This window comes from Kribbella sancticallisti (genome assembly GCF_039530625.1).
GTDB lineage: Bacteria > Actinomycetota > Actinomycetes > Propionibacteriales > Kribbellaceae > Kribbella > Kribbella sancticallisti.
On record NZ_BAAAOS010000049.1, the window covers coordinates 1 to 57,671 of the forward strand.

The following is a 57,671-nucleotide window of genomic DNA, read 5'->3' on the forward strand; positions in this document are numbered from 1 at the left end:
CGTGCCCAGACCGGCCATCCACAGACCCATGATCCACAGGTCACCGCCGACACCCGGCGAACGCTCCGCGTCGGACAGTGGCGTATAGGCCGTCCAGCCGAAATCGGCCGCGCCACCTGGGGTCAGGAACCCGCCTGACGCGATCAGGCCGCCGAACAGGAACAGCCAATAGCTGAACATGTTGAGCCGCGGGAACGCCACGTCGGGCGCGCCGATCTGCACCGGCATGATCACGTTCGCGAAGCCGACGAACAGCGGCGTCGCGAACAGCAGCAGCATGATCGTGCCGTGCATGGTGAACAGCTGGTTGTAGACCTCTTCGTTCACGATCTGCAGCCCCGGCTGGGCCAACTCCGCCCGGATCAGCAGCGCCATCACGCCGCCGAACAGGAAGAACGCGAACGAGGTGATCAGGTACAGATGTCCGATCACCTTGTGGTCGGTGGTGGTGAGCAGCCGGACCGCGACCCGCCCCAGGCTGCGGCGCTGGACCACCGCCCCGCCGACAGTTGCCTCCCGGCGATGCTGAATGACGTCTACCATCACCCCTCCTCGACCGCACCCGCACTACCCTCAGGAATACCAGGAATCAGGGCAGCGGTCTGCCCCCAGTGACCCCGATCCGCTCGCCGGTGATGTAACTCGACTCCTGCGAGGCGAGGAAGACGTACGCCGGCGCCAGTTCCGCGGGCTGGCCGGCCCGGCCGAGCGGGGTGTCCGCACCGAACTGGTCGCCCTTCTCGGCCGGCATGGTCGCGGGAATCAGCGGAGTCCAGATCGGGCCGGGCGCCACCGCGTTGACGCGGATCCCCCGCGGTGCCAGTTCCTGGGCCAGGCCCTTGGTGAAGTTGATGATGGCCGCCTTCGTACTGGCGTAGTCGAGCAGGTTCGGCGACGGCTCGTAGGCCTGGATCGAGGATGTGTTGATGATGGCGGATCCCGGCCCCAGGTGCGGCAGCGCGGCCTTGCAGAGCCAGAACATCGCGTAGACGTTGGTCTTGTAGACCCGGTCGAACTGCTCCGTGGTGATCTCGGCGATGCCTTCCTGGGACATCTGGTACGCGGCGTTGTTCACCAGGATGTCCAGCCCGCCGAGCTCTTCCACCGCCCGGGCGACGACGGCCTGACAGGCTGCCTCCTCGCGCAGATCGACCTCTTCGATCACGCAGCGACGGCCGGCGGACTCGACGAGTTGCTGGGTCTCCTGCGCGTCGGCCTTCTCCGGGCCGAGGTAGGTGATGAGCACATCAGCCCCCTCGCGCGCATAGGCCAGCGCCACCGCCCGCCCGATCCCGGAGTCGCCGCCGGTGATGAGGGCCTTCTTGCCGGTGAGCTTGTCCGACCCGCGGTAGCTCTCCTCGCCGTGGTCCGGCTGGTGCCGCATGGCGTCGGTGGTTCCCGGGTGCTCGATCTGCTCCTTGCCCTGCTTCTCCGGTCCTGCGAACTGCCGCGTCGGATCGGTCTGCGCATGCTGGTCGGCCATCGTCGCCTCCTGTCGGTTCGCTGTGAGCCCCGGGTACCCCGGTGGAGCGGCGATCAACATCCCCTGACGAAACTGAAGCTGTTTCCGACTTCGCGACTCTCAGCGATCGAGTTATGACGGAGGGGTTGAGACTCGCGACTTACCCGGTTAGGTTGTCCGGAGTCTTATTTCAGGTCTTGAACTAAGCGGGAGGGACGCGAGGGCCTAGGCACGCCACGGCGCTGGGGAGTCGGAGGTGCGATGGGTACGACGGTGGGAACGGCTCCGGCCGGGACGGATTTCCCGTGGTACTGGCCCCTCGGAGCGATCACCGGTGGCCTGGCGGGCGGCGTACTGGGTGAGCGGTTCGGGACGTGCACGGGGCTCGTCCTCGTGCTCGCGACGGGAGGGGTGATCGCCGGAGCCAGCGTGCTGTCAGTCGGGAGATCAACGCCAGCCTGAGGGAGGTCGGATGCGTCCAGTCACGACGCGAACGCTGAACACCAAGGAATTCGCCGACATCAAACACACCGTGTCGATTCGGTCCAAGGCGCGCAAGAACCTGCTGCTCGACCCGAGCTACGCCGCGCCGCTGCCGCAGGAGGTCAGTCTCCAGCTGACCTACCGCTGCAACCTGCGCTGCACCCACTGCTACCAGTGGAACGAGCAGGGCTTCTTCCGCGACTTCAGCGCCCAGAAGCAGAAGACCGAACTGGACCTCGAGGTCGTCGAGGACGTACTGCGTACGACGGCGCCGGTCCGCTCGAAGCTGTTCCTCTGGGGCGGCGAACCGTTGATGCACACCAGGTTCGACCGAGTCGCGGAGTTGCTGGAGAAGTACCCGCGCACCGTCAACATGTGCACGAACGGCCTGCTCTTCAAGCGCAAGCTCGACGACCTGCTGCGAATCGGCGAGAACCTCAACCTGCTGGTCAGCCTGGACGGGCTCGGCGAGGACCACGAGGCGCTGCGCGGCCGCGGCACCTTCCAGCGCACGATGGAGAACATCCAGCTGATGCTGGACCTGAAGCGCAAGGGCGAGTGGGACGGCGAGCTCTCGCTGTCCTGCATGGTCAGCCACGTCACCGTACACAAGATGTACGAGTTCATGGAGTGGGCCGAGGAACTCGGCGTGAACACGGTCTACTTCCAGTTCCCGTGGTACATCAGCCCCGAGGTCGCTGCCGCGATGGACCGGCTGTACGAGCAGTCCTTCGCCTGGCTGCAGCCGCACACCGGCACCAGGCGGCCGACCTGGCACTCCTACACCTACCGGCTGCCCGAGGAACTGCTGCCGGATCTGCGTGACTCGATGGCCCGGCTGGCGTCGCGCGCCTGGAACGTGCGGCTGCGCTACCAGCCGCAACTGGAGGACGACGAGGTGACCGACTTCATCCTCGGTACGTCGCGGCCGGCCCAGCACCGGAGCAAGTGCCTCGCGGTGTCGAACCGGATGGAGGTGCACGCCGACGGCGCGGTCAGCTCGTGCAAGTTCTTCCCGGAGTTCGTCGTCGGCAATCTCTACAACCAACCGGTTGGTGAGTTGTGGCAGAGCCAGTCGTTCCGCGAGGTCCGCCGGATCATGTCCGAGAACGGGATGATGCCGGTCTGCTCGAAGTGCATTCTCCTTTACCTGAACGGAGTGTGAGCCTTTCATGGAGATCGAGGACAGGGTCAAGCGCGTGCTCGCGAAGGTGCTGGACAACGGCATCAGCGCGGAGGAAATCGGGTCGGAGGCGGATCTGGTCGAGCAGTACGGGCTGGACTCACTGCAGACGATCACGTTCCTGCTGGCGATCGAGGACGAGTTCGATCTGGAGCTGGACTATCCGCAGCTGCAGTTGGATGATCTCCGCTCGGTCCGTCAGTTCAGTACGTTCGTAGCCCGCCTGGCCGCACCCGTGCAATGAGGACTGTTCGGTTGGGGACGTTCGATGCGGAGGCTTGGTGGCGGCCGCGTGAGTTGGCGGCGCTGCCGGCGATCGGCGGCGGGAGCGATCCCGCCGTCGACGCGATGGACGAGCTACTGGCCGGCTTCTGCGAGCCTGGTGATCTGCTGATCACGAGGCGCCCGATGGCCGCCGCCGTCCGCGAGGGGCTCGGCTTCACCTTCGACCATCTGGCTGTCGGTGATCCTGGGCCCGGGCCGGTGGAGCGGCATGTGTTGGGGAGCCGCAGGATCATGGCGGAGATCCGCGGCGCGAGCATCAAACCGTACGCAGTGCTGCCGGAGACCTGGACGTTGGCAGAGCAGTTGCTGCCGGCACCGGAGGTTGTTGCCGAGGTCAACTCCAAGTCCTGGTCCAACGACCTGGTCCGCAGACTCGGGCTTCCCGGCGCCGGGCGGGTCGTCCGGAGTACGGATGAGCTTGTCGAGGCCGTCACCGCGCTCGGCTTCCGCGCCGTGGTGAAGGACCCGTACGGCGTATCGGGGCGCGCACTCCTCGACGTCCCCTCCCCCGGCGTCCTCAAAGCAATCGAGCGAGTACTACGCCGGCAGGTCGACCAAGGCCTGCGAGTCGAGCTCCTCGTGCAGCAGAAGTTCCGCAAGCAGCACGACTTCTCCGGCCACCTCGAGATCGCCTTGGACGGCACCTGGGAGTTCCTCGGCATCCAGCAGATGACGAACCGCGGCTTCCGGCACTTCGGCTCCAGCCCGGCACCACCTTCCCTCATCGACCCGAACCAGTACGCCGAGACGCTCGCTCAGGTGGTCCCCGCCCTCACCAAAGCCGGGTACTCCGGACCAGTCGGCGTCGACTCCATGATCCTCGAGGACGGCACGTTGATCCCCATCCTCGAGATCAACGCCAGGCAGTCCCTAGGCCTGCTCGCGGTCCACCTTCACCGCCGAGCCACGCAGTACGGGCTGACCGGGCACCTCTGGCAGCTCGAGCTGAACGTCGCGCCGGGCAAGACCATCGACGACGTGTTCACCGCGTTCGGCGGGATCTTGCACCAGGGCGGCTCCACCCCGGGCATCGTCGTGCTGAACGGCAGCACGATCGCCGCACCCGGCGGACGCGTCTACGTCGCCATCTTCTGCCCAGCCGGCGAGATCCGTCGCTGGCGGCAACGCCTGCTGGCCGAGATCACCACGGCCGGCCTGACACCACGAGGGATGACCGATGCCGCTTGAGATCGGCTTGATCGGCGCGACCGGGATCGCCGCCCGAACAATGCTCCGCCCCGGCGTCCACGTTCGCGCGGTCGCGGCGAGCGATCCCGTCCGGGCCAAGGAATACGCCACCCAGCACGGGATCCCGGTGGTGCACGAGAACTACGCCGCTCTGCTGGCGGATCCTTCGATAAAAGCGGTCTACATCTCACTCCACAACTCGGCACATCACCGCTGGGCCGTCCGTGCCGCCGTCGCGGGCAAGCACGTGATCGTGGAGAAGCCGCTCTGCCTCACCGTTGAGGAGGTCGCCGAGCTCGAGTTCGCGGCGACAGACGTCCAGGTCTTCGAGGCGGTGGCGACGGCGCACGAGTGGCAGGACACCGTACGCGGGTACGTCGAGGAGCAGCCGTACGGGCGGTTGGAGTCGGTCGAGACGCGGATGACGTTCGCAGTACCGGCGTCTGGTGGGTATCGGGATCGGCCCGAGCTCGGCGGCGGGATCTTCTTCGATACCGCGAGTTACTGGCTGCAGGCAGTCCAGGCGACGGTCGGCCTGGACGTGGTGTCGGCCGAGGGAAGGTCGGACTTCGACGGTCCCGACCGCGTGGACCGCTCCTTCACCGCTTCGTTGCGCTGGGCAACAGCTGCCACGGCGACGCTGACCGCGGCGGTCGGCGAGCAGCACGTGTCCGATCACGTCTTCACCTTCCAGCAGGCCACGGTCAAGGTGCGCAGTTTCCTCCGGCCGGCGGCCGGCGCGGTACCGGTCAACCTGATCGTCACGCCTGCCGACGGTGAGCGGCAGGTGATCGGCTTCCCCCCGGTCGCGTACTACGACCGCCAGCTGGAGCGCATCATGAACAGCAGCACCGACGATCTCGCCGCCGCGGCGCCGCGGATCGCGCTCATGGCCGACATCTACCAGGACGCACGACGTCGCAAGGAGCAGGGATGAGCAACAAACGGCAGCTCGATCGTGCGGAGCTCGACGATCTCCTGAAGGAGTGCGGCGTCGATCCGGTCGACTCCGTCGAGGAGCTGACCGAGGGCACGTACAACACCGTCTACCGGCTCGGGAACGACCTCATCCTCAAGCTCTCCCCCGATCCCGACGCTCCGGTGCTGAGCCATGAGCACGACCTGATCCATACCGAGGCGGAGTTCTATCGCGCGGCGCTCGGCAAGGCCCCCGTTCCCGAGGTCGTGCACAGCGGCGACGACTACCTGCTGATGACGGCCCTGCCCGGTACGACGATGCAGAGCGCGGGGATCGCCGGCGCGGAGCGAGCTCGGCTGAGGCGCGAGCTCGGCGGGATCGTCGCGAGCCTGCACGAGATCACCGGCACCGGGTTCGGCTATCCCCAGAAGGGCTTGGTCGCGACCTGGAGCGACGCGTTCCTGTCGATGGTGGATGACGTGCTCGCCGATGCCGAGCGGTTCAGGGTGGAGCTGCCCCGGCCGGCCGCGCAGATCTGGAAACTCGTGCTCGACCGGGTGGACCTGCTGGACGCAGTACAGAGTCCGCGGTTGATCCACTTCGACCTGTGGGACGGCAACATCCTGGTGGAAGATGGGCGGATCACCGGGCTGGTCGACGGCGAACGTGCGTTCTGGGGCGACCCGGCGGCCGAGTTCGTCTCGCTGTCGCTCTTCAGCACTCTCGACGACGATCTGATGGCGGGCTACGGATCTGTAGTGGATGGCGAGAGGCTCACGCTCTATCGCATCTACCTATACCTGATCATGCTGGTCGAGGGGACGCCGCGCGGCTACGAGGGTCCGGAGCGCGAAGCGATGGTGAAGCTGATCCTGCGTCACCTCGTGAAGGAACTGGACTCGCTGTGATCGAGATCCTCACCTCTGGAGTCGCCCTGGGCGTCCACGTACCCGGCCTGCTCCTGGCCGACCGCCTCAGGGAACAAGGCGGTACTGCGAACGTCTCGGTGCTGGAGCGCCTCATGCCGGCCGAGACCCTGGCGACGACAGCCCGCTCCAAGCAGGCGTTCCACCGCGACTTTCGGGTCGCACTGGCCGGGCAGAAACTTGCTCGCAACGCTGCCGTCTCGACAGACGAACCAGCCGTCTGCCGACTTTTCCAGAGCTGGCAGGAGCGGGGTGTCAGCCGATTCGTGGTCTTCTCGGGCTTCTGGCTCTCGCTGGTCGAGCGCTACGTCACGCAGTACGGCGCTGTCCCGGTCGACGTGTGTCACGTGGACTCGGTGCAGTCGCCATCCTTCGACAAGGCGGGCACCACGTCGCTGCCGGTGCGGCACGTCTGGCTGGCGGACGCTGACAGGTTGCGGATTCCCTGCAGCATTCCGGTGTCGCGTGAGCCCGCAGTGCCGTGGAGTCGGCGGGACCAGCGGTTGCTCGTCCACGGCGGCGGCTGGGGCATGGGCACCTATCGTGAGCGCGCTGCCGAGCTGTCAGAGAGCGGGTTCTCGCTGGACGTGGTCGCGTATGAGGACCAGGATCTGGCGGGCGAGGGCGTCCGCTACTTCATGATCGATCCGTCGTGGCATCCGTGGCTCGACAACGGCTATCCGCCGTTCGGTGAGGTCTTGCCCGGCCGGACACCGGTCTATCACCAGCGCCGCGGCCACCACGGTTCGTTCGACCTGTGCCGGCAAGCGCTGGCGACGGTGAGCAAGCCGGGTGGTGGAACCCTGCTCGACTCCCTCTGGTCTGCAACGCCTGCTGTCCTGCTGGAGCCGTTCGGGGCGCATGAGCAGCGCAACGCGGACTTGTGGATCGAGTTGGGGTTCGGGATCTCCTTCGAGCAGTGGCAGCAGAAGGACTTCGCTGTAGAGGTGCTGGAGGAGCTTCATCAAGCTCTGCTCGCCGCTGAGGTCGCCGACTACTCCCAGGCGCTGCTGTGAGGCACCCGACCTCGCTGTGGCAGACCTTCGCTCTGGAGCTGGACGAAGGCAGGCCAGGCTTTACGAAGGGCCCGTGGTTCACCATGAACGCGGTGCTGTCGCTGGACGGTGAGCTGGATGCCGACGTGCTGGCTCGGACGTTCCACTCGCTGCAGCGGCGGCATGAGGCGCTGCGTACCGAGATCCTCGACGACCGGCTCCAGCTCGTCCACCCAGAGCCGCGCGCGGCACTTGAGGTGATCGACGAGGTGGCTACTCATGCACCTGTTGCTCTTGAGACGCCCGTCCGGTTGCGGCTGGCGGGGACCGAACTCGCGCTCCACTTGCATCACCTGGTGTCTGACCCGGTGACCTTGTGGGAGACGGTGAGCGAGCTGGCTGCCGGGTACACCGCTGCTCTGGCTGGGGAGTCGCTGCCGCCGGTTGAGGCGCAGTACTGGCAGTACTCGATGGCTGAAGCCGAGCAGGCCCGCCGGATTCGAGACAATGCCCACGACTGGTGGAAGAGCCGGGTGGGCGATGCGAAGGTCTGCCAACAGCCGGCGGGTTCACCTGGCTCTGCACTGGCCTTCCGCGAGGACCTGTTGACTGCGAGCGAGGTGGAGACCGTCGAGCGGCTGACCAGGCAGCATCGCGGAACTCCGCTCATCACCTTCCTCGCGGCTCTCACGCACGGCATGAACCCGCACGTCGGTGCCGGAGAAACCTTTCTCTTCACCACGCTGTTCGGCAAGCGCGATCGGCCCGCCTGGCAGCGAGTGCTCGGTCCCTGCATCGTGCCGTCGTTCCTGGCCGTACCGCGTCCTGGCGGATCACTGGCGGCGGACGTTCCCGCAGTACGGGAGGCGGTGGTGGGTTGCGGTCGGTATGCGCGGTTCCCTAGCTCCGAGGTCAACGCCTGGATCGAGAACAGGCCTCGGACGCCGTTCTTCGAGTACGTGCCACAGCAGTGGCCCGGGCTGTTCCGGTTCGGCCCGGTGAGCGCCAAGGTCGTCTCTGCGGCAGGGCCCAAGGACACCGGGCTCGCCGATGCCATGGCGATCCGGGTCCGCAAGACGACGGACGGCGTACTGACTGGCCATTTCAGTGCCGACGGCATCGACTGGACCGAGCCCCTGGTCCACCAGGTGCGGTCGGGGTTCCGGACTTATCTCCTGGCCGAATAGGGGAGGTAGGCCTACCCCGACCGGCTGCCCAACTCCCTGGGGACGCCGCCCGCGCGTCCGTAGCGTCGTGCTCGTCAGTCGGGAGCACAAGAGGGGTAGCCATGAGGCGCAAGCACGCCGATATCAGCAACAGCAGGACGGGCGACTCGGTCGTCCTGCAGGACGTACGCCGGGTGTACGGGCGGGGCGGCAACGCCGTGACCGCGCTCGACGGCATCAGCATCAGCTTCGCGCGCGGCACCTTCACCGCGGTGATGGGACCGTCGGGTTCCGGCAAGAGCACCTTCCTGCACTGCGCCGCGGGACTGGACCGGCCGACCTCCGGCGCGGTCGCCATCGACGGCCGGCCGCTGGCCGGGCTGAACGAGCGGCAGTTGACCGAGCTCCGCCGGGAGCGGATCGGGTTCGTCTTCCAGTCGTTCAACCTGCTGCCGGCGCTGACCGTCTGGCAGAACGTCACCCTGCCGCAGGAACTGGACGGACGCCGCACCAACCGCGCCGCCGTCCGCGAGGTCCTCGACCGCGTCGGCCTCGGCGACAAGTACAAGAGCCGGCCGGGCGAGCTGTCCGGCGGCCAGCAGCAGCGGGTGGCGATCGCCAGGGCGCTGGTCGCGAGGCCGGCGGTGATCTTCGCCGACGAGCCGACCGGCGCACTGGACACCCAGACCGCCGCGGACGTCCTCGAACTCCTCCGCGAGCCGGTCCGCAGCCAGGGCCAGACCGTGGTGATGGTGACGCACGACCCGGTCGCGGCCTCGTACGCCGACCAGGTGGTGTTCCTCGCCGACGGCGTCCTGGCCGGCAACCTGGTCGCGCCGACGGCCGAGCAGGTCGCCGACCGGATGACCCACCTGGGCGCCCGCTCCGCCCGCGACGCGCAGGCCCGCGAGGCCTACGCTCGCGACGTCCACGCCCAGGCCGCGCTCGCTGCTCAGGCGGCCGGACGATGATGCGGCTGGCCGTTCGCACGCTGCGCTACCGCAAAAGTGGTTTCATCGCGACCTTCGTCGCCGTCGTCTTCGGGACGGCGATCGTGCTCGCCTGCGGCGGTCTGATGGAGACCGGGATCCGCTCGAACGTGCCGCCGGAGCGGCTCGCCGCGGCCCCGCTCGTCGTCACCGGCAAGATGAGCCACCTGCGCCCCGGCGCCGAGGACGCCACCCCGCTGACGGAGCAGGTCGGCGTCTCCGCCGCGCTGGTGGACAAGATCCGCGCGTTCGACGGCGTCACGGACGTCATCGGCGACCTGACCTTCCCCGCCCCCGTCCTCAAGCAAACCGGCGCGGGGGCCGGGAGCGCTTCCCCCGTGCCCGGAGGGCAGGGGCATGCGTGGGACTCGGCGCGACTCGCGCCCTACCACCTGCAGTCGGGCATCGCACCGCGCTCCGGCGAGGTCGTCCTCGACTCCGCCACCGCTCGCTCGCTCGGCGCTCAGGTCGGCAAGCCGGTGAGCCTGCTCGCCCAGGGTGAGCAGAAGACCTTCACCGTCAGCGGAATCGCCGACGGCCCGGCCGGCCACACCTTCTTCGCCACCGACGACGCCACGCGCCTCGCCAACCGGCCGGGGCAGTACGCGGCGCTCGGAGTACTGGTTGCTCCCGGCACCGACCTGAAGGGACTGCGGAAGCAGATCGAGAAGGCCGACGGGGGCGTATCGGCGCTGACCGGCATCGATCGCGGCCTGGTCGAGCACCTCGAAGCGGTGCAGAAGAAGACCACGCTGATCGCGGTCGCGGGGTCCTTCGGCGGGATCGCGGCGATGACGATGATGTTCGTCGTCGCGTCCACGCTGGCCCTGTCGGCACAGCAGCGGGCCCGCGAGTTCGCTCTGTTGCGGAGTATCGGGACGACGCCGGGCCAGGTCCGGCGGATGATCCTGGGCGAGGCGATGATGGTGTCCCTGCCGGCCGTGGTCGTCGGCGTACTGCCGGGGTTGCTGCTCGGTCGCTGGCTGTTCGACCAGCTCGGCGCTAACGGGGTGGCGTCGTCCGACGTGACCTTCTACCAGGGCTTGATCCCGTTCGCGGCCGGCGCGGGCGCCGCAGTACTGGCTGCTGTCGGTGCCGCGTTGATCGCGGGACGCCGCTCCGCGAAGATCCGGCCGGTCGAGGCACTGGCCGAGGCCTCGCTGGAACGCAAGTGGTTCAGCTGGGTGCGGCTGGTCTTCGGGGTGCTCTTCCTCGGCGGCGGGCTGGCGCTGGCGATCGTGACCGCGACCGTCATGACCGGCCCGCTGGCCGGCGCGACCGCTGGTCCTGCCGTGCTCTGCTGGGCGATCGGCGTCGCGCTCCTCGGTCCGGCGGCCACGAAGGCCGTGCTCTTCCTGCTCCGCTGGCCCCTGTACGCCGTGAGCCGGGTCAACGGGCGACTCGCGATCCTCAACGTGACGGCACGATCGGTGGCGATGTCAGCCGCGGTGATGCCGGTGATGCTGGCAGTGGGGATCGCCACCGCCAACATCTACATGCAGACCACGCAGGTCGACGCGGCGGCCAAGGCGTTCACCAAGGATCTCCGCGCCGACGCCGTGCTCGTCTCGACGGCATCCGGTCTCGCGTCGTCGCTGCTCCCTCAGGTGCAGGCGCTGCCCGGCGTGGCGAGTGCTTCCGCCTATGTCACGAGCCTCGGCGTGATCGACGAACCACGCAACGCGCCCTTCGACGAGGAGGGTGCCCCGCTGCAAGGCCTCACCGCCCAAGGACCAGACGGTACCGCGCCTGTCCGCCTGACCTCGGGTTCTCTCGAGGACCTGACCGGCTCGACCGTGGCACTGCCCGACCGGGTGGCGTCGAAGATCGATCGTGGCGTCGGTTCCTCGATCAAGATGACGCTGGGCGACGGCGCCTCCGTCGACCTGCGGGTGGTCGCGACCTTCGCGGCGGAACGCGGCTACGAAAGCCTCGTCCTCCCGGCCGACCTGCTCGCCGCCCACACCACGGACCGGATGGCGCAGCAGATCCTGGTCCGGTTCGCCCCCGGCGCCTCCCTCGGACCCGAGCTGGCGAAGCTGGCCGCGGGCACCCCCGGAGTACAGGTGGCTGATCGGGATGCGCTGATCGCCGGGAACGGCGAAGACCTGCAGACCCAGGCCTGGGTGAACTACCTCCTGGTCGGCATGCTCATCGCCTACACCGCGGTATCGGTGATCAACACCTTGGCATCGGCGACAGTCCGTCGGCGCCGCGAGTTCGGCCTCCAACGCCTCACGGGCTCCACCCGCGGCCAGGTCCTCCGGATGCTGACCACTGAGGGCGTGCTGGTGGCGCTGGCCGGGATCACCCTGGGCACGCTCGTAGCGCTGACTTCCCTGATGCCGTTCTCGGCGGCGGTCTCCAACTCGGTCCTGCCGAGCGGCCCGATCTGGATCTACCTGATCATCATCGGAATCGCCTTCGCCCTGAGCCTCCTGTCCACCCTCGTCCCCGCCACCACGGTCCTCAAGAGCCGGCCCGCCGAAGCCGCAGCTCGCGCGGACTAGCGGCCCAACCGCCAGAAAGCTCCAGAGGCCAGTCCTCTGGAGCTTTCTGGTGTTACTGGGGAGCTCGTCTCGAGCCTAACCAAAGTTGAGCGCGCTACTCGACTTTCTCAGCTGCCGAACGCCGGGCCTTGACCTTGACGATCACGAACCACGCCACCGCGGCCACCGCCGCGGCGAGCACGACCCACTGGAAGATGCCGACGGACGACTCCACCACGTGCCACTGCTCGCCCAGCCCGTAGCCGGCGAGGATCAGCGCCGAGTTCCACACCAGGCTCCCGCACGCGGTCAGCGCCAGGAAGAGCGGCACCCTCATCCGCTCCACCCCAGCCGGGACGGAGATCAGGCTGCGCACCACGGGTACCAGCCGGCCGATCAGCACCGCCTTCGCCCCGTGCCTGGCGAACCACTCCTCGGCCTTGTCGATGTCCTCCACCTTGACCAGTGGCAGCCGCCCGGCCAGCGCGCGCGTACGGTTCCGGCCCAGCGCCGCGCCCACGCCGTACAGGGCGAGGGCGCCGATCACGGAGCCGAGGGTGGTGAAGACGATGGCGCTGACCAGCCCCAGGTCGCCCCGGTTCGCCGCGAACCCGGCCAGCGGCAGGATCACCTCGCTCGGCAGCGGCGGGAACAGGTTTTCCAGCGCCACCGCGAGCCCGGCACCGGGGGCACCGAGCTTCTCCATCATCTCGATGGCCCAACCGGCCACTCCCTCGGTCGGTTGCTGCGTCGCCAGCGCCAGCGCGGTCATCATCACCTGGTTCGTCGGGGTCATGGCATCGACGCTAGGGCTGCGAAACCCGCTCGCACCCTGCGGTCGACCGTCGTCGTTCCTCGGCTTTTCCACAGTACAGAACTGTGGAAAACCACAGTCCGCTCTCGTCCTGTGCCCACTAACCTGGCCCGTATGCGGCTTCGAGGGGTGCGGCGAGCGGGGCTGGCGCTGGCCGGAATCTTCCTCGGCTCCCTGCTCGCCGTCGTCGAGGCCGGCTTCCTGCTGGTGTCCGGCCTCGGCCTGCTCCCGATGCTGGCCGTGCCTAGTTCACGCGCGGCCGTCGCCGGTTTCGGCCATCGTTGCGCGCGGCAACTGGCCGTGCTGGAGCAGCGCCGGCTGAGCCGCTTCCACCAGGTCCGCGACCTCGGCCCGTACTCCGACCGCAACGCCTTCCGGTACGTCGCCCGCCGCTGGCCGGTCGGCGCACTCGGCGGGCTGGTGCTCCTGGTGCTGCTGTTCGGCCTGGTGGTGACCGGGTCGATGCTGTCGGCCTGGCTCATCGGCGGTCCGTGGGCGCTGATCGAGGACGGCGAGGACCGGATCAGCGCCGGGATGATCGCGCTCGCCTTCATCCCCGGTGTCCTGCTGCTCTATCTGAATGTGATGGGCATCATCGGCGTCCCGGTGCTCGACACCCGGCTCGCGCGGCGCTATCTGGCCCCCTCGGCCGAGGAGGTGCTCGCGCGACGGGTGTCGGAGCTCACCCTCAGCCGGGCTGAGGTGGTCGAGGTGGTCAACGACGAGCGCCGCCGGATCGAGCGGGACCTGCACGACGGGGTTCAGCAGCGTCTGGTGGCGCTGGGCCTGCTGCTCAGTCGCGCCCGGCGGGCCAAGGACCCGGCGAGGGCTGCCGAGTTGGTGCGACAGGCGCATGAGGAGTCCGAGCAGGCGCTGAACGACCTTCGCGAGGTCGCCTGGCGGGTCTACCCGACGGTGCTCGACCAACTCGGCCTGCGCGACGTCATCGAAGTACTGGCCGCGCGGTCGAGCATCCCGGTGACCGTGCGGTACGAGCTGCCCGATCGCCCGCCGCCGGCCGTGGAGACCGTGGCCTACTTCGTCATCTCCGAGGCCGTCACCAACGCCGCCAAGCACTCGGGCGCCAACAAGATAGAGATCACGCTGACTCAGCTACCCGGGGACGTCGTGGTGATCACCGTGACCGACGACGGGCAGGGCGGAGCCGAGCCAGGCGGCCGCGGGCTCACCGGTCTGGCCGGGCGGGTCGCGGCCCGTGACGGCCTGCTCAGCATCCACAGCCCCGTCGGCGGGCCGACCGTCATCCGAGCGGAGCTGCCATGCGGGTGATGCTGGCCGAAGACAACGTCCTGCTCCGCGAGGGGATGGTCCGCCTGCTCGTCGAGGAGCAGTATGAGGTGCTCGCCGCGGTCGCCGACGGAGACGCCCTCCTCGCCGCGCTGGAAACCGCCGCCGGCGAGCATCGGCTGCCGCACGTCGTCGTGGTGGACGTCCGGATGCCGCCGACGCACACAGACGAAGGGTTGCGGGCCGCGCTGACGATCCGGGAGCGATGGCCGTCGGTCGGCGTACTCGTCCTCTCGCAGTACGTCGAGGCGGCGTACGCGACGGAACTGATCACGTCGGAGCAGGACGGCGTGGGCTACCTGCTGAAGGACCGGGTGATGAAGGTCGACGAACTGCTCGCCGCGCTCGACCGGGTCGGTTCCGGCGGAGTCGCCTTCGAGCCGAGCATGGTCCGGCAACTGCTGGCCCGGACGACGCACACGGATCCGCTCAGCAAGCTCACCACCCGCGAGCGGGACGTGCTGGCGAAGATGGCCGAGGGGCACGTCAACGGCCGCATCGCCGAGGAACTCTTCATCTCCACCAGCGCCGTCGAGAAACACATCAACTCGATCTTCGACAAGTTCGACCTCAACCACGTCACCGGCTACAGCCGCCGAGTCCTCGCCATCCTCCACTACCTCGGCACCTGACTAGAGCCGGCTGATTCCGGCACCTGAGAGCTTGGAGGTCTTGCGGCCGCTCACGAGCAGCAGCAGAGCCTCGATCGGACCGTGGATCTCCTGGCCGTCGCCGACCGTCCAGTCGATATCGGAGGCGATCAACTTGAGGCCGGCGAGGCGCTTTCGCGCCTTGAACGGGAACGACTTGGTCCAGATCCGCTCCGCGGCGGCCCGGGCGGCATCGGGCGGCATCCGGTGCTCCCGGCCGAGCGGGTTCGCGATGTCCTGGGTGTGCACGAGCACATCGAGCAGCGGATCGACCGGCGTCGTCCCGAGCGGGTGCTTCCGCGACCCCGCGAACTGCCGGTACTGCGCGACGATCTCCTCCCCCGAGTACTGCGCCCCCGCGCGCCGCGCCTCCTCGAAGATGAACCGGTTGAAGTCACCCCGCGTCCGGATCATCCCTGTCACCACCGGCCAGGCCCGCGCCTGTGGCGACGAGATCACGTGGGCGGCGACGTCCCGGACGGTCCAGCCCGGGCAGACGGACGGCGTCTCCCACTCGGACGGGCTCAGGCCGGACAGCAGGTCGGCGAGAGCCGCGCGCTCGGAATCGACGTACCGCCAGATCTCGTCCGTCTCCACCCTGATCACCCCACCGAATCAGTAAGCCTCTCTGACTAAATTAGACAGTCTCTCTGACCACCAGTCAAGCTGTCGGCATGGCCGACCCACTGAATCTCGGACTGCTGCTCTTCATCCCCTATCGTGCGCTCGAGACCCGGGTGTTCGCAGCGCTCGCGCAGGCCGGGTACGACCTCACCCCCGCCCAGGCCCGCGTCTTTCAGCGGATCGGCTCCACCGGCACCCGCCTGACCGAACTGGCCGAGCAGGCCCAGGTGACCAAGCAGACAGCCGGCTTCCTCGTCGACCAACTCGAACGAGCCGGCTACGTCCGCCGGGTGCCGGACCCGACCGACGCCCGCGCGCGCCTGGTCCAGATCACCGACCGCGGCGCCGAGACCATCCCGATCGCCGCCGCCGAGGTCGCCAGGATCGAGGCCGAGTGGACCGCTCACCTCGGCCGGAGCAGGACCAGACAACTCCGCGAGACCCTCACCAGCCTGCGCGAGATCACCGACCCGTACGCCTGAGCCTCAGCGCGCTGACCGGGTTATATTCCTGGTATGGCAACTACGTTCGAGGTGCTGGCGGAGCCGCGGCGACGGGACATCCTCGACCTGCTGCGCACCGGCGAACGACCGGTCGGCGAACTGGTCGAGCAGCTCGCGCTGAGCCAGCCGGCCGTGTCGAAGCACCTGCGGGTACTGCGCGACGCCGGTCTGGTCGAAGTACGTCAGGACGCCCAGCGCCGGTGGTATCGCCTCCGCCCGGCGCCGCTGGCCGAGATCGACAGTTGGCTGGAGCCGTACCGCGATCTCTGGCGCGGGCGACTGGACGCCCTGGAAGCCCACCTCGACCGCATGGACTGACCAACCGGTCGCGCTGCTGGACGCGGCCTTGCGCCCCCGCGCGGTTTTCGCTGCCTGTCAACCAACCGGTCGCGCTGCGGGATGCGGCCTTGCGGTCCCGCGCGGTCTTCGCTGGCTGCCAACCAACCGGTTGGTTGTCAGGCGCTGCCGCGGAGTTCCAGTCTCGTCTCGACGATGACCTGGGGCTCGGCCGGTTGGTCGCCGGCCAGTTGAGCCAGCAGCAGCCGGGTCATCTCCCGGCCCATCTCCTCCGTCGGCTGGAAGACCGACGTCAGCGGCGGATCGGAGTGCCGGCCACCCGGAGAACCGTCGAAACCGATCACGGCCACGTCCTCCGGAATCCGCCGGCCGGCCGCCTTCAGCACCCGCATCGCGCCGAAGGCCATCGGATCGGAGGCGGCGAAGACAGCGTCCAGTTCGGGCGCCCGATCCAGCAGCGCGGCCATCGCCTTGGCGCCGCTCTCCTCACTGAAGTCGCCGTACTCGACCAACTCGTCACCGGCCACCTGACGGAACCCCTGCAACCGCGCGACCCCGGCTGACATGTCCTGCGGACCGGCGATGGAGGCGATCCGGCGACGACCCCGATCCAGCAGGTACTGCGCGGCCTGCCGCCCACCGGTCGCGTTGTCGGCATCGACGAAGGGGATGTCCCTGACCTCCGGCCGGTCGTCCGCTCCCCCGAGCGGTTGTCCACACAGCACCAGCGGAAGTCCGTTCGCCCGGACCTGGGCCGGCAACGGGTCGTCGGCATGCTGGGAGAGCATCAGCACGCCGTCGACGTGCTCTCTGCTGAGGAAGCGGCCGGCCCGGTCCCGCTCGGCCGAGCTCTGCACCATCGACAACCACAACTGCAGTTGTGTCTGCGCCATCGCGGAACTGATGCCGCGGACGATGCCGGCGAAGTACGGCTCGGTGAAGAGTCGCTCGCCGGGTTCGGAGATGACCAGGGCGACACAGTCGGTGCGCCGGGTGACCAGGTTGCGGGCCGCACGGTTCGGCACGTAGCCCAACTCGTCGATGGCCTTCAGAACCGCGGCCCGCGCGGCCGGGCTGACCTGGGACGACCCGTTCACCACACGCGAAGCGGTGCCCCGCCCCACCCCCGCCCTGGCTGCGACGGTTTCGATGGTGGGACGGGACTTGGTCATGTCGCTACCCTGCCCCGGATCAGATCGCAGTACCAATACGCGCTGCTCTTCGGCGTCCGTGTCTGCGACGCGTAGTCGACGTAGACCAGGCCGAACCGCCGCGAGTAGCCCCAGGACCACTCGAAGTTGTCGAACAGCGACCAGCAGAAGTAGCCGCGCAACGGTACGCCGGAGTCGATCGCCGCCCGGCAGGCCCGCAGGTGACCGTCCAGATAGCTGATCCGCTCGGAGTCACGGACCAGGCCGTCGGCATCCGGCGCGTCAGCGAAGGCCGCACCGTTCTCCGTGACGTAGAGCGGCACCGGCGGATACTCCTGGGCGACGCGTTCGAGCACACCGGTGAGTCCCTCAGCGTGGATCTCCCAACCCATCGCGGTGACCGGGAGGTCTCCTTTGAGGAAGCCCACGTGCTCGCTGCCCGGCCACGGCGACGCCGCGGTGCCGACTCCTCCCCCATGCCCGTCGTCGCCGTCGGTGGGCTCGCCCGTCACCACGTGCCGGCTGTAGTAGTTCACGCCGAGGATGTCGAGCGGGGTCGAGATGACGGCGAGATCCCCGTCCCGGACATGCGAGAAATCAGTCACCTCCGCGAGATCGGCGACCACGTCGGCCGGGTAGGAGCCGAGCAGCACGGGATCGAGGAAGAAGCGGTTCTGCAGGCCGTCGATCCGCCTCGCCGCGTCCAGGTCGATGTCCCGCTCGCTCGCCGGTACGACGTCGTACAGGTTGATGGTGACGCCGACCTGGTGGCCACCGGATCTCAGCAGACCGGTGGCGAGGCCGTGTCCGAGCATCAGGTGGTGACCGGCCCGGACGGACGCGGCCGGATCCTGGCGGCCCGGTGCGTGCACCCCTGAGCCGTAGCCGAGGAAGGCCGAGCACCAGGGCTCGTTCAGTGTTGTCCACTGCCGCACTCGGTCACCCAGCGACGCGGCGATCGCGCCCGCGTAATCCGCGAACCGGTTGGCCGTGTCCCGCTCGGGCCAGCCGCCGGCGTCTTCCAGCGGTTGCGGCAGATCCCAGTGGTACAGCGTCGGCCAGGGCTCGATCCCGGCTGCCAGCAGTTCGTCGATCAGCCTGGAGTAGAAGTCGACGCCCTTCTGGTTGAGGGCGCCGCGGCCGCCCGGCTGGACCCTGGGCCAGGAGATGGAGAAGCGGTAGGCCTGCAGGCCGAGGTCAGCCATCAACGCGACGTCCTCGCGGTACCGCTGGTAGTGCTCCACCGCGACATCACCGCTGTCGCCGCCGAGCACCCGGCCCGGCGTGTGCGAGAAGGTGTCCCAGATCGACGGGCCGCGGCCGTCGGCGGCCACCGCGCCCTCGACCTGGTACGCCGCGGTGGCGGCGCCGAACAGGAACCCGGTGGGGAACTCCAGTCCGGTGCCGGGCTCGGTCTGGCTGTCGGTCGTCACGACTTGATCGCACCTTCCATGATGCCGCCGATGATCTGGCGGCCGAACAGGATGAACACCGCGAGCAGGGGCAGCGTGGCCAGCGCCGTCGCCGCGAAGACCTGCGCGTAGTCGGTGTAGTACGCCGTCGCCAGCAGGCTGAGCGACAGTTGGACGGTCGGGGTGTTCGCGTCCAGTACGGCGTACGGCCAGATGAACTCGTTCCAGGTCTGCATGAAGGTGAGCAGACCGAGCACGGCCGCGGCGGGGCGCAGTACGGGGAGGACGACGTTCCAGTAGATCCGGAAGGTCGAGCAACCATCCACCCGGGCGGCTTCCACCAACTCGTCCGAGATCGCCTCGGCGGCGTACTGGCGCATCATGAAGACGCCGAAACCGCTGACCAGGAACGGCACGATCACCGCTTGCAGGGTGCCGTTCCAGCCGATCTTCACCATCAGCATGTAGAGCGGGATCAGGCCGAGCTGGACCGGCACCATCATCGTCCCGACGATCACCAGCAGCAGGCCGTTGCGGCCGCGGAACCGCAGCTTGGCGAACGCGAACCCTGCCAGCGTGGAGAAGAACACCACCGACAGGGTGACCACGCTGGAGACCACCAGCGAGTTCACCAGCCCGTAGGCGAAGGCCGCGTGGTCGTTGGCGAACACCCGGCGGACGTTCTCGCCGAGCTCACCACCAGGCAGCAGCGGCGGCGGTACGTCGTTGATCACGTCGTTGGACCGGGTGGCCACGACGAACATCCAGTAGATCGGGAACAGCGAGAGCGCACATCCCACCACCAGCGCCAGGTACGTCGCCGGGCTGGTGCGCCACAACCGGATCGAGGCGGCCCTCATCGCGCCCACCTCGCGGCCCGCCGGACGAGCAGCAGGTTGACCAGCGAGAACACCACGATCAAGCCGAACAAGGACCAGGCGATCGCCGCGCCGTACCCGTACTGGAAGCGCTGGAACGCCGTCTCGTACATGTACATGGTGACCGTCTGGAACTGGCCGAGTGTGCCGCCGAGCATCTTGCCGTTGCCGAAGATCACCGGCTCGGTGAACAACTGCAGGCCGCCGATGGTGGAGATGATCACGGTGAACACCAGCGTCGGGCGCAGCAACGGCACGGTGATCCGCCAGAACTGCTGCCAAGGCGCCGCGCCGTCCAGCGAGGCGGACTCGTACAGGTCCTTCGGGATCGCCTGCATCGCACCGAGCAGGATCAGCGTGTTGTAGCCGGTCCAGCGCCAGTCGACCATCACGGCGATCGCGATCCAGCTGGACCAGGTGTTGGCCTGCCAGTCCACCGCGTCCAGGCCGACGGCGGTGACGAGGTAGTTCACCAGGCCGACGTCGCGGGCGAAGAGTTGGCCGAAGACAATGCCGACGGCCGCGACCGAGGTGACGTTGGGGATCAGCACACCCATCCGGAAGAAGGTGCGGGCGCGGATCTTGCGGTTCAGCAGGTTCGCGACGGCCAGCGCCGTCAGCAGTTGCGGCACGGTCGCGATCACGAAGATGCCGACGGTGTTCTTCAGCGCGTTCCAGAAGTCCGGGTCGGCGAACAACGCGGTGTAGTTGCCGAACCCGACGAACGTGTGTTCACCGATCAGGTGCCAGTCGTGCAGCGAGACCCAGCCGGTGTAGACCAGCGGGAACGCCCCGAAGACGGCGAACAGCACGAAGAACGGCGCGATGAAGAAGTACGGCGCGAACCTCACGTCCGCGCGGGTCAGCCGGGAGCGCCAAGGAACCCGGTCGCCGGCGGCACGTGCTCCCGCCGACGACCGGACGACGCCGGAAAAGGTCACTTCGCCTCTTTGGCAGCGCTGCTCAGCGCCTGCTGCCAAGCCTTGTCGGCGGTGAGCTTGCCCTGCTCGACGGCCTGCATGGCCGGCTCGAACGCGCGCTCCTTCACGGCCTGGTGCTTCGGGCCGAGCACGACCGGCTTGAGCGACTTCGCTCCGGTACCGAAGATCTTGCCGACCGGCGCCTTGGAGAAGTAGTCGTTCGTCAGCGCCAGGAACGCCGGGTCATCCAGTGCCTTCGGCGACGAGGGCAGCGGACCGGCCTCCTTGAAGGCGCCCACCTGACCGTCCGGGCTGGTCAGGAACTTCGCCAGCTCGTAGGCCTCCTTCGGGTGCTTGCTCTGGGTCGGTACCGCGAGCCACGAACCACCCCAGTTGCCGCCGCCACCAGGCACCGCGGCAACGTCCCACTTGCCGGCGTTCGCGGCGCCGGAGTTGGTCTTGATGATGCCGAGCATCCACGACGGGCACATGGTGACCGCGAAGCTGCCGTTCTTGAAGCCGGCCTCCCAGTCCTTCGACCAGGTGGCGATCTTGGCGCTGACGCCCTCCGACACCATCTTCATCGAGGTGTCCCAGGCCTGCCGCACGACCGGGTTGGAGTCCGCGACCAGCTTGTTGTCCCGGTCGTAGAAGTTGGTCTCGCCCGCCTGCGACAGCATCGCGCTGAAGCTGGTGGTGACGGAGTCGACGAAGCCCTTGGCGCCGGTGTTCGCGGCGGTGAACTTCTTGCCGGTAGTGATGAACTCGTCCCAGCTCGGCCAGAGCGCGGAGACGGCATCGCGGTCGGTGGGCAGCCCCGCCTTGGCGAACAGGTCCTTGCGGTAGCAGACCGCCAGGCCGCCGACGTCGGTGCCGAGCCCGATCAGCGGACCGTCCGCACCGGCCTTGCCCAGCTCCCACTTCCACGGCAGGAAGTTCGCCTCCTGGTCGGCCGCGCCGTGGTCGGCCAGGTTGACGAAGTTCTGCGGCTGGGTCTTGAACTCGTTGAGGATGCCTTCCTCGAGCGCCACCACGTCCCCGGCGCCGGACCCGGCCGCGAGCCACTGGGTGAGCTTGGGCTTGTAGTCGTCGAGCTTCTGCACGCTGCGCAGCTCGACCTTCACGTTCGGATGTTCCTGCTGGTACTGCGCCACCAGTGCCTTGTAGCCGAAGTCCCCGAACGTGTCGACGACGAGGTTGACCTGGCCGTCCGCCGCCGGCGTGGTGTCGTTCGTGTTCTTGCTGCATGCCCCGACCATGCCCAGGGCTGTCACGGCAGCCGCCGTGACAGCCAGGAACCGCTTCGTCTGGCTCATCGCCTGACCCCTCCTCGGAATTCTGACCGCTCCGTCTGGGAGCGCTCCCAAGAGCATCGAGGCCGGTTGAGCGGCTGTCAAGAGCTCAGTGGGAGCGTTCCCAAATCGAGTCCGAAGAGGTACCGCTCGGGTCAGGTCAGTTCGGGCACCCGCAGATGGGCCAGCGTGAGCTCGAACTCGCCGACGTCCATCACTTCGGCGCCCGCGTCTTTGGAGGCGGACATCCGCATCTGCTCCGCCGCCTCCCGGTTCCTTCCCATCGCTTCCATGCTGTCGTAGGTCACCGAGGACACGGCACGACCGGAACTGCGGTCGACCAGCAGGCTGGCGCTGCAGAAGCCCTCGAGCTCCTCAGCCCTCGGCAGCGACGCCAGCTTGTAGACGTCGATCGCGCGGTCGAGGTCGGAGGGCTCGACCCGCAGCCAGGTCGCCCGGACGCAGGCGCCCGGGGACGACTTGTGGTCGCGGTGCAGGACGGCGATCTCCCACTCCTCGACCTCCGGGCTGCTGCCCATCGTCTCCCCGATCCGCTCGCGGATCGGTTGCAGCGTCTGGTCGGTGGCGCGCATCGCGTCCTCCGAGCGCCAGGCGCTGGTGACGATACAGCGCCCCGACATCCGGTCCGCCAGCATGGACAGACCGATGCAACCTTCCATCTGGTCCAGTTCAGGCATCACCTCGTCGCGCACCTGCGCGATGCCGGCGTCGACGGACTCCGGCCGGGCCATGAACGTGGTGGAACGTGCGTACACGGTCCACCCCCTTCGAGTCGGGGTGGCACCCCGGTGGCGCCACCGGCTGCCTTTCACATTCCTCCCGCCGGACCCTGCTGGCAATGCCTGCGGGCCTGATGACCGGATGCCGGTGGTCGCCCGGGGAGGTGGCTAGCGGGTCTCGGCCAGGTCGAAGACGTTGCCCTCGGGGTCGGCGAGGGTGACCCAGTGGACGCCGTACTCGTCGAACTCGGCGACGCGCTTGGCGCCCAGTCCGACGATCCGGTCCACCTCGGCCGCCCAGTCGGCGGCGGCGAGGTCGAGGTGCAGCCGGTTCTTGCCGGCCCGCTCCTCCGGGACCTGGATGAACATCAGCGCCGGGCCGTCCCCGGTCTTGTTCACGGTGGCGAAGTACTGGTTGCCGTCAGCATCGACCTGCTGGTTGAGCAGGGCGGCCCAGAAGCCGGCCAGTTCGGTGGCGTTCGCGCAGTCGAAGGTGACGGCCTCGAGGGAGATGGTCATGGTGGATCAGCCTTTCGTAGCAGGGATCCGCTGGATCGGCCAGCAGATCTCGGTCCGGAACCCGGTCGGGTCGGTGGTGTCGCCGGGGCCGACGACGTAGATCTCGCGGATCGGCCCGGGCGCGACCTCGCAGTACTCGGCGACGTGGCTGCCGAGCGCGCCGTAGGTGCGGTCGAAGTCGGTGAACGGCCCGTTGTGCACCGCCACCGCGAAGTACGCGGCGGGCAGGTCGACCAGGCCGACCCGCTCGATCGCCGGCTGGTCGGGCGCGACCGGAAGGAACCCGACCACCTCCCCGACGTCCTCGGTGAAGAACTCGTCCCCGTACGTCGCTCCCGGGGTGGCCGTGATGCCGTGGATCGCGGCGATCTCGCCGAGCAGGGCGAAGGTGGTGCCGCACCACTGTTCGATCCGGGACCGGTCGACGCGGTCCGTCACGGAGTACGCGCGGAACGCGGGCACGAACCGGTACTCGACCTGCAGGTTCGTCACCGGCAGGGTGAGCATCGAGCGCAGCGAGGCGACGACGTCACGGGTGCGGACGAGTTCGCGCTCCATCTGGTCCAGGTGGAGCCGCAGCGCCTCGTCCCGCGACTCGAGATCCGGCGCCTCGACCACGGCCCGGACCTGCGCGAGCGGCATCTGCATCTCCCGCAGCCGCCGGATCAACTGGGCGGTCGGCACCTGTCTGGTCTCGTACCGCCGATACCCGGACGACGGATCGATCCGGGCCGGCGCGAGCAGCCCGATCTCGTGGTAGTGGTGCAGCGTTTTCACGCTCAGATGCGTGAGCCGGGAGAACTCACCGATGGTCACCGACGCGGTCATGTCCCAAAGCTTCCACCCTCCGGTCACCGGAGGGTCAACCCCCGCTCCGAATCGCAGCCAGACGCACGACGACCGCGACCGGGGGCGCGGTCGCGGTCGTCGTGTTGGCGTCCCCGTGCGGACACCAAGTCAGTCGGGTCAGACGTTCCACTTCTGGTTGGCGGCTCCGGTGCAGGACCAGATCTGCAGCCGAGTCCCGTTGGCCGAACTGTTGCCCGTGACATCGAGACACTTGTTCGCCTGTGGATTCACCAGGTCCTTCCCACCCGTATAAGTCCACTGCTGAGCCCCGCTCCCGTTACACGTCCACAACTGCGTCACCGCCCCGTCAGCCGTCGACCCCGACGCCACGTCGAGGCACTTGCCGAGCGCCCGGATCGTGCCGTCACCCGGACGGCTCCACTGCTGCGCCGCGGTGCCGTTGCAGTCGTACAGGTTCACCGCGGTGCCGTCGGCGGCGTTGGCCCCGGCGACGTCGATGCACTTGCCGGCCAGCCCGGTGATCGCAGTACCGGTGCCACCGCCGCCACCGCTCTGAGTGCCGGACCAGGTGAAGGTCGCCGAGGTCTTGGTGGGCAGCGTGTAGACGAAGGACTGGCTGCCCCAGTTGACCCGCACCGACTGCGAACCGCTGGTGGTATTGAAGGCGATCAGCGCCTTCGAACCGTCGGGGTTCTTCCAGGCCACGTTCTTCACCGCGCTGTTCGCGTCCGACTGGATCCGCGCCGCACCCGGCTTCACGAACTTGGTCAGGTGGCCCATCGTGTAGTACTCGACCGTCTTGTCCACCTGGCCGGCCCGCGAACCGCCGCGCTGGATGGTGACGAGCCCGGTGCACACGTTGCAGCCGGCCCCGACGTACGGAAGCATGTTCTGGTCCTGGCCGAGGCTCCACTTGACCCAGGACTTGCTCCAGTTCCGGGTGTAGTCGATCAGGTTGTTCATGTCCTCGACCTGCTGGTTGGCGATCCAGGTGCCACCCGAGTGCTCGGTCATGTAGTGGTTCACGGCCGGGTACTGGTTGTGCACCGTGGACTGCAGGTTCACGTCACCGCCGTAGCCGTGCCACGCGATCCCACCGAACAGCGGGTCGTTGCGGAGCGCGGCATCGGCCAGCGGGACCGAGCCGAGGTCGTCGTAGTTGCCCCAGTTGTAGTCCAGGATCATCACCTTGGTGGTGATCCCGGCCGCCCGGAACGCCGGGATCAGGTGGTTCTTGGTGAACTCGAGCAGGCCGGCGCCGTTCCAGTTCATGGAGGCGTAGCCGGTGTTGTCGGTGCCGCAGCAGGTCGGCTCGTTCTGCACCGACACGTAGTCGATCTTGTTGCCCTGGGCCTGGTTCTGCTGGACGTACTTGACGAAGTACTGGGCGTACATCGGGTAGTACTCCCACTTGAGCCAGCCACGGTTGGTGAACTTGTTGTTGTCCTTCATCCAGGCCGGCGCGCTCCACGGCGCACCCTTCACCTTCAGCGCCGGGTTCAACTGCCGCGCCTGCTTGGTCAGCGGGACCACGTCCGCCAGGTCGTGGTTGATGGTGAAGTCGTTCAGGTCGCAGCAGGTGTCGTCGTAGGAGTAGTTGAACCGGGCCAGGTCCGAGGCGCCCATCGGGTTGCGGGTGAAGGCCAGGCCGATGCCGTTGACCGGGTCGAACAGGTCCTTCATCACCTGGTTGCGGGTCGTCGCGGTGATCGTGTTGCTGCTGTTCAGCAGCCAGGCGGCGCTGTCGGTGAAGGACGCGCCACCGCCCTCGAACGTCTGGTACGTCGTGTTCTCGTTGACGTTGATGGTCTGGTTGGCAGTGCCCCCGGCCGGGCCGAAGTTCACCGGCGACTGCTGCTGCAGGCCCCGGGTCACGTTGCGGCCGGCGGAGTCGTTGGTGGTGGTCAGCCAGACGTTGACCTGCTCACCGGCGGCGTGGGCCGGCTGCGAGTTGCCGATGCTCAGCCCGGTCGCGGTCACGCAGAGGGCCGCGAGGCCGGCCAGGGCGGGAAAGAGCCGTCGGCGGCGACGGAGGGTCCCGTTCGAGGACATGGCGGAGTCTCCCTTTTGCTCAAGGGCTTTCACGGGGCGGATGGGACCCCCGGGGTGTCGGCGTCTGCCCGCGCCGCAACAGGTGGTCAGCATGAGGTAACCACCGGTGAATGCCGGTGTCAACGCCGGGAAAACACTTTTTTCACGACTTATATTTATGTCTGGTCTTGACGTGAAAGCGTTCTCACAGCAGGCTGCCCCTCAGCGATTCCTGTCTCGCCCGCCCCCGCCCCCACGCGAGAAATGAGGCACGCATGAGGTTCCCGCGTACCCGGTTCCGGTCCGCAGCCCTGGCCGCCGCAGGTGCGGCAGTGCTCGGCACCGCACTCCTCCAGTCCCCCGCCACCACCAGTACCGCGTCGGCCGCCGCCACCGGTCCCGCCGCGGCGACGTCGTCGTACGCGGCGGCGGCTGTCGGCCCGGTCGTCTGGTCCGACGAGTTCAACGCGCCAGCCGGCACAGCGCCCGACAACAGCAAGTGGCGCTACGACATCGGCGGCTCCGGCTGGGGCAACAACGAACGGCAGTACTACACCAACAGCACCCGCAACTCCGCCCACGACGGCAATGGCAACCTGGTGATCACCGCCCGGCGCGAGGGCGGCTACAACTGCCACTACGGCCCGTGCGAGTACACCTCTGCCCGGCTCCTCACCGCCTCGACCTTCACCCGGACCTACGGCCGGTTCGAGGCCCGGATGAAGCTGCCCCGTACGCAGGGCCTGTGGCCGGCGTTCTGGATGCTCGGCACCGGCAACAACGGCTGGCCGGGCAACGGCGAGATCGACATCATGGAGAACATCGGCAAGGAGCCGAGCAACTCCTACGGCACCCTGCACGGCCCGGGCTACTCAGCCGGCGAGGCGGTCAGTTCCCGCTACACGCTGCCGAACGGGCAGCAGTTCGCCGACGGCTTCCACACCTTCACCGTCGACTGGGAGCCCAACGTCGTCACCTGGTACGTCGACGGCATCCAGTTCGCCCGCAAGACCCCGGCCGACCTCGGCGGCGACCCGTGGGTGTTCGACCACCCGTTCTTCATGATCATGAACGTGGCCGTCGGCGGCTACTGGCCGGGCTACCCGGACGGCAGCACCGTGATGCCGCAGACGATGACCGTGGACTGGGTGCGGGTCTCGAGCCTCACCTCCGGCGGCGGAGGCGGCGGCCAGATCACGGCGCTGGGCAAATGCGTCGACGTCGCCGGCGCGAACCCTGCCGACGGTACGCCGGTCCAGCTGTACGACTGCAACGGAACCACGGCCCAGCAGTGGACGCGACCGGGCGACGGCACGATCCGTGCCCTCGGCAAGTGCCTGGACGTGGCGGGCGGTGGGACTGCCGACGGCACCAAGCTGCAGATAGCGACTTGTAGCGGCAATCCCGCCCAGCAATGGACCTACACCGGCGCACGTGACCTGGTGAATCCACAGTCGAACAAGTGCATGGACATCCCGTCCGCCAACGCCACGAACGGCAACCGCCTGCAGATCTGGACCTGCAACGGCTCGGCCGCCCAGAAGTGGACCCTGTAACCCCGCACCTCCGCCCCGCCTTTCGGGGGTTAACCCCTCAGAGGGCGCGGTGGGAGGCGATGAGCTTCGCCTTCCGCCCCGCCTTTCGGGGGTTAACCCCCGAAAGGCTTGGTTGCCCCATCAGATTCTGATGGGGCAACCCTGCGTTTGAGGGGGTAACCCCTCAGAGGCCGCGGTGGGAGGCGATGAGCTTCGCGTAGGTCTTGCCGCTGGTCTTCATCACGCGGGTGCCGGTGGGGTAGTCGACGTACGCGAGACCGAAGCGCGGGGCGTAGCCGTAGGCCCATTCGAAGTTGTCCAGCAGGGACCAGGCGAAGTACCCGGCGAGCGGTGCGCCTTGCTCGACCGCGCGGACGCAGGCGGCCAGATGCCCTTCCAGATAAGCGGTTCGGTCGGTGTCGTCGACGGTGAAGGACGCGTCCGGGCTGTCGACCCAGGCCGAGCCGTTCTCGGTGATGTAGATCTTCTCGGCGCCGTACTCCTTCGCCAGCCGCAGGATCAGCTCCTCCAAACCAGCCGGGTGGACCTCCCAGTCCAGCATCGTGCGCTCGGCGTTCGGGCCCTCGACCTGGCGGAAACCCAGCACCGGAACGGAATCGTCGGCCTTGATGATCTGGCGGAAGTAGTAGTTCAGGCCGACGAAATCGGTCGGCGCGGCGATGATCTCGGCATCCCCCGGCTGCTCGGGGAGGTCCACGCCGTACACCTCGGTCATGTCGGCCGGGAAGCCGCGGCCGAACAGCGGGTCGAGCCACCAGCGATTGATGTGCCCGTCGGCGATCCGCGAGGCGCGGATGTCGGCGGCGCTGTCGCCGGCCGGCTCGCACGGACTGAGGTTGACGACCAGACCGATCGACGGCGGCTCGGGCGCCGACTCGCGCAGCGCGGCGACGCCGAGGCCGTGCGCGAGCATCAGGTTGTACGACGCCCGCACCGCGATCTCCGGGTCCTTGATGCCGGGAGCCATCCGGCCTTCCCAGTGGCCGATCCACGCGGAGCACAGCGGCTCGTTCAACGTCACCCAGTCGCGGACCCGGTCGCCGAGCTTGGCCCCGACGACACTCGCGTACTCCGCGAACCGGTACGCCGTGTCGCGGTTCTCCCAGCCGCCCAGGTCCTGCAGCGCCTGCGGCAGGTCCCAGTGGTACAGGGTGACGAAGGGTTTGATGCCCTCAGCAAGCAAGTCGTCGACCAGCCGGTCGTAGTACGCCAGGCCGGGCTGGTTCACCGCGCCGGAGCCGGTCGGGATCACCCGCGGCCAGGCGATCGAGAACCGGTACGCGTCGACGCCGAGTTGTTTGATCAGGTCGAGATCCTCCGGCCAGCGGTGGTACGAGTCGCACGCGACGTCACCGGTGTCGCCGTTGTCGATCGCGCCGGGCACCCGGCAGAAGGTGTCCCAGATCGACGGCAACCGGCCGTCGGCATCGATCGCGCCTTCGATCTGGTACGCCGAGGTGGCGGTACCCCAGACGAAGTCGCGCCGCAGCGGGGAAAGCTCGACCATCGGTGACCCCCAGGGGGTAGGAGCGGGTTTTTTCAAAGGATAGTTGAAGTAATGAACTCGACCTAGCGAAACGCCAGCCGTACCCCACTCCCGGCGAGCAACCTCCCGCACCCCTCACCCCGGGAGGTTCTCCGGCCGGGTTGGGTGATCCTGACGGTTTGGGGTGGATTTCACGCCCGCTGAGGGGTGAAATCCTCCCCAAACGGCCTTGGGGGTTGCTTTTGGGCGTGCAAAGCGCGCGGGAAACGCACAGGAACCGGAAGGGGCTACCCGAGCGCAGGAAAGCGGGGGTGGGTTAGCGGGCGCGGGCGGCGGGGCGGGGGGTGGTGCGTTGGGGGGTGCCGCCGTCGCGGAGGAGGCGTAGTACGGGGAGGGTGGCGGCGCCCATGGCTACTGCGTCTCGGCCTAGTTCGCAGCGGACGATGGAGACCTGGGCGTAGGGCTGGCGGAGGGCGTGGCGGGCGGTGGCCTCGCGGAGTTCCGGCAGGTAGCGCTCACCCAGGAGCAGGCCGGACCAACCGCCGAGGACGATCCGCTCGGGGTTGAAGAGGTTGACCAGGTTCGCGAATCCGGCGCCGAGGTACCCGATCGTGTCCTCGACCACCTTCGCCGCGACCTCCGACGTACCGACCGAGTCGAGCAAGCCGGTGAAGGCGGCTTCCTCGTCACCGCCCCGCGCGGGATCACCGTCGTTGGCCAGTTGGAACCGCTCAAGCACGCCCTCGGCGCCGACGTACGCCTCGAGGCATCCCATGGCTCCACACCTGCACTGACGACCGCCGTACATGATCGTGGTGTGGCCCCACTCCCCCGCGCTGCTCCGAGTGCCGCGGTAACTGGAGCCTCCGGTGACGAGTGCGGCACCGACGCCGGAGCCGACCAGCGCCACCACGGCATCGGTCGCTCCACGGCCGGCGCCGAACCACATCTCCGCCTGACCAAGAGTGTTGGCACCGTTGTCCACCTGGATCGGAATATCCGTCCGCGCCGCCAGCATCGCGCCCAACGGAACAGCATCCCAACCAAGCGTCTGAGCATGTACTACGGCGTCCGCGGGCCCCTCGACCACACCGGCGACAGCGACTCCCAGACCGAGCACCTGCTCCGTGGAGACGCCGGCTTCGGCGATCACCTCGGCAAGCCCCTGCAGCACGTGCTTCACCACCAACTCAGGCGCAGGCTTCGGGGTCTCGATCGGGTAGACAACGGTGGACAGAACATTCATCGCCAGATCGAAGAGTTCGACCCGGACCCGGGTCTCGCCGACCTCGGCACCGACGACGTAGCCGAAGGTCGGCGCCACCCGCAGCAGCACCCGCGGCCGGCCGCCGTCGGACTCGACCGACCCGGCCTCCTCGACGACACCCTCGTCCAGCAGTTCACCGACCAGATTGCTCACGCTCGCAGCGCTCAGCGACGTCTGGTGGCCCAGTTCGTAGCGGCTCAGTGGGCCCTGCCGGTAGATGTTGGTGAGGAGCACGGAGCGGTTGGACCGCCGCATGTCGCGCACAGTGGTCCGACGTCCGTCCATCGTTTCTGATCCGCCCTCGAGAAGTGCCGCGCGTAGTACCGCCGGCCGCTGAAATCGATCCCTCAACCCGAACTCCATCATGCACCAGCAGCACCCGGGAAGAGGTGAAACGTTCAAGCGCGGCGCACTTCTTACAAATCGTGAACTTAGGCCTGTTTCGTTATCGACTCGTGATTGACGTGAGCTGACTCACTCCGCTTCACTCTACGGAACCGCTTCCGAAACCGGTTCCGAACATTCCGTTCACGAGTCGGCACCACGAAGATCGAACCCCCAACCGCCCGAGGGGAGCTGAAGAAGTGTCGATCACCATCGCCGACGTCGCCGCCCGCGCCGGGGTCAGCAAGACCACCGTGTCGCGAGTCCTGAACGGCAAGGGCGAGCTCGACATGCGTACCGCCGAGCGGGTCCGCCAGGTGATCGCCGAGCTCGGCTACGTGCCCAGCGCCCGGGCCGTCGGCCTGGCCCGCGGCCGGACCCGGATCGTCGGCATGCTGGTCCCCTCGCTCACCTGGCCCTGGATGGGCGAGGTGCTGCAGGGCGCCGTGGACGTGGTCGAGTCCGAGGGCTACGGCCTGCTGCTGTTCACCTGCAACCGGGGTGAGGAATCCATGCAGCAGTTCGCCTCCCAGGTGTCGGCCCAGTCCTTCGACGGCCTGCTGGTGATCGAGCCGGAAGGCACGCTCGCCTACATCGAACAACTGCACTCCCGCGGCCTGCCGGTCGTCCTGATCGACGACCGGGCCAAGCAGCCCGTCTTCCCGTCCGTCGCCACCACCAACCGCGCCGGCGGCGCGGCCGCGGCCCAGCACCTGCTGGAGCTCGGCCGGCACCGGCCGCTGGTGATCACCGGCGTGGACTGGTTCGGCTGCACCCAGGAACGCCTGGAAGGTTTCCGCGACACCTATGCGGCGGCCGGCGTCGAGCTGGACCCACGGCTCGTCTTCGAAGGCGACTTCACCCACGAAAGCGGCCGCAAGGGCGTCCAGTACGCCCTGGACGCGGGCCTGCCCTTCGACGCGATCTTCGCGCACAACGACCTGTCCGCCGGCGGCGCCATCCAGGCCGTCCGGGAGACCGGCCGGAACGTGCCGAACGACGTGTCGGTGGTCGGGTTCGACGACATCCCCTACGCCCAGCACACCGAGCCGCCGTTGACCACCGTGCACCAGCCGATGCGCCAGATGGGCCAGGCCGCGGCCCGGATGCTGATGGGCTACTTCGGCGGCCAGCCGCTGCCCGAGGAGCCCAAAGTGCTGCCGACGACGCTGATCGTCCGCAGCTCAACCGCCCCCGTGACCCGCCGCCCAGCCCCGCCTCACAGCCCGCCCCACTAAGGCTCCGGCGGCGGGGTATCTGCCCATGCCTCGCCGCCGGGAACTACACCGATACCGATCTGTTAGCGCCGCCGATATTCCCATGAGAGCGCTTTCACGGCACGATGCGAAGGCCCCCCAGGCTCCACCCGACAGTCATCCCACTGTCATCCGCCAACCAGTTGGACGAAACACAGGAGGAACGATGCGAGCTCGACGCTCAGTCGCGCTAGCCCTCACGGGCGTGCTCGCGGCAGCCCTGATGGCTGCCTGTAGTAACGGGGACGAAACCAAGGACACGGCTGGCGCCGTCAGCACCGCCACGGTGCTGAACGTCGGCATGCCGAACGGCCCGCAGACGGAGAACCACAACCCGTTCCTCGGCTCGTCGTCGGGTGCCTCACTGGGTTATCGCTGGATGATCTACGAACCACTGGTGATGATCAACGGCATCAAGCCGTCCGAGCCCGGCAAGCCGTGGCTGGCCACCGAGTGGAAGTGGGCCGACAACTTCACCAAGCTGTCGCTGACCATCAAGGAAGGCGTCAAGTTCTCCGACGGCTCGCCGATGACGGCCGACGACGTGGCGTACTCGTTCCAGTTGCGCAAGGACCACGAGGGCCTGAACCAGGACGCGATCCCCTACGGGACGATCACCGCCTCCGGCAACAAGGTGGACCTGACCTTCACCCGGTCGCAGTTCGTCAACCAGAACAAGGTGCTCACCGTCTTCGTGGTGCCGAAGGCCCAGTGGTCCACGCTGAAGGACCCGACCCAGGACACCTTGAAGGACCCGATCGGCACCGGCCCGTACAAGCTGAAGTCGTTCACCCCGCAGACCACCACGCTGGAGGTCCGCGACTCGTACTGGCAGGACCTGCCGAAGGTCAAGGAACTGCGGTACACGTCGTACAACGACAACAACGCGCAGACCACCGCGCTGGCCAACGGCGCCTCGGAGTGGAGCTTCGTCTTCGTCCCGAACTACAAGGCCGTCTACGTCAACAAGGACCCCGAGCACCACAAGCTCTGGTTCCCGGCGAACCTGGGCATCCACGGCCTGTGGATCAACACCACCAAGAAGCCCTTCGACAACCCGGCTCTGCGCCGCGCGATGGACAAGGTGATCAACCGCGACGACATCTTCATGCAGGGTGAGGCCGGCTACTTCTACCCGAAGGTCGAGTCCGTCACCGGCATCCCGACCCCGGCCGGTGAGTCGTTCATCGCGCCGGAGTTCAAGGACAAGAAGCACTCGGTCGACCTGGAAGGCGCCAAGAAGGAGTTGGCCGACGCCGGCTTCAAGCTCGAGGGCGAAGTCCTGAAGGACCCGACCGGCAAGCCGGTCACGATCACGCTGACCGACCCGGCCGGCTGGTCCGACTACATCACCGACCTCGAGATCATCAAGGACAACCTGTCCACGATCGGGATCAAGGCGACCGTCGACAAGGCCAACCAGGACGCGTGGTTCAAGGCGTTCGACGAGGGCAACTTCGACGCCGGCATGCACTGGACCAACGGCGGCGCGACGCCGTACGACATCTACCAGAACATCATGGACGGCAAGATCCTCAAGCCGGTCGGCAAGGGCGGCGTGAGCGGCAACTACGGCCGCTTCAACTCCCCTGAGGCGACCAAGGCGCTGGACGAGTACGCCAACGCCACCGAGGACTCGGCCCGCACCGCCGCGCTGAACACGCTGCAGAAGATCATGGTCGAGCAGATGCCGGTCATCCCGACCTCGGCGTCCAACGTCGGCGGTCTCTACAGCACCAAGAACTGGGAAGGCTGGCCGGACGAGCAGAACCAGTACGCTCCGGCCCAGCCGACGCAGCAGAACGCACTCCAGATCGTCCTCGCCCTGAAGCCCGCGGGAGCGTAAGGACAGACCGCGGCCGGGATCCCACCACCTGGGGGTCCCGGCCGCGGTGCCGCGATCAAGCTAGGAGTTCGAGACGTCATGACGGCGACCGAGACACAACCGGCGACCACGGGCGACGTGGTCCTCGAGGCCGAGGGCCTCACCAAACACTTCCCCGTACGACGGGGCCTGCGCGACCTGTTCTCCAAGGAGCGCAAAGCAGTCCACGCGGTGGACGACATCCAGCTGACGCTTCGCCGGGGCCGGGTCACCGCGCTCGTCGGCGAATCCGGCTCGGGCAAGTCCACCGTCGCCCGGCTGATGGCGCAGTTGTACTCGCGCACCGACGGCGACATCCGGCTGCACGGCCAGTCGGTCACGGTGCACGGCGGCCGCAAGTTCCGCGCCTACTGCCGCCAGGTGCAGATGATCTTCCAGGACCCGTTCGCCTCGCTGAACCCGGTCCACACCGTGCGGTACCACCTGACCCGGTCGCTGAAGATCCACGGCCGCGCGGGCAAGGGTTCCGCCGAGCTGGAGAAGAACCTCGAGGACCTGCTGAACCGCGTGCAACTGACTCCGCCCGAGCGCTACCTGGACAAGTTCCCGCACGAACTGTCCGGTGGTCAGCGCCAGCGGGTGTCGATCGCCCGCGCGCTCGGTGCCGACCCCGAAGCTCTGCTGGCCGACGAGCCGGTATCGATGCTGGACGTGTCGATCCGGCTCGGCGTACTGAACCTGCTGCGGGACCTGAAGGAGCGGCTCAACCTGGCCATCCTCTACATCACCCACGACATCGCGTCCGCGCGCTACTTCGCCGACGAGACCCTGGTGATGTACGCCGGCCGGATGGTCGAAGGCGGCGACTCCGAGACCGTCACCCAGAACCCCGCCCACCCGTACACCCGGCTGCTGATCGAAAGCGCGCCTGATCCGGACCGGCTGGACCGGGTCGGCGACGCCAAGCACGCTCCCGAGGACGAGGCCGGGGGTGAGCCGCCGAGCCTGATCGCCCCGCCGACCGGCTGCCGCTTCCACCCGCGCTGCGTCCACGCGATGCCGAAGTGCTCGACCGAACTGCCGCCCCGCTTCGAACTGCCGGTCATCTCCGGTGAGGGCGACCACTGGGCCGCGTGCTGGCTCTACGAGGAAGGAGCCGCGAAGTGAAGTTCCTGCTGCAGCGGATCGCGTTCTACCTGTTCACCGCCTGGGCCGCGATCACGATCAACTTCTTCATCCCGCGGATGATCCCCGGCGACCCGGTCACCTCGCTGATCAACAAGTTCCAAGGCCAGATGAGCACCGAGGCGATCAACTCGCTCTACGTGCTGTTCGGCCTGGACAAGGACGCGAGCCTGTGGAGCCAGTACATCGACTACTGGGGCCAGGTGTTCCGCGGCGACCTCGGGTTGTCGTTCACCTTCTTCCCCACGCCGGTGTCGGAGATCCTCGGCCAGAGCCTGCCGTGGACCATCGCGCTGGTCGGCATCACCACGTTCGCCAGCTTCATGATCGGTACGTCGCTCGGCGTACTGGCCGGCTGGCGCCGCGGCTCCTGGCTGGACGGGTTGTTGCCCGTCACCACCTTCCTCTCCTCGATCCCGTACTTCTGGCTCGGCCTGCTCGCCATCACCCTGCTGGCCGGGACGGACAGCTTCTTCCCGTCGTCCGGCGGTTACGAGCCCGGCCTGGTGCCGTCGTGGAACGGTGAGTTCATCGGCAGCGCGATCCAGCACAGCCTGCTGCCGGCCGTCACCATCCTGATCTCGTCGGTGAGCGGCTGGATCCTCAGCATGCGCAACATGATGGTCACGGTCGCGTCGGAGGACTACATCACCGTCGCGCACGCCAAGGGCCTGAGCGAGCGCCGGGTGATGGTCAGCTACGCCGCCCGCAACGCGCTGCTGCCGAACGTGTCCGGGTTCGCCCTGTCGCTCGGCTTCATCGTCGGCGGCACCCTGCTGGTGGAGATCGTCTTCTCCTACCCGGGCATCGGCTACAACCTCTTCCAGGCCGTCGGTTCCAAGGACTACCCGTTGATGCAGGGCGTGTTCCTGGTCATCACCATGTCGGTGCTGATCGCCAACCTGATCGCGGACGTGGCGTACCTGCTGCTCGACCCCCGCACCCGCAAGGAGGGCTGACCGATGTCCGCACCAGCCACCACCATCACTGCGGTCACCCCCGACGGTCCGGCCACCGCGGCCGCGCCGGCCAAGCGCCGCCGGTTGCGGTTCGTCGCCAACCCGAAGGCGGCGACCGGCCTGGTCGTGCTCGGCTTCTTCTGCCTGATCGCGGTCATCGGCCCGTGGATCGCGCCGTACGACCCGTCGGCGCGCAGCAGCGACCTGATCCAGGGGCCCTCGGGCAAGCACTGGTTCGGCACCACCCACCTGGGCCAGGACATCTTCAGCCAGGTGCTCGTCGGTACTCGCGGGGTCATGTTCGTCGGGCTGCTGGCCGGCCTGATCGCGACCGCGCTGTCGGTCCTGATCGGCGTCAGTTCCGGCTTCCTCGGCGGCGCGGCGGACGAGGGCCTGTCCGCGTTGTCGAACGTCTTCCTGGTCATCCCGGCCCTGCCGCTGATCATCATCGTCGCCTCCACCATCCCCGGCGCCGGTGACCTGATGGTTGCCTTGGTCATCGGCCTGACCTCGTGGGCCTGGGGAGCCCGCGTACTACGGGCGCAGACGCTCTCGCTGCGACGGCGGGACTACGTCGAGGCCGCCCGGGCCACCGGTGAGAGCACCTGGCGGATCATCACCGTCGAGATCCTGCCGAACCTGACCGCGATCATCGCGTCGGGCTTCGTCGGCACGGTGATCTTCGCCGTCATGTCCGAGATCACCCTGGCTTTCATCGGCATCTCGACCATCTCCGAGTGGAACTGGGGCACCATCCTGTTCTGGGCGCAGAGCCAGCAGGCCCTGGCCCAGGGCGCCTGGTGGTGGTTCGTTCCCGCCGGTCTGGCGATCGCGATCCTCGGTACCGCGCTGTCGCTGATCAACTTCGGCATCGACGAGTTCGTCAGCCCGCGGCTGCGCAGCGCCGGCCACACCCGGCTGAAGACCGCCGACGGCCACACGGTCAAGATGCGCGTCGGGTTCACCCCGGTGCTGTCCCAGAACGGCAAGCAGGACCCCGTCACTCCCGTGGTCCGCAAGACCGCCGACGAAGCGAAGGGCGCCGCATGAAGCCGCCAGTGCTGGAGATCAAGAACTTCAACGTCGACTACGGCCTCGGCGACCAGGCCGTCCAGGCGGTCCGCGACGTCACGCTGACCCTGCACCGCGGTGAGGTGCTCGGCCTGGCCGGCGAGTCCGGCAGCGGCAAGTCGACCCTTGCCTACGGCATCACCCGGCTGCTTCCGCCGCCCGGCGTGATCAGCGGCGGCAGCGTCATCTACCACCCGCCGGGCGGCGACCCGTACGACGTGATGGGGCTCAGCAACAGCGAGTTGCGGGCGTTCCGCTGGGCCGAGACCTCGATCGTGTTCCAGGGCGCGATGAACTCGCTCAACCCCGTGCACAAGGTCTCCACCCAGATGCTCGACGTGATCCGGGCGCACGAGCCGCAGCTGAGCCAGGAGGCCCGGGTGGCTCGGGCCAAGGAGATGCTGAAGCTGGTCGGCATCTCGGCGGACCGGATGGACGCCTACCCGCACCAACTGTCCGGCGGTATGCGGCAGCGGGTGATGATCGGGATGGCGCTCGTGCTCGAGCCGCAGGTGGTGATCATGGACGAGCCGACCACCGCGCTGGACGTGGTGATGCAGCGGCAGATCCTGGCCCAACTGGTCGAACTGCGCGAGCGGCTGGACTTCTCGGTGCTGTTCATCACCCACGACCTGTCGCTGCTGGTCGAGTTCTCCGACCGCATCGCGATCATGTACGGCGGCCGGATCGTCGAGCAGGCGAAGTCCACCGACCTGTACAAGGACTCCCTGCACCCGTACAGCGAGGGACTGCTGAAGTCCTTCCCGGCGCTCCGCGGTCCGCGCCGGGAGCTGGCCGGCATCCCCGGGTCGCCGCCCGACCTGCGCGGCATGCCCACCGGGTGTGCGTTCCATCCGCGCTGCCCGCACGCGTTCGACCGCTGCTCGACGGAGATCCCCGTCCTCGGTGTTCCCGAGGCCAGGAAGGACCCGAACCGCGAGGTGGCCTGCTGGCTCCCGGGCCGCGTTCCCGTCGCCTGATCTCCGTCGCCCTCCTACATCTCCGAAGGGAGCCAGTACGGCGCTCGCCCACCGGCGCGCGCCGTACGTTCATCCATGAACACCACAGCTGTCCCCACCACCTCACCTGTCGCGTTCACCGCCCCGGCGGCTGAGCAGGAGCTGATCTCCAGCCTGCCGTCGGACTTCCGCTGGGGAGTCGCCACCTCCGCCTACCAGATCGAGGGCGCCGTCGACGTCGACGGCCGGACCCCGTCCATCTGGGACACCTTTTGCCGGGTTCCCGGCGCGATCGACAACGGCGACCACGGCGACGTCGCCTGCGAGCACTACACCCGGATGCCCGCTGATGTTGCCCTGATCAAGGAACTCGGCCTGGACACCTACCGGTTCTCCGTGTCGTGGTCGCGGGTCCAGCCGCACGGCACGGGTCCGGTGAACCCGGCCGGCATCGGCTTCTACGACCGGCTCGTCGACGAACTCCTTGCCCAGGGCATCGACCCGTGGGTGACGCTCTACCACTGGGACCTGCCGCAGGAACTGGAGGACGCGGGCGGCTGGCCGGCGCGCGATACGGCGTACAAGTTCGCGGACTACTCGATGCTGGTGTTCGACGCGCTGAGCGACCGGGTGAACACCTGGACCACGCTGAACGAGCCGTGGTGCTCGGCGATGCTCGGCTACGCGTACGGCGTACATGCGCCGGGGCGGAAGGAGTACCCCGCGGCCGTGGCGGCGGTGCACCACCTGCTGCTCGGGCACGGCCTGGCCACCGAGCGGATGCGCGAGGCGGCCACCCGGCCGATCGACATCGGGATCACGCTGAACGCGGCGACGGCGTACCCGGCGAGCGACGCCGAGCCGGACCTCGAGGCGGCACGTCGTGCTGATGGGATGGGCGCGCGGATCTATCTGGACCCGCTGGTGCACGGACGCTACCCGGCCGACGTGATCGCGGATTTGGCCTTGGAGGGCGTCGAGATCCCCGTCCGCGACGGCGACCTGGCGACCATCTCGGCGCCGATCGACGTACTCGGGATCAACTACTACTTCAGCCAGAAGTTCACCGGCTACGACGAGCAGGGCCGCACCGTCGGCGACGACGGCCTCCCGATCAGCCGGACCCTGCCGCTGAACCGCCCTCGCACCGCGATGGACTGGGAGATCGTCCCTGAGGGCTTCACCGACCTGCTGGTCCGCATCAGCAAGGACTACCCCGGCCTCCCGATGGTCATCACCGAAAACGGCTCCGCCTACGACGACGTCCCCGACGAAACCGGCTACGTGGTCGACGAGGGCCGCACGTCGTACTTCGCCTCCCACCTGGCCGCCGTAGCCTCCGCCATCAACCAAGGCGCCGACATCCGCGGCTACCTGGCGTGGTCCCTACTGGACAACTTCGAATGGGCCTACGGCTACGACAAACGCTTCGGCATCGTCCGAGTCGACTACGAAACCCAAACCCGCATCCCAAAGCAAAGCGCCCTGTACTTAAGGGACGTCGCCATCCAGCACCGCAGCCGCTGACTGTCGCTCGAGTTGGTCAACGCTGCACCAGGCCTGACTCCTCGGAGAACCTCATCCATATCACGTCGCTGAGTTGCCGGTGGGGTGGCGGTAAATCGGTCGACGGGGGCGTTGTCGGTCGGTGAGGGTGGTGGGATGAGTAGCAGTGAGTTGTGGGATGAGGAGACGGCGCGGCGGTACGACGAGACGTCGGCGGAGATGTTCGCGCCGGAGGTGCTTGGTCCGGCGGTGGACTTTCTGGCGGAGTTGGCCGGGAAGGGGCCTGCCTTGGAGTTCGCGGTGGGGACGGGGCGGGTTGCCATTCCGCTGGTTGGGCGTGGAGTGCCGGTGACGGGGATTGAGTTGTCGGAGCCGATGGTGGCCCAACTGCGGCAGAAGGTGTCCGCGGAGCAGCTCCCGGTTGTGGTCGGCGACATGGCTACCACGACGGTGCCGGGAGAGTTCAGCCTGGTGTATCTGGTTTTCAACAGCATCTCCAACCTCCGCACCCAGGCCGAGCAGGTCGAGTGCTTCCGGAACGCGGCCAGGCATCTCGCCCCGGGTGGACGATTCGTGATCGAGCTCTGGGTCCCGCCGCTGCAACGGCTGACGCCCGGCCAGACCGCAGTACCGATGCAGCTGACGAAGGATCACCTCATCTTCGACACCTATGACGTGGTCACCCAGCAGTGCGCGTCGCACCACTACTACACCGAGCCGGACGGCACCACCCGCTACGGCTCCGGCAACTTCCGCTACATCTGGCCCTCCGAATGCGACCTGATGGCCCAGTTGGCCGGCCTCGAGGTCGAGTCCCGGTACGCCGGCTGGGACCGCGCACCTTTCACCGCGGACAGCGGGAGTCATCTCTCCGTCTGGCGCAAGCCGGCCAAGTAGTCGTCGACGGTTCTCACCATCTCCGGGATGCTCGCCCGGACGGCGATCCGCGGGGTGTCATGGCTGGATGTTGGCGGTGCGGTGGAAGGTGTTGGTGGGGTCGTACTGGCGTTTGATGGTGGCTAGGCGGGTGAGGTCGGCGGTGGAGTAGGCGCGGCGTACCGAGGCGGTGCCGTCGTCGGACAGGGTGTTGACGTAGGAGCCGCTGGAGAAGGGTTCCAGGCCGGCGGCGTAGGTGCGGGTGGCGGCGAGTCTTGTGGCGTCCTCGGCTGGGTCTGACCAGCCGGCTGAGGTGGTGAACTCGACCAAGGCGTCGCGATGGCTGTACGCCGAAGCGCCGGGTGGGACGTCGGCGATCGCGCCGCCGTTGAGGGCCAGGCGGGCGCCTATTTCGTGGCCTGGGGCAAGGAAAGCGTCGATGGCCTGGTCTGGGAGTTGGCGAAGGTAGAGGCCCTTGCAGTAGCGGCGTAGTGCGTGTTGCTCGATCTCGTCGTCGCCCGTCTGGAGGTCCAGGTAGGTGAGTTCGCGGACCCGTCGGGCGGTGGGGCGGCCGATCCCGGAGTAGGCGGTCATCAACTGTCGGCCTTCCTCTGGGTCACCCACCCAGACGAAGCCGATGCTGGCCATCCGTCGGCCGTCGAACTCGGCTGAGGGGCCGACACGTGCGACCGGCGTTGCCCGGCGTGGGGTGTGGGCGAGCAGGTCGCGCCAGCCGCGGAGCGCCGTACGGGCTTCGTCCATTTCGTAGTCGAGGTTGACGACCATCGCCTGGGTGCCGACGGGGTGGAGGCGGAACTCGAACTCGGTCACGACACCGAAGTTCCCGCCACCGCCGCGGAGCGCCCAGAACAGGTCGGGGTGGTTCTTCGCGTCGACCCGCAGTACGGCGCCATCGGCGGTGACCAGTTCGTACGAGGCGACGTTGTCGCAGGCCAGCCCGAGCAGACGGCCGAGCCAGCCGGTCCCGCCGCCGAGGGTCAGACCACCGACACCCGTGTGGGACACGTTGCCCGCCGTCGTCGCCAGGCCGTAGCGCTGAGCGGCGACATCCAGCGCGCCGAGCAGGGCTCCTCCCCCGATCCAGGCTCGCCGGGTGCCTGGATCGACGCGGACGGCCGACAGCCCGGACAGGTCGATCAGGAGGCCGTCGTCCACTACCGGGAGGCCTAGGAAGCTGTGGCCGCCGCCGCGTACGCCGATTTCCAGCCCGGCCTCCCGGCCGTACCGGATGGCGGCGACAACGTCGGCCGTGCTCGCGCACCGCGCGATCAGCGCCGGCCGGCGGTCGACGACCGCGTTCCAGACCGCCCGGCCGGCGTCGTACTCCTCGTCCCCCGGCCGTACCAGGGTGCCCTCGAAACCGCGGCTCAGGAGCCCGTCCATCTCAGCTCGCCACCTTCGCGACGAGTTCGCGGATCGCGGTCCGGCGGAACCAGGCGATCAGGCCTGCGACCAGCAGGAAGCCGAGCGCGATCGCCGGGGAGTAGCCGAGTACGAAGACGTTGGTGACCACGGCACCGGCCATCACGCCCGTCAGTCCAAGTGCGGCGAGGCCGCACAGCCGGGGCACCAACAGGCCGAGCGCGCCGGCGACTTCGAGAGCGCCGACCACGTACCGCAGCCACTGGCCGGCGCCGATCTCGGTGAACATCCCGATCATCACCTCGTTGCCGGCCAGCTTCATGAGGCCGGCGGAGACGAACTGGAACGCCAGAAACACCTGCAGGATCCACAGACCGACCGTCCCCGGCCGTACCTTCCAGGTGCTGGTCGTCGTACCGATGGTGCTCATCGCTACCTCCTTGGGTGGGTTCAGTACGACGACGATGCGCCGGGTGGTACGGCGCGGGCATCCGTGCTCACCACGGATCCACCACGGAAAGGACCACGGATGGGTGATCATGGGCGGATGGTCCCCGACGGTCAGATCGAGGTCTCGGCCCGCGAGGCCGAGGTGCTCGCCGCGATCGCCGCCCATCGCTCGAACGCCCAGATCGCCGCCGCGTTCCACATCTCGGTGCGGACGGTCGAGAGCCACGTCTCCTCCCTCCTCCGCAAGTACGGCGCCGCCGACCGCCGGGAGCTGGCTGACCTGGTGGCGGAGTCTCGGTCCGGCCCCGCGGACAGCGGCGTCGGCACCGCCGGCGGACGCGCCGGGAGGCAGGACGCCGCAGGCGGAGGCGCTGCAGGCGGAGGCGCCGCAGGCGGAGGCGCCGCAGGCGGAGGCGCCGCAGGCGGAGATGCCGCAGGCCGGAGCGTGGCGGGTGGAGGGGTCGCGGGCCGAGGCGTCGCGGGCCGAAGCGTCGCGGGCCGGAGCGTCGCGGGTGGAGGCGCCGCGGATCGGGGCGTCGCGGGCTCGGGCGTCGCGGGGTGGGGGGTGAGCGGGCTGCCTGTCAGCCGGACCACCTTCGTTGGGCGCGCGGCTGAGGTGGCGGCGGTGACCGCGGCTCTGCGGGAAGCGGGTTTGGTGACCGTGCTCGGTCCCGGGGGCATGGGCAAGACCCGGTTGGCGGCGGTGATCGCCGCGGAGTCCGCCGATCCCGGCGCGTTCGTGGATCTGGTGCCGGTGCGAAGTGGGTTGGTGGGGCGGGTGGTAGCCGGTGCGCTGGGCGTGACGGAGCGGCCGCCGCAGTCGCTGGACCAGGCGTTGGTCGATCGGTTGTCCTCAGGCCGTTCGCTGGTGGTGCTGGACAACTGCGAGCATCTCGTGGCGGAAGTCGCCGAACTGGTCGAACTGCTGCTCGCCGCCTGTCCGGAGGTGACCGTGCTCGCGACCAGCCGGGAGCGCCTCGGCGTACCGGGTGAACGCGTGGTGCTGCTGTCGCCGCTGCCGGCTGACTCGGACGGCGTCCAGCTGTTCCTGGATCGGGCGCAGGCCGTCGACCCCGCCTTCGCCGCCGACCCGGCCGACGTCGCTCAGCTGTGTGGGCGGCTGGACGGCATGCCTCTCGCGATCGAACTGGCCGCGGCCCGTACGGCGTCGCTCGGGCTGGACGGTCTGCTGGCTCTCGACGACCAGCTTCGGTTGCTCGCCGGCGGTCGCGGATCGGACCCCCGGCACCGCTCGCTGAGCGCGGTGATCGGCTGGAGCCACGACCTGCTCGACGAGCACGAGCGGGTTCTCTTCCGGCGCCTCGGGATCTACGTCGGCGGCGCGGATCTCGACGCCGCCTGCGCCACCAGCCCGGAGTACTCCCGCGGCGAGATCGCCGATCTGATCGGCCGCCTCACCGACAAGAGCCTCCTCGTACGCCGGCGCGCCCGCTGGCGTCAGCTGGAATCAGTCCGCGCCTTCGCTCTGGAACAACTCGAGTCCGCCGGCGAAACCGAAGCAGCCCGCGCACGCCACCTCCGCTGGGCCGCCACCACCGCCGCCGAGCTGGAATCACGGATCGACCTCGACCGCGCAGTTGCTGAAGCCGGCCGGGCGTCGGGTGACGGGGATCGCAGCTCGCCGGGCGGGCAGGCGGTCGCCGGCGGCTGGCGGATGGACTTCGATGACGTCGTCGACGACCTTCGCGCTGCTCTGGCCGGAACCGCCGGGGTGCCGGATTCGACGGCGCATCGCTTGGCCCGGTCGTTGGGGCATCTGTCGTTCGCCAGTCGGGGGTTCGTCGAGGCGGTTGATCATTACCGGGCAGCTGCCGAACGGGCAGAGGACGGGGTGAGCGCGGCGCGGGATCTGCGGTCGGCCGCTGATACGGCTCTCGTGCTGGCCGACGGGCCGGCCACGGTCCGGTTCCTGCTCGAGGCCGCCGAGCTGGCCGTTGCCGATGGCAATGTCCGGGCAACGATGCTGGCCTCGGCGGTGATCGCGATCAACCGCTACCCGGCCGGCCCGATGTACGCGCTGCCGCAGGACGAGAGCGCCGCTCTGCTCGCCGATGCGCTCGCGTCCGGTGAGCGCTCCCTCGACGATTCGCAGGTCGCCGCACTACTCGCCACGGCCAAAGCCTGGGAGCACGGCCCGCGACGGATCGGTGCCGACACCCAGCTCGCCAGGGAAGCCGTGGAGGCAGCCCGACGGTCCGGTGACCCAGTACTGACTGCGGGAGCGCTGGACGCACTCTGCGTCGCCCTCGGCAACGCCGGCCACCTCCGCGAGGCCCGGACCCATGCCCTGGAACGACTCCGGCTGACAGCCCCGCTCCCCCGCCACGAACCGTATGCGGCAGCCGAGATCGTCGACGCGTACCACGTGGCCGCGACTACCGCAGTCGCCACCGGCGACCTGCCGGCGGCGCTGCCCGAGTACGAGAAGATCCCGTCGCTCGTGGCCAGTGCCGGGGAGGCGGCCGGAGATCTGCTGGCCGGTGACAGCACCTACCTCTGGCTACCACGAGTGATCCGCCTCAACGGACTGACCGGGCGCTTCGACGAGTGCATCGCCGACGCCGACACTCTGTGGGCCAGGTGGGAGCGGGCCGGGTCGCCGCCGCAGGAGTGGATGTCGTCCGCTCTCGCCGTCGCCGCTATGGCTCACGGTCTGCGGCGCGACGGCTCGTACGAGACCTGGCAGCAGCGCGCGCTCGAACTCGCCCGCGCCGGGCGCCACGCGGTAGCACCATGGTTGAGCGCTGTAACCGCCTTCGCCGACGCCCGGGTCGCCGTACACAACGGCAATGGAGCCAAGACCCTGGTCGAGCAGACGTTCGCGAAGTTCGCCGAGTACTGGTGGGCGCCCTACGCACACGCCGCAGGCGCCGAACTGGCGGTCGTCATAGGCCTGCCCGATGCCGATCGTTGGCTCAGAGCCGCTGCCCCAACCGCGGCCGAGAACGACTTCGCCACCGCCTGTCTTCTGCGCGCGACCGCCCGGCTGTCCGGTGACACCACCGCCCTCCTGGAGGCCGCGGAGCGCTTCGCCCGGATCGATGCCCGGTTCGAACACGCCTGCACTCTGCTGCTGATCCCCGACCGCGCCGACGAAGGTCTGACCGCACTCTCCGAGCTGCGAGTCCCACCACCACTTACTGCAAATTGACCTCGTTGATCAGCCGGCCGTGGTTCGCGGCTTCCACCACCGGGCGCGGCACTCCTGGGATTCGCAGGTGCCGCCCGCTGCCCAAAGAGTCGGGGATCTGATCAAATAGGCAACAAGTGGTGGTCGGTGTTCCCGCGAAGTCACCGACCACCACCCTTGTTTGCGACAGATCAGCAGGTAGCCGTCGGGGCTGCCCAGTCAGCTCGGTCGTTGTAGCCGCCGTCGCCCGCGTCGCCGACTACCAGGTCGAGGACCCGGACGCCCGTCAGATCCACGTCGACAGCCTTCGGGTTGTCCCGGTCGACCACGCCGGAGTCGTACAGGACCTTGCCGTCGCCGATCACCTGGAAGGTCGACGTGCCACCCTCCGGACCGACATTCCGTACTGCGTCGTCGATCCCGACCGTCGCCCTGAACCTGCTGCACTGCTGGCCGACGTAGTACCGGACCAGCGACGGGGAGGCGACGCCGATGCCCGTCGGGTAGGTCTGGCTGACCAGGCTGATCGGTGATCCGCCGCCGACGCTCTCGTCGATCGTCGGGGACATCCAGCCGCTGGTCGCGGAGATCCACGGATGGTGCGACAGCGCCGCCGTACCGTCCGGGGGCACCGGCGCGATGATCAGCGGAGCGACCGTGGTCTGGCGCAACCGCCCGTGCCCGAGGACGTCGTACGCCGTGGTCGCGGTCAGCGCCGCGTTACCCGCCGGGGCGGTGGCGGGCAACTTCACCTTGAAGGACAAGGTGGTCTGCTGGCCTTCGGCGAGCAGCACCGGCGCCTTGCCGATCGGCGTGACGGTCCACCCTGCCGGAGCAGCCAGCGTGACCGTCGGCTTGAACACGGGCAGTACACCGTCGTTGCGTACGGCAACCTCGACGCGGAGTTCGTCGCCACCGGCAACCACCGGGGCCGTACCCTCCGGCAGGACCTGCGTGCCGACCTGGGTGACCTGCGGAATGCCGGCGGTGACGTGGGAGATCCCCGGCACACCGGTGGCAGGCTGAACCCGGAACAGCGCCGTGCCGTGCGCGGGAACCGCCGCGCTGATGGTGCCGGCGCTCTCGGTGACCGCGTTGGTCCACGCGTTCTTCAGGGTGAAGCGATCACCCTGCAGGCCGACTGCCGACGCCGTGGTGGTGAGGGTCTTCGCGCTGTCGCCCCGGTTGAGGAGCACGACCGCCCGGCCGCCGTCGGCGAGCCGCTTGACCCACGTTTCCGTAGTACCGGCCGCGCCGACGCGGACAGCCTGTACTGCGGCGCGGTCCTGGTTGATCCCGATCACGTCCGGGTCTGTCAGCATGCCGATGGTGGTCGCGCTGAGCTTCCGGACGTCGCTGCCGACGACCAGCGGAGCCGCCGCCACCGACCACAGGGTCAGTTGGGTGCGGAACTCCTCGTCGGACATGCCGAGCTCGGGAGCCAGGTAGTCCGGGTCGCTGAACGCGCCGGGCCGGACGACCTCGGGGTGCTTGGCGTTGGCGTCGTAGTTGCGCAGTACGTCCTTGAACTTGATGTCGCCCTGGAACCCGACATCGGTGTACGTCCGCCAGGACTGGGCGATGTCCGGCGCGTAGGACCAGGAGTTGATCGACTGCTGCGATTCCGGGTAGTTGCCCCAGTCGGGTGAGGTGACCGGGTTGCAGAGGTTGAAGATCATCGGCCGGCCGCTCGCGTTGTTGCGCAGCGCCTGGGCGAACTCGGTGAAGGCGGTCTTCGGATCGAGGTCCGCCGCGATCCCGCACAGGTAGTCGACCTTGACGGCGTCGAAGCCCCAGGCCGCGAACTGGTCGGCGTCACGCTGGTAGTAGCCGCCGCTGCCGAGGCCGCACTTGCCCGGGATGTACGGACCGGCGTCGGTGTAGATACCGGCCTTCAGGCCCTTGCCGTGGATGTAGTCGACCAGCGGCTTCAGGCCGTTGGGGAACTTGGCCGGGTTCGGCACCAGGTCGCCGGCCTCGCTGCGCGACTGGTCTGCCTGCCAGCCACCGTCCAGCCAGACGATGTCGTAGCCGGCCTTCGCGAGACCGCGGTCGACCATCGCGTCGGCGACCGAACGGATGCTGGTCTCGGTGAAGTCACCACCGAGTCCGTAGTACGTGTTCCAGCCCATGTACGGCGTCGGGCTGAGCACCGCGGGCTCCTGGGTGGGCGTTGCGGACGCCGGCGCCGCGATCGAAGCGGTCACCAGGACCGCCGCGATCAGGCCGCCGAGCAGGGCGGGTAGTCGTTTCACGTCGTAATCCTTTGCTGCCAGGGACGGGACGGGTCAGTCGAGGGTCTCGACGACCAGGCAGTGCGAATCGGTCGTGCCGTCCGGGAGGACGCCGACCTGGAGGAGGTAGCTGCCCGGGTAGGTCTCATCGCCCACCCGGTAGTTCTTGGCGGGATCCAGCTGGGCCAGCGGGATCCGTCGGGGTCGCGTCGGCAGGGTGCCGCGGACGTTGCTGTCGCCGGTGTTCCAGAGGAACACGACCGACCGGTCGGCGCCGACGTACTGCACGCCGGCGACCGGGCCTTCGCTCAACCAATAGACGTCGCCTTCAGCAACGACCTGGCGGATCTCGCGGTACTTCGTGACGTGGCCGGCGGCAACAGTCAGCTGCCGGTCAGTCCACTTCGACAGGTTCGCGCCGATGCCGAGCCCGCCGGCCATCGCGGCGTGGAAGCGGAAGTCGAGCGAGCGTTCGCGGCCGTCATGGGTGCCTTCGGCATCGGTCACCCACGAGCTCATCAAATGCGGCGAGTATCCGGTCAGGAAGCCGCGCTGGATCTTCAGCCGATCGAGTGGCGCGGTGTTGTCGCTCGGCCAGAGGGTGTCGACCCGCGCGGCCATTCCGAGATCGACGCGGGCCCCTCCCCCGGCACAGCCCTCGACGAACACCTGCGGGTGGTCCGCCCGAAGCCGGTCGAGGATTTTGTAGAGGTTGGTGACGACGTCTCCGTCGAGATCCCGCCTCTGGTCACCCGCATCGAGGCGCGCGCGGTTGGCGTCCCACTTCAGATAGCTGATCTCGTACGACGACAGCAGCCGGTCGAGCGTCTCCCAGATCCACTCGGCCACGTCGTTCCGGCTCAGATCCAGCAACAGCTGGTTGCGGATCAGCAGGGGCTCACGGCCTTCGGTGCGCAGGATCCACTCGGGGTGTTTGGCCGCCAGCGCGGAACCGGGGCTGACGGACTCGGGCTCCACCCACAGACCGAAGCCGAGACCTAGCTCCTTCAGGTCCGTGATGAACGACCCGAGCCCGTCGGGGAAGGCGGCCGGATCCACCTCCCAGTCCCCCAGTCCCGCGGTGTCGTCCGACCGGCCGACGAACCAGCCGTCGTCGACCACGAACGTCTCCACCCCGGCCCGCACTGCTCTCCGGGCCAGCTCGAGTTGCTGATCCGCCCGTACGTCGAACTCGGTGGCGAACCACGAGTTGTAGACCACCTTCTGGGGCAGACCTCTGGCGAACGAGCGCTGGTAAGCGTGGAAGGCCCGGGCGAGACCGTCGGGGCCTTCGGAACTACACGCGCCGACAGCCACCGGGGAGACCCAGGATGATCCCGGGGCGAGGGCGAGACCGAGGCTGGACGGAGCCCGGCCCGCCTGGATCCGGGTCTGCCCGGTGGTGTCGACGTCCGCGCTCAACTGCCACGAACCGGACCATGCGAGCTGTACGCCCCAGGTGGTACCGGCCGGGTCTTCGATGTCGGCGACGGACAGGAAGGGTGAATAGGAATGCCCGGTGATGCCTTGCCTGCTGTCGACGCTGAACCGCCCTCGCCGGAGTACGACCTCACCTTGCTGGAACTCGCCGTTCCATTCACCCCAGAGGTGGCGGATCAACGCGCCGCTCAGGGTGGGAATGACGAAGCCCGCCGAGTCGTGGTGATGCAGGGTGAGCTGCTCGGAGCCGTCGTTGAAGACAGACACCCAACGTTCGACGACATCTTGGTCGGCAGGCATCCGGTAATGCAGAACAAGCCGGAGTGATCGCAGGGAGTCGACAAACGTGAGCTCCAACGAATCGCCGCCTCCGGCGCCGACCGGGGTGGGGGTAGGGGCGTTGACGGAGGCGAGGACGGCTGCGCCGGGCGAGGTTGAAGCGGCTTCGCGGGCTGCTGCGGTGGAGCCGGTGGCTTCGGTGAACACCGGTCGTAGTTCGTCGGAGCCGTCCGGGCCTGACACCACCAACTCGGCTGGGCTGGTGTAGCGGACGCCCCGTACTGCGTATTCGAGGGGTTCGACGTCTGCTCGAGGCAGGAAGTGCTCGGTGCCGACGGGCGCGACCGTGGAAGGGCCGTCGGCAACGGCGTGCGGGCCCCAGGCAACCAGCGAGGCCCAGCGTCCATGCGAGGGCACCTCCACCACGTACGAGGTGGTTGCTCCGCGCAACGTCCACCTCACTTGACGGCTCCGATCGCCAGCCCGGAGACGAAGTGCTTCTGGAACTTCAGGAACACCGCGAGGGTGGGAACGGCCGCGATCACGGTGCCTGCGGCAATCACGTTCCAGGAGGACACGAACAGACCCTGCAGACCGAGCAGCGCCGGCGTGACCGGCATCTTCTCGCCGGAGCGGATCACCGTGATCGACCAGAGCAGGTCGTTGAAGATCCAGGTGAAGGACAGAGCGCCGAGCGCGGCCATCGCCGGGCGCGTGAGCGGCAGGATGACAGCGGCGTAGATCTTCCCCGGCCCGGCGCCGTCGATCGTCGCCGCCTCCTGGATCTCCTTCGGCAGATCCCGCATGAACCCGTGCAGCACGAACGTGTAGAACCCCAGACCGAACCCGACGTGCACGGCGATCAACGCGTACAGCGTGTCGTAGTACCCGGTCAGTTCCACGAACCGCGAGATCGGGATCAGCAGGATCTGCGGCGGCAGCAGGTTCCCCATCAACATCAGCAACAAGACGGTCCGCCGGAACGGGATGCTGTACCGCGCCAGCCCGTACGCCGCCGTCGACGCCAATCCCAGGCTCAGGATCACCGCCGGGATCGTCACCGCCAGCGAGTTCATCAACGCGCGGAACTCGTCCGCGTCCTCCCACGCCGACTTGTAAGTCGAGAAGGTGAACGAGTGCGGCAACGACCCCAGCCCGTTGGCCGCCACGTCGTCGAAGCTACGGAACGAGATCACGATCACCCAGAGGATCGGCGCGACCCACAGGAACGAGATGAGCCCCATCGCCACGTGGTAGCCAGAGGTCTTGAGGCGATTCACTTGAGGTGTCGCGAGAAGGCCCCGTCCTTCAGGACGGGGACGAACCGCGACTCCCTCCCTTCGGGGATCGGGGACTGTCGGTCCCGGCTGATTGGATAGATGGCATGACCCGGTTCCGGATGTACCCGACTCCCACGCAGCAGGCCGCGTTGCTGCAGCAGTGCGGGCACGCGCGGTACGTGTGGAATCTCGCACTTGAGCAGTGGTCGATGTGGACTCGCAGCAAAGGCCCGACGCCCGGGTACGTCGAGCAGGCACGGCAACTGACCGAGGCACGGAGTGCAGTCGGCTGGCTGCGGGCAGGCTCGCAGACAGTCCAGCAGCAGGCCCTGCGGGACTTCGACCAGGCGATCAAGAACTTCCATGCTGGCACCCACCGCAGGCCGACGTGGCGCAAGGCAGGGCTCAACGAGGGGTTCCGCATCGTCGGCGCCCAGGCATCCCGCGTGATGAAGCTGAGCCGGAAATGGGCACGGGTGCTGGTGCCCAAGATCGGCTGGGTGCGGTTCCGGCAGTCCCGTGCCATTCCGGACGCAAAGTCGTACCGCATCACCTACGACCGGGCGGGTCGGTGGCATATCGCGTTCGCTGTCATCCCGCCGCAGATCCCCGCAGCCGGGACGGGTGAGGTCGTCGGGGTGGACCGCGGAGTCACCATCGCGGCCGCCCTGTCCACCGGCGAACTTCTGACCTGCCCCGGTCTGTCGCAACGTGAACAGGAACGGCTCAAGCACCTGCAACGCTGTCTTGCCCGGTCCCGTCGCGGCTCCAACCGGCGTCGGCGGGTGAAGGCCGCGATCGCCAAGCTGTACGCCCGTGCCGGTGACCGTCGCAAAGATTGGGTGGAGAAGACCAGCACCGACCTGGCACGGCGGTTCGATGTCATCCGGGTGGAGGACTTGCGGGTCACCCAGATGACCAGACGCCCCCGGCCCAAACCCCACCCCGAACGACCGGGCGTCTACCTGCGGAACCGTCGCCGCGCCAAAGCGGGACTGAACCGGGGCATCCTGGCCAGCGGGTGGGGGCTGCTCGTCCAGCGCCTGGAGCACAAGGCAGCGGGACGTGTCGAGAGAATCAATCCTGCGTACACATCGCAGACCTGCAGCGCCTGTGGGCACTGCGCACCAGAGAACCGCGAGAACCAAGCGGTGTTCCGGTGCACAGCCTGCGGACATCAGGCGAACGCGGACGTGAACGCGGCAGTCAACATCGCGGCCGGACGGGCCGCCAGCGCACGCCGAGAGACGCCCGTACGGGTCTCGCTGAAGCGTGAACCTCAACACGCTACCTCCAGGTAGTGGTTGGAATCCCCGACTCTTCAGGGGCGGGGAGGACGTCAAGTCTCCTCCCGGAAGGCGCGGATCAGATAGCCGAGGATGACCGCGAGGGCGAGGATGAAGATCACCACGGCGATCGCGGACGCGTAGCCCAACTGGGTGGACTGGAACGCGGTCGAGTACATGTAGGTGCTGAGCAGTTCGGACGAGTGGTACGGCCCGCCCCTGGTCATCGACCAGACGATGTCGAACGACCGGAGCGAATCGATCACGATCACCGACAGCACGACCGAGTTCACGCCCTTCAACTGCGGGATCGTGACGTACCGCGTCCGCTGCCAGGCTGAGGCTCCGTCCACCTTGGCGGCCTCGTAGAGAGCCGGGTCGACCGCCTTCAGGCCGGCCAGGTAGAGCACCATCACGTAGCCGATCTGCCGCCACAACGCGGGCAGGATCACGGCGTACAGGGCGGTGTCGGGGTCGGCCAGCCACGGCCTGATGAAGTCGCCCAGGCCGACGCCCCGCAGTACGGAGTCGATCAGGCCGTCCGGCTGGTAGAAGACCCGCCAGATCAGCGCGGTGACGACCAGCGAGAAGACCACCGGGGTGAACAGCGCGGCCCGGTAGATGCCGACGCCGCGGCGTTCCTTCTGCAGCAGCAGCGCCATCCCGAACCCGCCGATGACGCTGAGGCCGCCGAAGAGCACCAGCCAGATCGCGGTGTTCTTCAGCGCGGTCCGGAAGATCGGGTCCGAGACCATGTCGCCGAAGTTGCCGAGGCCGACGAACGTCGGTGCCGACAGACCGTCCCACCGGGTCAGCGAGAGCCAGAATCCCTGCAGGGCGGGCCAGAACACCCAGACCGCCTCGATCGCGAACGGGATGAAGACGAAGGCGAGGATGAGCGGCGATACTCGCCAGGGGCGTCGCTCACCGCCCCGCGCCCGGCCGCCGGAGCGCGGCGGCGGGCTCGGAGTGGGCTCAGCCTCGACTGCTGTCGCGGTCACGCCTGGAAGACCTTCTCCGCCGCGGCCTGCCAGTCCTTGAGGATCTTGTCGAGCTGGTCCGGCTTGTCCAGGAACTTGGTCAGCGCGGCATCAGCGGTCGGCTGCAGCGCGTCGCTCGAGTCGCGGTTGAAGAACTGGGTCAGCTCCTGCGCGCCCTCGATCATCGCCTTGCCCTTCTGTACGAGCGGGGTGTCGGCGGACTTGCCGTCCGGGTTCGCGGGGATCGCCGTACCGGAGGAGCTCTGCACGTAGATCTCCTGCGCCTCGGGCGTCGCCAGCCAGGTCAGGAACTTCTTCACGCCCTCGGGGTCCTTCGCCTTCTTCGAGGCGAAGTAGCCGTCGGTCGGCGCCTCCTCGGCGACCGGGACGGACGGGTCGATGATCGGGAACTGGAAGAAGTCGATGTCGTCGAGCGCGTCCTTCGGGGCCGAGTCGGCGAAGAAGGTGCCGATCAGGAACATTCCGGTCTTGCCGGCCAGCAGCGCGGACGTCGCCTCCTGGAAGGGGAACGACTTGCCCTTGGGGTCGAAGTACGGGAGGGCTTCCTGCCACTTGGTGAAGACGGCCTTCACCTTCGGGTCATCGAAGCGGCCCTCGCCGGCCAGCAACTGGCGGTGGAACGGGGCACCGTTGATCCGGATGTTGAGGTAGTCGAACCAGGCCGACGCCACCCACGGGGTGTCGCCCAGACCGATGCCGATCGGCGGAACGCCCTTGCTCTGGATCGTCTTGCAGACGGCGATGAACTCGTCCCAGGTCTTCGGCGGCGTGACGCCCCACTTGGCGAAGTTCGACTTGCGGTAGAACATCCCCCACCAGTAGTAGCTGGTCGGCACGAAGATCTTCTCGCCGTTGCTGCTGGTGGACAGCGTCTGCATCGACTGCGGGTAGTTCTTCATGCTGTCCCAGACGCTGGAGACGTCCAGCAGCAGGTCCTTCTTGGCGTACGAGTCCGCCACCGAGCCGGCGTACCAGGTGTAGACGTCCGGCGGGTTGGCCGAGGTCAGGTACGTCGGGAGCTGGGTGCGGAAGATCTCCGAGGCGACGGTGTTCAGCTTCGCCGTGCTGCCGCCGGTCTTGTTGTAGGCCTCGACCAGCTTCTCCATCGCGGCCTTCGCCTGCTCCGAGGAGAGGTTCGACTGCAGCGAGAGTTGTCCGGTCGCCCCGGCACTGCTGCCCGAACCGGGCGACGAGGTCGAGGTCGCGCACCCCGGGATCAGGGTCGCGGCCCCGAGCATCCCGAGCCCTTTGAGAAACGTCCGCCGATCCGTCATGCCCTACTCCTGAGATCTCGGCACGCGGTCTTCGCGGTGCCAGGTTTTGAGTGGTTCGCGGCGTGGGGGATCTTGCTGCCGCTGGGGAGGATCTTGCTGCCGCCGCCTCGACGTGTCAATATTAATTCGTAAATTACGATGAAATCGCTTGACGTGGTCAGATGCTCACGATCAAGGTGAGCTGCATCGTTGGAGAGATGGAGGATCCGTGCGTCTGGCCGATCGAGTCATCGTGGTGACCGGTGCCGCCACCGGCATCGGGGCCGCCTGCGTGCGGCGCTTGCTGGACGAGGGAGCCTCCGTCGTCCAGGTCGACCTGCGGCCCTGCAAGGAGACGGCCGGGACCATCGCGGTCGTCGGCGACGTGTCCTCACCGGACACCTGGGCCGAAGTACTGTCCCGCGGCCGCGACGACCTCGGCCCGATCGACGGGCTGGTCAGCAACGCGTTCACGGTCGACGTGCGGCCGGCTCACGAGCTGACTTCGGAGTCCTGGCAACGCCAACTCGACGTGAACCTCACCGCCGCCTTCCTCGGCTTCAGGACCCTGTACTCCGACCTGTCGGCGCGCGGCGGATCCGTAGTACTGGTGTCGTCGGTGCACGCACTGGCCGGGATCCCCGGGCATCCTGCGTACGCCGCGAGCAAGGGGGCACTGGTGGCACTCGGGCGGCAACTGGCGGTGGAGTACGGCGGATCCATCCGGGTGAACACAGTGCTTCCGGGTCCTGTCGACACCGCGGCGTGGGACCGTGTCACCGCCGAGGGAAAGGCCCAGAGTGCGCGGGCGACCGCGATCGGGCGGCTCGGTCGCCCGGACGAGGTGGCTGCCGCGGTGACGTTCCTGGTGTCGGAAGAGGCGTCGTTCGTGACGGCCGCCAGCCTGGTGGTCGACGGTGGTTGGTCAGCGGTCAAGGACTCGGCATGAAGGTGAGTGCGTGGTGACGGGGATTCAGCGCGGAGTGTCGCGGGGACTGCACGGGCAGATCGTGGAGGTGATGGCACAGCGCATCCTGTCGGGGCAGATCCCCGAGGGCGCGACGATCAACGTGCCCGATCTGCAGGCGGATCTCGGCGTCAGCCTGACCGCGGTGCGGGAGGCGCTGAAGGTGCTGACCGCGAAGGGACTCGTCGACGCGCGGCAGAAGCGCGGCACGTTCGTCCGGCCCCGGTCGGACTGGAACCTGCTCGACGCGGACATGATCCGCTGGCACTTCGACGACGACGTCCGGCCGGAACTGCTGGAGGAACTGCACGAGGTGCGCGGCATCGTCGAACCGGCGGCGGCCCGGCTGGCCGCAGTACGGGCTTCGGACGCGCAGGTCGCCGCGCTGGACGTGGCGTTGGCGGCGATGTCGTCGGCCACTGACGACCGGGCCGCGGTCGCGGCGGATCTCGCGTTCCACAAGGCTCTGCTCGCTGCCACCGGCAACGAGTTGCTCACCAAGATGGAGGTCATCATGGAGACCGGCCTGGCCGATCGCGACCGGCTGGTCCACCGGGTGAAGCCCTCGGACGATCCCGTACCGAGCCACGCGCGCGTGGTCGAGGCGGTCCGGGCTCACGACCCCGAAGGGGCCGAACTGGCGATGCGGGAACTTCTGGCGAAGGCAGCCGAGGACCTGTCCGCAGTACGGGACTCGTCGGGTCGGGGTCGCGCGTGAAGATCGAGCGGATCGAGACGTTCCTCGTCCCACCGCGGTGGTTGTTCTGCCGGATCGAGACCAGTGACGGCGTCGTCGGCTGGGGCGAGCCGGTCGTCGAGGGTCGCGCCGAGGTGGTGCGGACGGCGATCGAGGTGCTGTCGGAGTACTTGATCGGCCAGGACCCGCTGCAGATCGAACGGCACTGGCAGATCCTGTCCAAGGGCGGCTTCTACCGCGGCGGTCCGGTGCTGAGCAGCGCGGTCGCCGGGCTGGATCACGCGCTCTGGGACATCGCCGGGAAGGTCTATGGCGCGCCCGTCGCGTCGTTGCTCGGCGGGCGGGTGCGGGATCGCGTCCGGGTCTACGCCTGGGTCGGCGGCGACGAGCCGGCCGAGATCGCGGACCAGGTCGCGGCGCAGGTCGACGCGGGGATGACCGCGGTGAAGATGAACGCGAGCGGGCGGATCCAGCCGTCTCCTTCGCTGGCGGAACTCAACTCCATCGTGGCCCGGATGGCGGCCGCGCGTTCTGTGCTCGGAGATGAGCGGGACGTGGCGATCGACCTGCATGGGCGGGTGGGAGTCGCCGCCGCCCGGCGGATCCTGCATGCGGTGGAGGATCAGCATCCGCTGTTCGTCGAGGAGCCGGTGCTGCCGGAGCATCTGCATCACCTGGGTGAGGTGATCGGTAGTTCCACCGTGCCTGTCGCTCTGGGCGAGCGCTTGTACAGCCGCTCCGACTTCGTTCCCGCCTTGGATGCGGGAGTTGCCGTGGTGCAACCTGATGTGTCGCATGCCGGTGGGATCTCGGAGTTGCGGCGGATCGCAGTACTGGCTGAGACGCATGGTGCGCTGTTCGCACCGCACTGCCCGCTCGGGCCGATCTCGCTCGCGGCGAGCCTGCAGGTCTCATTCGCCACGCCGAACTTCTTGATCCAGGAGCAGAGTCGGGGGATCCACTACAACGTGGAGAGCGATCTGACGGCATACGTGACGGATCCTTCGCCGTTCGCTTGGGTGGACGGACATGCGGAGTGGAATCCCCTGCCGGGGTTGGGGATCATGGTCGACGAGGCCGCGGTCCGCGAGGCCGACAAGAAGGGTCACGGCTGGCGCAACCCGGTGTGGACGCACGAGGACGGATCGTTCGCGGAATGGTGACGCCTGATTTGCCGATCAACGAGGTCGCCGTCGACCTGGAGGACGGCGGCCGCTGGACCTCCTTGTCCTTGGGCGGACGCGAGTGGTTCTGGTCAGGCCCCGGCCTTCACACCGGCCCTCGCGACGGGCTGGAGTCCTATGTCGACGTCGGCGGCCTGGACGAGTGCTTCCCGACGGTCCGAGGCGTCCCCGACCATGGTGGTCTGTGGAATCAGCCTTGGTCCTCGCTGGAGGAGGACGAGGACTGGGACGCGGTTCACTACGAGGATGCGGTGCTGCTGCGCCGCTTCAACGGCGGCGACGTACCGGCTGAGGCCGAAACGCACACCATCTGGACCGACTACCGCCTGATCGCTCCACCCGGCTATCGGTTCCTCTGGGCCGCTCACGCGCTGCTGGACTGCGCGGTCGGAGCCTTTGTCGACGCCCCGGCCGGCACTGTCTGTCGCTTGTATCCGGAGGCTGCCGGATTGGTCGATTTCCCGCCTGGTGCCCCTTGGGTCGAGGGCCTTTGGCCCACGCCGGCCGGGCTTGAGCTCAGCAGTTACGATCCCTCGGACGGTACGGCCGTCGGCGCCGTGCTGGTCGACTGCCCGACCGCTGCCGTCGTCGATGGTCCGCTCGAGCTCAGTTTCGCTCTCGATTGCCCTGGGCAACCGACTACCGTGGCCTTGTGGCGCAACCTCGGCGGGTTTCCGGCCGGCGATCCGTACCGCAGCCTGG

The 57,671-nt window shown here is 68.2% G+C and carries 51 protein-coding genes (1 of these 51 running past the window's edge); 29 read left to right on the top strand and 22 right to left on the bottom strand.

The genetic code is table 11. The annotated features are described in order from the left end of the window. The coding region (locus ABD255_RS31380; RefSeq protein WP_344220404.1) for a cbb3-type cytochrome c oxidase subunit I at positions 1-543 on the bottom strand (543 nt) is incomplete at its 3' end. Positions 544-589: 46 nt separating this feature from the next. Beyond that, positions 590-1,483: an SDR family oxidoreductase gene (locus tag ABD255_RS31385; protein ID WP_344220405.1), complete on the bottom strand. Its 894-nt coding sequence runs from the start codon at positions 1,481-1,483 to the stop codon at positions 590-592. Positions 1,484-1,723: 240 nt separating this feature from the next. On the opposite strand from ABD255_RS31385, the gene ABD255_RS31390 reads away from it, so the two are divergent. The 10 genes from ABD255_RS31390 to ABD255_RS31435 all read left to right on the top strand — a co-directional run bounded on the left by ABD255_RS31390 (position 1,724) and on the right by ABD255_RS31435 (position 12,106). After that, positions 1,724-1,924: a hypothetical protein gene (locus ABD255_RS31390; RefSeq protein WP_344220406.1), complete on the top strand. Its 201-nt coding sequence runs from the start codon at positions 1,724-1,726 to the stop codon at positions 1,922-1,924. Positions 1,925-1,934: 10 nt separating this feature from the next. After that, positions 1,935-3,110: a radical SAM protein gene (locus ABD255_RS31395; RefSeq protein ID WP_344220407.1), complete on the top strand. Its 1,176-nt coding sequence runs from the start codon at positions 1,935-1,937 to the stop codon at positions 3,108-3,110. A 7-nt stretch (positions 3,111-3,117) separates the two neighbouring features. Next, the gene (locus ABD255_RS31400) at positions 3,118-3,372 is read left to right on the top strand and encodes an acyl carrier protein (protein WP_344220408.1); all 255 of its coding nucleotides are present in this window, start codon (positions 3,118-3,120) and stop codon (positions 3,370-3,372) included. An 11-nt stretch (positions 3,373-3,383) separates the two neighbouring features. Continuing rightward, positions 3,384-4,601: an ATP-grasp domain-containing protein gene (locus tag ABD255_RS31405; protein WP_344220409.1), complete on the top strand. Its 1,218-nt coding sequence runs from the start codon at positions 3,384-3,386 to the stop codon at positions 4,599-4,601. Beyond that, a complete protein-coding gene (locus ABD255_RS31410) occupies positions 4,591-5,538 on the top strand; it encodes a Gfo/Idh/MocA family protein (protein ID WP_344220410.1) in 948 nt (315 codons plus the stop codon). The genes ABD255_RS31405 and ABD255_RS31410 overlap by 11 nt, the downstream gene beginning before the upstream one ends. Further along, entirely contained in the window at positions 5,535-6,428 is an 894-nt protein-coding gene (locus ABD255_RS31415; protein ID WP_344220411.1) for a phosphotransferase family protein, read from the top strand. Before ABD255_RS31410 ends, ABD255_RS31415 begins: the two co-directional genes overlap by 4 nt. Further along, positions 6,425-7,462 (top strand): glycosyltransferase family protein, encoded by a 1,038-nt coding sequence (locus ABD255_RS31420; protein ID WP_344220412.1) that lies wholly within the window; start codon positions 6,425-6,427, stop codon positions 7,460-7,462. The genes ABD255_RS31415 and ABD255_RS31420 overlap by 4 nt, the downstream gene beginning before the upstream one ends. Then, the gene (locus ABD255_RS31425) at positions 7,459-8,628 is read left to right on the top strand and encodes a condensation domain-containing protein (RefSeq protein WP_344220413.1); all 1,170 of its coding nucleotides are present in this window, start codon (positions 7,459-7,461) and stop codon (positions 8,626-8,628) included. Before ABD255_RS31420 ends, ABD255_RS31425 begins: the two co-directional genes overlap by 4 nt. Positions 8,629-8,729: 101 nt before the next feature. Next, positions 8,730-9,578, top strand: coding sequence for an ABC transporter ATP-binding protein (locus tag ABD255_RS31430; RefSeq protein WP_344220414.1), 849 nt, complete (start codon positions 8,730-8,732; stop codon positions 9,576-9,578). Next, positions 9,575-12,106, top strand: a complete 2,532-nt coding sequence (locus ABD255_RS31435; protein ID WP_344220416.1) for an ABC transporter permease — start codon at positions 9,575-9,577, stop codon at positions 12,104-12,106. Before ABD255_RS31430 ends, ABD255_RS31435 begins: the two co-directional genes overlap by 4 nt. A gap of 94 nt (positions 12,107-12,200) precedes the next feature. On the opposite strand, the gene ABD255_RS31440 is transcribed toward ABD255_RS31435, so the two are convergent. Continuing rightward, entirely contained in the window at positions 12,201-12,881 is a 681-nt protein-coding gene (locus ABD255_RS31440) for a DedA family protein (protein WP_344220417.1), read from the bottom strand. 132 nt (positions 12,882-13,013) lie between these two features. Between ABD255_RS31440 and ABD255_RS31445 the strand changes: the two genes are divergently transcribed. Then, entirely contained in the window at positions 13,014-14,189 is a 1,176-nt protein-coding gene (locus ABD255_RS31445) for a sensor histidine kinase (RefSeq protein WP_344220418.1), read from the top strand. Further along, positions 14,180-14,839 (top strand): response regulator, encoded by a 660-nt coding sequence (locus ABD255_RS31450; RefSeq protein WP_344220419.1) that lies wholly within the window; start codon positions 14,180-14,182, stop codon positions 14,837-14,839. The genes ABD255_RS31445 and ABD255_RS31450 overlap by 10 nt, the downstream gene beginning before the upstream one ends. Here the strand turns inward: ABD255_RS31450 and ABD255_RS31455 are convergent, their stop codons facing one another. Next, positions 14,840-15,454 (bottom strand): maleylpyruvate isomerase family mycothiol-dependent enzyme, encoded by a 615-nt coding sequence (locus ABD255_RS31455; RefSeq protein ID WP_344220420.1) that lies wholly within the window; start codon positions 15,452-15,454, stop codon positions 14,840-14,842. It abuts the gene before it with no gap. A gap of 77 nt (positions 15,455-15,531) precedes the next feature. Here ABD255_RS31455 and ABD255_RS31460 point away from each other — a divergent pair, with 77 nt between their 5' ends. Continuing rightward, entirely contained in the window at positions 15,532-15,963 is a 432-nt protein-coding gene (locus tag ABD255_RS31460; RefSeq protein ID WP_344220421.1) for a MarR family winged helix-turn-helix transcriptional regulator, read from the top strand. A gap of 33 nt (positions 15,964-15,996) precedes the next feature. Then, complete coding sequence (locus ABD255_RS31465) at positions 15,997-16,302, top strand: ArsR/SmtB family transcription factor (RefSeq protein ID WP_344220422.1); 306 nt, start codon at positions 15,997-15,999, stop codon at positions 16,300-16,302. A 137-nt stretch (positions 16,303-16,439) separates the two neighbouring features. On the opposite strand, the gene ABD255_RS31470 is transcribed toward ABD255_RS31465, so the two are convergent. The 9 genes from ABD255_RS31470 to ABD255_RS31510 all read right to left on the bottom strand — a co-directional run bounded on the left by ABD255_RS31470 (position 16,440) and on the right by ABD255_RS31510 (position 26,055). Beyond that, on the bottom strand, positions 16,440-17,453 hold the full coding sequence (locus ABD255_RS31470; RefSeq protein ID WP_344220423.1) for a LacI family DNA-binding transcriptional regulator: 1,014 nt from the start codon (positions 17,451-17,453) through the stop codon (positions 16,440-16,442). Beyond that, complete coding sequence (locus ABD255_RS31475; RefSeq protein ID WP_344220424.1) at positions 17,450-18,865, bottom strand: GH1 family beta-glucosidase; 1,416 nt, start codon at positions 18,863-18,865, stop codon at positions 17,450-17,452. Before ABD255_RS31475 ends, ABD255_RS31470 begins: the two co-directional genes overlap by 4 nt. Further along, positions 18,862-19,704, bottom strand: coding sequence for a carbohydrate ABC transporter permease (locus ABD255_RS31480; protein ID WP_344220425.1), 843 nt, complete (start codon positions 19,702-19,704; stop codon positions 18,862-18,864). The genes ABD255_RS31475 and ABD255_RS31480 overlap by 4 nt, the downstream gene beginning before the upstream one ends. After that, positions 19,701-20,663 carry a carbohydrate ABC transporter permease gene (locus ABD255_RS31485; protein ID WP_344220426.1) on the bottom strand — a complete coding sequence of 321 codons (963 nt, stop codon included), beginning with the start codon at positions 20,661-20,663 and terminating at the stop codon, positions 19,701-19,703. Before ABD255_RS31485 ends, ABD255_RS31480 begins: the two co-directional genes overlap by 4 nt. Beyond that, complete coding sequence (locus tag ABD255_RS31490; RefSeq protein WP_344220427.1) at positions 20,660-21,958, bottom strand: ABC transporter substrate-binding protein; 1,299 nt, start codon at positions 21,956-21,958, stop codon at positions 20,660-20,662. Before ABD255_RS31490 ends, ABD255_RS31485 begins: the two co-directional genes overlap by 4 nt. Positions 21,959-22,089: 131 nt before the next feature. Beyond that, a complete protein-coding gene (locus ABD255_RS31495; RefSeq protein WP_344220428.1) occupies positions 22,090-22,710 on the bottom strand; it encodes an antibiotic biosynthesis monooxygenase in 621 nt (206 codons plus the stop codon). Between the two features lie 132 nt (positions 22,711-22,842). Then, positions 22,843-23,193, bottom strand: a complete 351-nt coding sequence (locus tag ABD255_RS31500) for a VOC family protein (protein ID WP_344220429.1) — start codon at positions 23,191-23,193, stop codon at positions 22,843-22,845. Between the two features lie 6 nt (positions 23,194-23,199). Then, on the bottom strand, positions 23,200-24,021 hold the full coding sequence (locus ABD255_RS31505; RefSeq protein WP_344220430.1) for a MerR family transcriptional regulator: 822 nt from the start codon (positions 24,019-24,021) through the stop codon (positions 23,200-23,202). A gap of 138 nt (positions 24,022-24,159) precedes the next feature. After that, the gene (locus ABD255_RS31510) at positions 24,160-26,055 is read right to left on the bottom strand and encodes a ricin-type beta-trefoil lectin domain protein (protein ID WP_344220431.1); all 1,896 of its coding nucleotides are present in this window, start codon (positions 26,053-26,055) and stop codon (positions 24,160-24,162) included. 254 nt (positions 26,056-26,309) lie between these two features. Here ABD255_RS31510 and ABD255_RS31515 point away from each other — a divergent pair, with 254 nt between their 5' ends. Next, positions 26,310-27,590, top strand: a complete 1,281-nt coding sequence (locus tag ABD255_RS31515) for a ricin-type beta-trefoil lectin domain protein (RefSeq protein ID WP_344220432.1) — start codon at positions 26,310-26,312, stop codon at positions 27,588-27,590. A 163-nt stretch (positions 27,591-27,753) separates the two neighbouring features. Here the strand turns inward: ABD255_RS31515 and ABD255_RS31520 are convergent, their stop codons facing one another. Both ABD255_RS31520 and ABD255_RS31525 read right to left on the bottom strand, forming a co-directional pair. After that, positions 27,754-29,097, bottom strand: coding sequence for a GH1 family beta-glucosidase (locus ABD255_RS31520; protein WP_344220433.1), 1,344 nt, complete (start codon positions 29,095-29,097; stop codon positions 27,754-27,756). A gap of 295 nt (positions 29,098-29,392) precedes the next feature. Continuing rightward, complete coding sequence (locus ABD255_RS31525) at positions 29,393-30,628, bottom strand: ROK family protein (protein WP_344220434.1); 1,236 nt, start codon at positions 30,626-30,628, stop codon at positions 29,393-29,395. 299 nt (positions 30,629-30,927) lie between these two features. Here ABD255_RS31525 and ABD255_RS31530 point away from each other — a divergent pair, with 299 nt between their 5' ends. The 8 genes from ABD255_RS31530 (at position 30,928) to ABD255_RS31565 (ending at position 40,385) form a co-directional block, all read left to right on the top strand. After that, positions 30,928-31,965 (top strand): LacI family DNA-binding transcriptional regulator, encoded by a 1,038-nt coding sequence (locus ABD255_RS31530; RefSeq protein ID WP_344220435.1) that lies wholly within the window; start codon positions 30,928-30,930, stop codon positions 31,963-31,965. A gap of 184 nt (positions 31,966-32,149) precedes the next feature. After that, positions 32,150-33,829, top strand: coding sequence for an ABC transporter substrate-binding protein (locus tag ABD255_RS31535; protein WP_344220436.1), 1,680 nt, complete (start codon positions 32,150-32,152; stop codon positions 33,827-33,829). A 78-nt stretch (positions 33,830-33,907) separates the two neighbouring features. Then, a complete protein-coding gene (locus tag ABD255_RS31540; protein WP_344220437.1) occupies positions 33,908-34,975 on the top strand; it encodes an ABC transporter ATP-binding protein in 1,068 nt (355 codons plus the stop codon). Further along, positions 34,972-35,952: an ABC transporter permease gene (locus ABD255_RS31545; RefSeq protein WP_344220438.1), complete on the top strand. Its 981-nt coding sequence runs from the start codon at positions 34,972-34,974 to the stop codon at positions 35,950-35,952. The genes ABD255_RS31540 and ABD255_RS31545 overlap by 4 nt, the downstream gene beginning before the upstream one ends. A gap of 3 nt (positions 35,953-35,955) precedes the next feature. Next, entirely contained in the window at positions 35,956-37,002 is a 1,047-nt protein-coding gene (locus ABD255_RS31550; RefSeq protein WP_344220439.1) for an ABC transporter permease, read from the top strand. After that, positions 36,999-38,003 (top strand): ABC transporter ATP-binding protein, encoded by a 1,005-nt coding sequence (locus tag ABD255_RS31555; RefSeq protein WP_344220440.1) that lies wholly within the window; start codon positions 36,999-37,001, stop codon positions 38,001-38,003. Before ABD255_RS31550 ends, ABD255_RS31555 begins: the two co-directional genes overlap by 4 nt. A 75-nt stretch (positions 38,004-38,078) precedes the next feature. Next, complete coding sequence (locus ABD255_RS31560; protein ID WP_344220441.1) at positions 38,079-39,509, top strand: GH1 family beta-glucosidase; 1,431 nt, start codon at positions 38,079-38,081, stop codon at positions 39,507-39,509. A 135-nt stretch (positions 39,510-39,644) separates the two neighbouring features. Continuing rightward, a complete protein-coding gene (locus ABD255_RS31565; protein WP_344220442.1) occupies positions 39,645-40,385 on the top strand; it encodes a class I SAM-dependent methyltransferase in 741 nt (246 codons plus the stop codon). Positions 40,386-40,442: 57 nt separating this feature from the next. Here the strand turns inward: ABD255_RS31565 and ABD255_RS31570 are convergent, their stop codons facing one another. Next, positions 40,443-41,768: an FAD-binding oxidoreductase gene (locus ABD255_RS31570; RefSeq protein ID WP_344220443.1), complete on the bottom strand. Its 1,326-nt coding sequence runs from the start codon at positions 41,766-41,768 to the stop codon at positions 40,443-40,445. Between the two features lies 1 nt (position 41,769). Continuing rightward, entirely contained in the window at positions 41,770-42,288 is a 519-nt protein-coding gene (locus tag ABD255_RS31575; RefSeq protein WP_344220444.1) for a DoxX family protein, read from the bottom strand. Here ABD255_RS31575 and ABD255_RS31580 point away from each other — a divergent pair. Further along, complete coding sequence (locus ABD255_RS31580) at positions 42,277-45,369, top strand: LuxR C-terminal-related transcriptional regulator (RefSeq protein ID WP_344220445.1); 3,093 nt, start codon at positions 42,277-42,279, stop codon at positions 45,367-45,369. The two genes, ABD255_RS31575 and ABD255_RS31580, sit on opposite strands and share 12 nt — an antisense overlap. A gap of 170 nt (positions 45,370-45,539) precedes the next feature. Here the strand turns inward: ABD255_RS31580 and ABD255_RS31585 are convergent, their stop codons facing one another. Genes ABD255_RS31585 through ABD255_RS31595 form a run of 3 tightly spaced genes read right to left on the bottom strand, consistent with a single transcriptional unit; the run spans position 45,540 to position 50,545 of the window. Beyond that, positions 45,540-47,603 (bottom strand): NPCBM/NEW2 domain-containing protein, encoded by a 2,064-nt coding sequence (locus ABD255_RS31585; protein WP_344220446.1) that lies wholly within the window; start codon positions 47,601-47,603, stop codon positions 45,540-45,542. A 33-nt stretch (positions 47,604-47,636) separates the two neighbouring features. Beyond that, positions 47,637-49,763 (bottom strand): alpha-galactosidase, encoded by a 2,127-nt coding sequence (locus ABD255_RS31590; protein ID WP_344220447.1) that lies wholly within the window; start codon positions 49,761-49,763, stop codon positions 47,637-47,639. After that, positions 49,760-50,545, bottom strand: coding sequence for a carbohydrate ABC transporter permease (locus tag ABD255_RS31595; protein ID WP_344220448.1), 786 nt, complete (start codon positions 50,543-50,545; stop codon positions 49,760-49,762). The genes ABD255_RS31590 and ABD255_RS31595 overlap by 4 nt, the downstream gene beginning before the upstream one ends. A gap of 140 nt (positions 50,546-50,685) precedes the next feature. Between ABD255_RS31595 and ABD255_RS31600 the strand changes: the two genes are divergently transcribed. Next, positions 50,686-51,882 carry an RNA-guided endonuclease InsQ/TnpB family protein gene (locus ABD255_RS31600; RefSeq protein ID WP_344220449.1) on the top strand — a complete coding sequence of 399 codons (1,197 nt, stop codon included), beginning with the start codon at positions 50,686-50,688 and terminating at the stop codon, positions 51,880-51,882. Positions 51,883-51,920: 38 nt separating this feature from the next. On the opposite strand, the gene ABD255_RS31605 is transcribed toward ABD255_RS31600, so the two are convergent. Continuing rightward, positions 51,921-52,868, bottom strand: coding sequence for a carbohydrate ABC transporter permease (locus tag ABD255_RS31605; RefSeq protein WP_344220450.1), 948 nt, complete (start codon positions 52,866-52,868; stop codon positions 51,921-51,923). After that, positions 52,865-54,142 carry an ABC transporter substrate-binding protein gene (locus ABD255_RS31610; protein WP_344220451.1) on the bottom strand — a complete coding sequence of 426 codons (1,278 nt, stop codon included), beginning with the start codon at positions 54,140-54,142 and terminating at the stop codon, positions 52,865-52,867. Before ABD255_RS31610 ends, ABD255_RS31605 begins: the two co-directional genes overlap by 4 nt. A gap of 208 nt (positions 54,143-54,350) precedes the next feature. Here ABD255_RS31610 and ABD255_RS31615 point away from each other — a divergent pair, with 208 nt between their 5' ends. The 4 genes in view from ABD255_RS31615 to ABD255_RS31630 are tightly spaced (at most 10 nt apart) and all read left to right on the top strand, a layout consistent with a single transcriptional unit that may run on beyond the window. After that, complete coding sequence (locus ABD255_RS31615; RefSeq protein WP_344220452.1) at positions 54,351-55,070, top strand: SDR family NAD(P)-dependent oxidoreductase; 720 nt, start codon at positions 54,351-54,353, stop codon at positions 55,068-55,070. 10 nt (positions 55,071-55,080) lie between these two features. Then, the gene (locus tag ABD255_RS31620) at positions 55,081-55,806 is read left to right on the top strand and encodes a FadR/GntR family transcriptional regulator (RefSeq protein ID WP_344220453.1); all 726 of its coding nucleotides are present in this window, start codon (positions 55,081-55,083) and stop codon (positions 55,804-55,806) included. Beyond that, the gene (gene dgoD / locus ABD255_RS31625; RefSeq protein ID WP_344220454.1) at positions 55,803-56,948 is read left to right on the top strand and encodes a galactonate dehydratase; all 1,146 of its coding nucleotides are present in this window, start codon (positions 55,803-55,805) and stop codon (positions 56,946-56,948) included. The genes ABD255_RS31620 and dgoD overlap by 4 nt, the downstream gene beginning before the upstream one ends. Continuing rightward, positions 56,942-57,671, top strand: the 5' portion of a protein-coding gene (locus ABD255_RS31630; protein ID WP_344220455.1) for a hypothetical protein. The gene runs 122 nt beyond the window's last position; the window shows 730 of its 852 coding nt (coding positions 1-730); the start codon lies at positions 56,942-56,944; the stop codon falls past the right edge of the window. Before dgoD ends, ABD255_RS31630 begins: the two co-directional genes overlap by 7 nt.

Coding starts and splice junctions, on each gene's coding strand:
- ABD255_RS31435 (WP_344220416.1), top strand. CDS start 9,575: ATGATGCGGCTGGCCGTTCGCACGCTGCGCTACCGCAAAAGTGGTTTC.
- ABD255_RS31490 (WP_344220427.1), bottom strand. CDS start 21,958: ATGAGCCAGACGAAGCGGTTCCTGGCTGTCACGGCGGCTGCCGTGACA.
- ABD255_RS31415 (WP_344220411.1), top strand. CDS start 5,535: ATGAGCAACAAACGGCAGCTCGATCGTGCGGAGCTCGACGATCTCCTG.
- ABD255_RS31480 (WP_344220425.1), bottom strand. CDS start 19,704: ATGAGGGCCGCCTCGATCCGGTTGTGGCGCACCAGCCCGGCGACGTAC.
- ABD255_RS31535 (WP_344220436.1), top strand. CDS start 32,150: ATGCGAGCTCGACGCTCAGTCGCGCTAGCCCTCACGGGCGTGCTCGCG.
- ABD255_RS31560 (WP_344220441.1), top strand. CDS start 38,079: ATGAACACCACAGCTGTCCCCACCACCTCACCTGTCGCGTTCACCGCC.
- ABD255_RS31525 (WP_344220434.1), bottom strand. CDS start 30,628: ATGGACGGACGTCGGACCACTGTGCGCGACATGCGGCGGTCCAACCGC.
- ABD255_RS31395 (WP_344220407.1), top strand. CDS start 1,935: ATGCGTCCAGTCACGACGCGAACGCTGAACACCAAGGAATTCGCCGAC.
- ABD255_RS31570 (WP_344220443.1), bottom strand. CDS start 41,768: ATGGACGGGCTCCTGAGCCGCGGTTTCGAGGGCACCCTGGTACGGCCG.
- ABD255_RS31430 (WP_344220414.1), top strand. CDS start 8,730: ATGAGGCGCAAGCACGCCGATATCAGCAACAGCAGGACGGGCGACTCG.
- ABD255_RS31385 (WP_344220405.1), bottom strand. CDS start 1,483: ATGGCCGACCAGCATGCGCAGACCGATCCGACGCGGCAGTTCGCAGGA.
- ABD255_RS31575 (WP_344220444.1), bottom strand. CDS start 42,288: ATGATCACCCATCCGTGGTCCTTTCCGTGGTGGATCCGTGGTGAGCAC.
- ABD255_RS31450 (WP_344220419.1), top strand. CDS start 14,180: ATGCGGGTGATGCTGGCCGAAGACAACGTCCTGCTCCGCGAGGGGATG.
- ABD255_RS31555 (WP_344220440.1), top strand. CDS start 36,999: ATGAAGCCGCCAGTGCTGGAGATCAAGAACTTCAACGTCGACTACGGC.
- ABD255_RS31520 (WP_344220433.1), bottom strand. CDS start 29,097: ATGGTCGAGCTTTCCCCGCTGCGGCGCGACTTCGTCTGGGGTACCGCC.
- ABD255_RS31460 (WP_344220421.1), top strand. CDS start 15,532: ATGGCCGACCCACTGAATCTCGGACTGCTGCTCTTCATCCCCTATCGT.
- ABD255_RS31390 (WP_344220406.1), top strand. CDS start 1,724: ATGGGTACGACGGTGGGAACGGCTCCGGCCGGGACGGATTTCCCGTGG.
- ABD255_RS31550 (WP_344220439.1), top strand. CDS start 35,956: ATGTCCGCACCAGCCACCACCATCACTGCGGTCACCCCCGACGGTCCG.
- ABD255_RS31595 (WP_344220448.1), bottom strand. CDS start 50,545: ATGGGGCTCATCTCGTTCCTGTGGGTCGCGCCGATCCTCTGGGTGATC.
- ABD255_RS31500 (WP_344220429.1), bottom strand. CDS start 23,193: ATGACCATCTCCCTCGAGGCCGTCACCTTCGACTGCGCGAACGCCACC.
- ABD255_RS31515 (WP_344220432.1), top strand. CDS start 26,310: ATGAGGTTCCCGCGTACCCGGTTCCGGTCCGCAGCCCTGGCCGCCGCA.
- ABD255_RS31445 (WP_344220418.1), top strand. CDS start 13,014: ATGCGGCTTCGAGGGGTGCGGCGAGCGGGGCTGGCGCTGGCCGGAATC.
- ABD255_RS31510 (WP_344220431.1), bottom strand. CDS start 26,055: ATGTCCTCGAACGGGACCCTCCGTCGCCGCCGACGGCTCTTTCCCGCC.
- ABD255_RS31400 (WP_344220408.1), top strand. CDS start 3,118: ATGGAGATCGAGGACAGGGTCAAGCGCGTGCTCGCGAAGGTGCTGGAC.
- ABD255_RS31565 (WP_344220442.1), top strand. CDS start 39,645: ATGAGTAGCAGTGAGTTGTGGGATGAGGAGACGGCGCGGCGGTACGAC.
- ABD255_RS31440 (WP_344220417.1), bottom strand. CDS start 12,881: ATGACCCCGACGAACCAGGTGATGATGACCGCGCTGGCGCTGGCGACG.
- ABD255_RS31600 (WP_344220449.1), top strand. CDS start 50,686: ATGACCCGGTTCCGGATGTACCCGACTCCCACGCAGCAGGCCGCGTTG.
- ABD255_RS31470 (WP_344220423.1), bottom strand. CDS start 17,453: ATGACCAAGTCCCGTCCCACCATCGAAACCGTCGCAGCCAGGGCGGGG.
- ABD255_RS31505 (WP_344220430.1), bottom strand. CDS start 24,021: ATGACCGCGTCGGTGACCATCGGTGAGTTCTCCCGGCTCACGCATCTG.
- ABD255_RS31410 (WP_344220410.1), top strand. CDS start 4,591: ATGCCGCTTGAGATCGGCTTGATCGGCGCGACCGGGATCGCCGCCCGA.
- ABD255_RS31610 (WP_344220451.1), bottom strand. CDS start 54,142: ATGACGGATCGGCGGACGTTTCTCAAAGGGCTCGGGATGCTCGGGGCC.
- ABD255_RS31465 (WP_344220422.1), top strand. CDS start 15,997: ATGGCAACTACGTTCGAGGTGCTGGCGGAGCCGCGGCGACGGGACATC.
- ABD255_RS31580 (WP_344220445.1), top strand. CDS start 42,277: ATGGGTGATCATGGGCGGATGGTCCCCGACGGTCAGATCGAGGTCTCG.
- ABD255_RS31540 (WP_344220437.1), top strand. CDS start 33,908: ATGACGGCGACCGAGACACAACCGGCGACCACGGGCGACGTGGTCCTC.